Raw genomic sequence first — 57,671 nt, forward strand, 5'->3', positions numbered from 1 at the left:
ATTTCTGATTCTGAGCTGGAAATTATGAAAATAATCTGGAGAGATAAACAGACAACCACAAATAAAATTATAGAAGAGCTTGCAGATGAAGTTGAATGGAAGCCTAATACAGTTAAAACTTTAGTGAATAGGCTTTTAAATAAAAATGCTATTGGTTTTGATAAAGCAGGCAAAGAATATTATTACTATCCATTGGTTATGAAGGAGGAGTATATAGAAAAGGAAAGCGAATCATTTATAAATAAATTTTTTAATGGTTCAATAAACTCAATGCTGCTTAATTTTGTAAAAAACCAAAAGATATCTGCAAGAGATATAGAAGTACTTCAGGATATTTTAAATAACAATAAGGAAATTATATAGATAACAACACTTCTGCGATGCATCTATTGGTTTAACCCCATTATTTTATACGGATTTTATAAAATGAATCAGGACTGTGAGATAGCCTGTGATCAGCATGTTATTTCCTATTTAAAAGACTCTGAAAATTTAAGGTACGGAAATACCATAATAAAGATGCTTAAAATAAGCAATAACATACAGTGGATGCCTGGTACAGCTTCATTGAGTAAAGGCAAATCTGGAATAAAGAGGAGGATTAAAATGATAAGTAAATATAAAAAATTATCTTTAGGTGGGGTTATCTTTGGGGTTACTATTATTACATTTATTGCCTTTATAGGGCTTACTAATTCTAAGATAAAAGCTGACGTTCCAAATGATACCTCAGTTAAAGCTTCTAAAAATATTAATGAAACAGAAAGAAGTTTAATATATATAACACTGTCGGATAATAATGAAGGATTTGATAATACAAAGGTAAGTTCACAGGATTTGTCTCCATATTTAGTTAACTATGAAGATATTAAAAGTATAGTTAACCAGTTGAAAAAATTCAGCGCAGTGAAAATAACTGTAAATGGGGAGCAAATATCAGAAAAAAGCGAGATAAATCCAGATGCTCAGTTTATTAGGATTAACGGAAATAAGTGCAAATCATCATTTATTATAAAAGGTGAATGGAATAAACAAATTCCAGCAGATAGTTTATTGAAAGATAATAGTGCTATAAATGAATTAAAATCCCGTGGAATAGGGGTAAAAGTAGAAACTAAAAATAATATTTCCAATCTTGATTATAAGCCAAGTATTAAAGTTGAGGATACAAAAGATCTAAATATTATATCAAATAAGTTATTTACTGAGTATTTGAATTATTATACAAAAGTTGCTGCTAATAATGATTTTAAGCTTAGAAGTTATAAGATTAATCAAATTACAGTAAAAAATAATAATAATGATTCATTTGAATTTATGGTGGATTTCTCAGTACAGCCTGTTAATATTGAGGCCTGGCTCACTCCAAATGGAATTAAGTCTGATGATTGGGTAAACAATAAAACTTTTTTTGTTAAAGTAAGCATAAGTGGAAATGTTTATTCAATTAAAGAAAAATCAACATCGCCATAATAAATTTAAATTAAAAACTTGGTTAATATATCAAAATTATGATATAATATTGATATATTAATATGGAGGTGTAGTTTATGCCAGCAATAAGACCAAGTTCAGATTTAAGAAATAAATATACTGAGATATCAAATTTCTGCCACAAATATAAGGAGCCTATTTTTATAACAAAAAATGGCCAGGGGGATTTAGCTGTTATGAGCATTGAAACTTATGAAAAGCTTATAGGTAAATTTGAATTGTATAAATTGCTTGATGAAGGTATTGATGCTACGGAAAAGAAAAAGGTTAGACCTTTTAAAGAGGCATTGGCTGATATAGAGAAGGATTTGTAAAATGAACAGATACAATATTCAAATTACTGAACCGGCTGAAAAAGATTTGAAAGAAATCGCTGAATATATATCTAAGGAGCTTTTAGAAAGGGAAACTGCAAAGAAAGTAGTTTCACAAATAGCAAAAGGAATTAATTCTTTAGAAGATATGCCATTAAGAAATGCATTAGTAGCTGATGGCAGACTGGCTAATAAAGGCATACGAAAAATCATAGTTGGTAATTATGTTATATTTTACAGTGCTGCTGAGGAGGATAAAACAGTCACAATTATTAGAATACTATATGGAAGACGTGATTGGATAAATTTATTATAAGGTATAACATTAACAGGGAATTTTAACCCTGTTTTTTTGCTTAAAAATTTTGTAAGATACCTGACCCCTTAGAGTTTGTATAAAAAAGGTATGCTGAAATTATTAAATAGCATACCTTTTTACATTAATTATTTATAACCTTTCAATGGTCTTTGCTCAGCAAAGTATGGTGATATATTTCCACCTATTTTAGTTAATTCCTTGCCATCTGTTTAAAGATTGATAATATCAAAATTTTGATTTTTTATTTTTATTTATTGCACTGGGTTATCTTTATAAACAGATACGACTTTTCCGCTATCTATATTATCTTTATTATACAATTTAACATGGAACCAGTATGTTTCTCCGACTTTTAACTTAGAAAAATCATCCTTGCTAAAATCAAGTCTATATTCAACAAAAGTATCTTTGCCTGAATTATAACTAAATACTCTTAAATATTGATTGTTTTCTTCCTGAATTTTAACAGCAAATTTGGATTGTTCATCTTTTAGTTGTTTTTTGCCTCCAGCTCATTTGTATCTATAATGTAAATTCCAGATGTAGTCATATCAGTTGATTTTTGTTTTGCAATACCTAAATAAAAAACTCTAAATAATAATGCAAGAACAACTATTAGTACTGTTAGCAAAATAATTTTGTACTTTAAGGATGATTTCATAAAATACCCCCCAATAATAAAATTTATTTTATTATATTATACACCATATATTGTAATATTGGTATAATATTACTTATAATATCAGCTTTCTAGCTATTACCTAAGGTATATAAGCTATAAAAATATCCTTTATTCTTAATAAGTTCATTGAATGTACCCATTTCTTCTATTAAGCCATTTTTAACAGCTACTATACAATCATATTTTTCCAGAATGCTTGGGATAAATTTGTGAGTTACTATTATACAAGTTATATTTTCTAAATTAAGTATTGATTTTTCTATGTTATAAGAATTTTCATTATCTAATGAAGATGTTGCCTCATCTAATATTAATATAGGTGTTTTTTTGATTATTGCTCTTGCAATAGCTATTCTTTGCTTTTCTCCACCTGAAAGGTTACATCCATTTTCACCAACTAAGCTATTAATTTTATTAGGCAGGCTATTTATTAAGGATTCAAGACCGGATAGCTTTACGGCTTGTTCTATTTCTTCATCAGAATAATTTTCAAATAATGTTATATTTGATTTGATGGTATCATCAAACATAAAAACATTTTGCTGTATTACAGATATTAGGCTATAAAGGTCAGTTGATTTAATCTGCCTGTTATCTATTCCATCAATGGTAATGCTGCCCTTAAAGTCCTCATAATAGTTTAAAATTAAATTTAAAATTGTAGATTTACCGCTTCCGCTATTACCAACTAAAACGTATTTTTTGCCTTTAATAAAGTTAAAAGAAATACCATTTAGGATTTGCTTGTCATTATTATATTTAAATTCTACATTTTTTAATATTATATTTTTATCAAATGTTTTTTTACTAATAGATCCTTTCTCTTCGTTATTTTCATTTATAATAGTATTAATTTTTTTACTTATAAGTTTAACTGATTTAAGTCTGGTTACTGATGATGAAATATCTACAATAGGATTTACAACATTGTTTAATAATTGGGCTAATGTCAATAAATATGCAATTGTCAGACTCCCTTTTAATACGAAGTAAGTTCCCAGGATAAGTGTAAAGAACTGCAGTCCCCAAGCTGATGCATAAGAAAGCATATTTACACCCCAATTTAAAATAGAAAACTTACATTTGGAATTTTCTGTGTTATAATTTACTTTCTTATAATCTGTATTTATTCTATCTTCCAATCTAAAACTTTTGATTACCTGAAAACCTGAAAAAATATCCTTAATTTTTATAGTAAACTTCCCCAAGTTATCTGAATAGTTCTTCTTCAAATAACTGATCTTTTTAGAAAATATCATTGGTATCAGCATAGGTAGAAATCCAAAGGCAAAAATTCCAAAAGTTATATATAAATTTATTCTTGCCGTAGCAATTGTAGCCAAAATGCAGCATACAATATTTGTTAAAATGTCTAATAAATTTTCAAAATAATCTTGCTCAATAATGTTTATGTCATTTGTTAAGGTAGATATATAAGCAGCTGAATTATTTTTATTAAAGTTTCTTATATTCCTATTTAGTAATGAATTGAATATATCATTTTTCAGGGCATAGATTATATTTTTAATATACTTTGCTCTAAGGAACCTTTTAATATAACCAATAGCAAAGAATGTTATTAAATAAGTAACTGTAAATATAATTAAATTTTTCAAATCTTTTAATTTTCCTGTTGTGGCAACATCAATTATGTGGCCCACCACGAAAGCCATGATAACTGCCAAAACAGAGTGTATTATAGTAAAAAAGATAGTTAATATAGATAGTAGCTTGAATTTAAACAAATAATGCCTCATTTTTAATGTGCCCCCTTTTCCAGCATTTAACTGTATGTTATCATTATATCATATAATTTTTAGGATGCAACTGTTTTTGAAAGCAGATGTTGCACATATTTTACGTATACTATTTTAACAGTAAAAGCTGTTCCAGTCCCCGGAAAGTACCTGACCCCTTGTTGACAAAAGCGGGATTTGACCTTTTTTCCTAGTGTTAGGAAAACTATTTAAAATAAGAATTGGAATATTTAAAATATAATTAACTTAAAAGATTGATTTAGAAAGAAGGTGATTTATTGTTAAATAAAAGACAAGAAAAAATTATCATGTTTATGCACAATAGCAAAGACTGGATTATTGGCAAGGAATTAGCCAAGGTATTAGGGGTATCAGATCGTACTATTCGCAGTGATATATCCCATATTAATGGGTTTTATGAATATGGGTTAATTGAATCAAGCATAAGGCTTGGTTATAGAATAAACGAGGATAAATTTCAGAGCTTGGATATAGAAGAACAAGATGCAATTCCTCAAACCTCCAAGGAGCGATGTATTTATGTCATTAAGGAATTATTGCTTGAAAAAAATGATATTAATTTAACTCTTTTGCAGGACAAAGTATATGTGTCTGGTTATTCAATTGATAATGATATTAAAAAAATTAAAAAAATGCTTGAGCCTTACGAAGGTCTGCACCTTATAAGAAGCAAAAATTATATTCGTTTAAGCGGCAAGGAACAAAAGAAACGTAAATTATATAAGGATTTATTGGAAGATGAAATAAAGGGAAACTTTTTAAATTTAGACAAAATTGCTTCTTTTTATAAGGATTTTAATTTAATTGAAGTAAAAGATATGCTTGAAGCTACACTTAAGGAATACCATTATCATATCCGTCAGCTGACTTTAACCATGATTATTATGCACATAGGAATTGCAATAGAGCGTATTATACATCATAATTTCATTAAAACGGATAGAAATACGGAAGAATTAAGAAACAGCCTAGAATATAAAATTGCACAAGATTTTTATCATAAGGTGGCAAAAAAAATAAGGATAGAAATAGTTGATGATGAAGTTGCCTTAGTAGCGTCATTATTACTAGGTAAAAAAAGTACTGTTTACACCAATAATGATTCAAAATGTAAAGCTGATTATTCCATTTATGATATACTTCAGGATATCTTCCTCGACATTAAAAAAACTTTTGGTGTTGACTTCAGCTCTGATAATGAGCTGTTAAATGGGCTTGAAATGCACATTACCTCACTTATAGAACGATACAATAAGAATATTGAGATTGATAATGTATATTTGCAGGAAATCAAGCGTGACTATCCATTGGTTTTTGAGATGGGAGTAAGAGCTTGTGAGCTCCTAGAGGAAAAGCTCAATATAAAAATAAGTGAAAATGAAATTGCCTTTATTGCCTTGCATCTTGGCGTTGCATATGTTAGGGCAAATATATCCTATAAGTATAGAGTAGTTATGATTCATCCTCAAGATAAGGTTTTATCTAATTTATGTATGGAAAAAGTTCTTAATCGTTTTGGAGATCGCATGGAAATTATTGAAAGCATGAATTTCTTTGAGGAGTCGGCAATTACTGCTTTAAAGCCAGATTTGATTTTAACAACACTTCCATTAAAACATAAATTATCTATTTCGACAATACAGATTTCACTGTTTGTAAATTATGAAGATGAAAATAAAATTTATAAAGCCTTGAATAATTTAGAAAAAATAAGATGCAAGGATAATTTTAAACTTCTAGTTTTAAAGCTTATAAAAAAGGAATTTTTCTATTCTCATGTTAATGTAAATAGCCGCAATGAGTTAATTACAAAGATGTGCAATAACTTATATAAAAAGGGTTTTGTAGATAAAGCATATGAAAGCAGTGTGCTGCAGAGAGAAAAGATATCTGCAACCTCTTTTGACTATGGTTTTGCAACCCCTCATGGTCTTAATGAAACGTTTATTAATCAGTCAGCCTTAAGCATAGCAATTTTAGATAAACCAATTTCATGGGGAGAATATGAGGTGAGACTTGTAATCTTGTTTACCATTAATAAAGAAGATTATAAAATCCTAAGGATATTTTTTGACTGGCTAAGCAATATAATTTCTAATTCAGAGCAGTTTAGAAAATTATTAGAAGTAAATAATTACAGTGAATTTATAGATCAAGTCTTAAAATAAATAATAACTAGAGGGTGAAAGTGTGAAAAAAGGAAGAAAATCAGTTATTGAGAGCAAAACGGTAATTTCTAATGATGTACCAATTTGGAAACGTTTTATTGCTTACATGGTGGACTGGTATTTAGGAAGTATATTTACGTCCTTACCAATGGTAATGATATATATGAAAGTAACAAATACACAAAACTTAAATACGAATCTATTTCAATATCCAAAACAATATGTTCTTTTAGCTGGAGGTATGGGATTATTGTTTGGACTGTTTTATTACCTCATCGTGCCATTAAATATTTGGAAGGGGCAAACTTTAGGCAAACGATGGTGCCATTTTAAAATAGTTAAAATGGAAGGGAATAATGTGATGTTTAAAGAGCTATTTTTAAGACAAGTTATTGGCATTTTTTTAATAGAAGGGTCTTTGATTTTCCCAAGTAATTTATTTCATCAAATCTTATCTTTCTTAATTAATGTAAATTTAATTACCCCACTTAATTATTTAGGTATAGCAATAAGCATTATATCAGCATTGTTTGTTTTATTTAGAAAGGATCATAAAGCAATTCATGATTTGATCGCTAATACCAGGGTAATCAGTGTAGATATTGCTTCCTAGAAGCAGGAAATAGGATTAAAGCTTATAACAAATATAAAAGTGTATACTTAAGATAACAGAAAGGAGGGACAGCCTTGAAGGGATTAGAGCTAGCATGTTTTCAAATTATTTCCTCAGCAGGTATGGCAAAAAGCAGCTTTATTGAAGCAATTAAAGCAGCCAAGAATAGTGACTTTATAAAAGCAAAGTCTTGTATTGATAAAGGTGATGAATATTTTGCAGAAGGACATAATATTCATACTCAATTAATTCAGCATGAATCAGGAGATAAACAAGTTAGTCCAAACTTATTATTAGTACATGCCGAAGATCAGTTAATGTCTGTTGAAACCTGTAAGATATTAGCAAACGAATTAATTGAATCTTATGGACGCATTTCTGCTTTAGAAAATAAATAATAATTATTTGATTAAAATATAAAAATAAATAAGTTTATGGTTGTCAGCTAACTGACTATAAACTTATTATACGAGGTGGGAAATGAAATGAAAAAAATCTATTTGTTTTGTAGTGCCGGAATGTCTACAAGCATGCTAGCAAGCAGTATGCAGGCTGCAGCAGATGAAAAATCATTGCCAATTGAAGTAAAAGCTTATCCTCATAATGAGTTAGATGAAATTATTAAAAAACATCATCCAGATTGCATTTTATTAGGACCACAAGTTAAATATTTATATGAAAAGACTGTAAACGATTTTGGATCAACTGGTATTCCAATTGCTGTTATCGATCCTACTGATTATGGTATGATGAAGGCTAAAAAGGTTTTAAAAAGTGCACTTAAACTAATTAAAGAAGCAAATGCAAGTAAATAGTTTTACATTGGGGTAATAAGTGATTATTTTACTGCATTGGTATTATGATTGCTTAATTATAGAAAAATGAAATGGGGGAATATAAACATGATTAAATGGTTAGAGAAAGTTTTAATGCCAATGGCTGAAGCAATTGGTAAAAACAAATATTTAATTGCCGTACGTGATGGTTTCTTAATATCAACGCCATTATTAATTGTGGGATCATTATTTCTATTAATAGCGAACTTCCCAATTCCAGCATGGACTAATTGGTTAGAGTCCGTACAAGTAAACGGATCTACCTTAGCTGCTTATCTTGGAAAGCCTGCTGATGCAACATTTTCAATTATGGCAATTTTTGCTGTACTAGGTATAGGATATTCCTTTGCTAAGCAAATGAAAACAAATCCTATATTTGGAGCTGCAGTATCAATTATGGGCTGGTTCTTAATTATGCCTTATGGTGTAACTGGGAAAGCTCATGTTGCTGGCATAAAAGATCCAGTTCAGGTTTTCTTAGGTGGAGGACTTCCGCTTGGCTGGGTTGGTGCAAAAGGTATATTTATCGGTATAATTAGTGCTTTCTTAGCTGTACACATTTATGCTTATGCTGAACGTAAAGGATGGGTAATCAAAATGCCTGCTGGTGTGCCTCCAACAGTTGTTCAATCCTTTGCAGCTTTAATTCCTGCTGGACTTGTTATATCTGTATTCTTTTTGATAAATTTATTTTTCGGTTTCTTTAATACTGATGTTTTCACAATCGTATTTAAGTTTCTGCAGTTACCTCTTATGAACCTAGGTGACACCTTAGGTGCTATGGTTATTGCTTACATTTTCTTACATCTATTTTGGTTCTTTGGAGTAAACGGTGGTTCTGTAGTAGGTGCTGTATTTAATCCTATTCTTCAAACTTTAACTGCTGAAAACTTGGAGTTCTTTAAAACTGGAGTTGGACAGGGACATATTATATGTCAACAATTTCAAGATTTATTTGCAACCTTTGGAGGATGTGGATCTACATTATCATTATTAATAGCAATGCTGTTATTTTGTAAATCAAAACGTATTAAACAGCTTGGAAAATTAGCTTTAGTGCCAGGTATTTTTGGCATTAATGAGCCAATAGTATTTGGACTTCCAATAGTATTAAATCCAACTATGCTAATTCCATTTATGTTAGTTCCTACACTTAACATTGTTATTTCATATTTTGCGATGGCCTTAAAATTAGTTCCAATTTGTAATGGTGTTAATATTCCATGGACTACTCCAATTATTATTTCTGGATTTTTAGCTACAAATTGGGCAGGTTCTGTGCTTCAAGCTCTATTATTAATTTTAGGTGTAATTATTTATATGCCATTTATAAGGATTATGGACAAACAATATATGAAAGAAGAAGCTCAAGCAAATGAAGAGGACGATGATTCTCTTGAGGATTTATCCTTTGATGACCTATAGGAGATGATTAAATGTTAATTAAAATCATGATGATTTATGATCAAATTCAAGCTGGTGCAGGTACTAAGGATGATAAAATGGTGCCATTAGGCGCTAAAAGAGAACCTATCGGACCAGCAATCATGATGGAACCATTTTTAAAAGAGATTGGCGGCAAGGTAATTGCTTGTCTTTATTGTGGCAATGGCACTTACTTAGCTGATCCTGAGGAGGTTTCCAGAAAGCTTTGTGCTATGGTAAATAAGGTTAACCCAGATGTAGTGATGTGTGGACCTGCCTTGAATTATAAAGATTATGCCAGTATGGCAGCAAAAGTTGCTTATGATATTAATAAGTCAACTAATGTTCCAGCTTTTGCAGCTATGTCTGTTGAAAATGAGGAGATAATTGCAAGTTACAAAGATAAAGTAAATATTGTAGTTACTCCTAAAAAAGGTGGTATAGGACTTAATGATTCCTTGAGAAATATGTGCAAGCTTGCAAAGGCTTTAGTTAACAAGGAAGACGTTACAGCTTTAACTCACAGTATTTGCTTTTAAATTTAAAAACCACTAATAAGTTTAGTGGTTTTTCGTTATAGTGATTGTTTCAATATTATTTCAAGAAGAAAGGAGTAAGTTAATATGTATGGAATGATTGCAACTTGGCGTATGGCTGCTGAAGGTATTACTAAAGGAAGAGAAATCTTAAAAAGTAGAGGGTGTGCAGGAGATGCAATTGAAGTTGCCATTAAAGATGTTGAAGACTTTGAATACTATAAGTCTGTAGGTTACGGCGGTCTGCCTAATGAGGAAATGGAAGTAGAATTCGATGCAGCATATATGGATGGAACTACTCTTGATATTGGAGCAATTGCTGCAATTAAGGATTTTGCTAATCCAATCAGCATAGCAAGACGTTTAAGTATGGAAAAAGTAAATAATTTTTTAGTGGCAGAAGGAGCAGAGAAATTTGCTGGTAAAGAAGGTTTTGAACGTAAAAACATGTTAACAGAACGTGCTAAGATTTTTTATTATAATCGTGTTAAAGAAATAAATAAGCAGGAAATTAAGCCTTACAGTGGACATGACACCGTAGGTATGGTATGCCTTGATGAACATGGCAATATGGCTGTAGGTACCTCAACAAGTGGTTTATTTATGAAAAAGAAGGGAAGAGTTGGTGATTCTCCTATTTGCGGTTCTGGATTTTATGTAGATTCTAAGGTTGGGGGAGCTAGTGCTACAGGCCTTGGAGAAGATCTAATGAAAGGCTGTATTTCTTATGAAATTGTCCGCTTGATGAAAGAAGGCCATAATCCCCAAGAGGCTTGCGAAATTGCTGTATTAAGGCTTGATTCAGAACTTAAAGAAAGAAGAGGAAAGGCTGGGGACATATCTTTAATTGCTATGAATAATAAAGGAGAATGGGGAGCTGCTACAAATATTGAAGGCTTTTCTTTTGCAGTAACTACTGAAAATGAAGCACCAATTGTGTATTTAACCAAAAATGTAGATGGGAAATGCGCTTATGAGGTAGCAAGTAAGGAGTGGCTGGACAACTATATGAACACAAGAATAGCGCCCATTGCTAGAAGGTGATAATAATGAAGGATAAAATATTAGGGAAAATAGATGAGCTAAAAAATCAAATGATCTCTGATATTCTTAAGATAGTTAGAATTAACAGTGTAGAAAGCAAGCCTGAAATAGGAATGCCTTTTGGCAGAGGTGTCAATGATTGTCTGCTTAAGGCACTTGAAATAGCCATGAACCTTGGCTTTGACACAAAGAATATAGATGGATATGCAGGCTATGCACAGTTTGGAGAAGGCAGTGATTACATTGGTGTAATAGGACATTTAGATGTAGTACCTCCAGGCGAAGGGTGGCTCGAGCCTCCTTTTAGCGGCTATAGTAAAGCTGAGAGAATTTATTCTAGAGGCATTTTGGATAATAAAGGGCCAATTATGTCATGCCTATATGCACTATATGCCTGCAAATTAAGCGGGGTTAAATTTAATAAACCTATTCGTATTATATTTGGAACTAATGAAGAAACAGGAATGAAGGATATTGAGTATTATTTAAGCAAGGAAAGGCCACCTGTTATGGGGTGGACTCCAGACTGCAAATATCCTGTAGTTTATGGTGAAAGAGGGAGAGCAAAATTTAAGGTATGTGCTAACGAAAAGAATCTAAAGGACTTATTTAGCTTTGTTACCAAGTATTTTTTACAAAGTAAGGATACCGGAGATAGGTTAGGCATTGATTTTTCAGATAAAGAATTTGGAAAAATGCAGATGAGAGGCTATGGTTTAAGGTTGGAAGAAAGTAAAAATATATTTGACTTTACATTAAGCTACCCAGCAGGGGTGACTCTTTTAGAAATAATTTCTCAAATAAAATCTAAAATGCTAGATACCCTATCCTTGGAAGTTGTTAGCAATTATGATCCAGTAAAGTTTGAAAAAGATTGCTTTTTAGTAAGAAAGCTTAAAGAAGCCTATGAAGAAGTTACTGGATTTGATGGTACACCAGTAACTACAACTGGAGGTACTTATGCAAAATTAATACCTAATATAGTCCCATTTGGGCCAAGCTTTCCTGGGCAAAAGGGAATTGGGCATAACCCAAATGAATGGATGGATATTGAAGATATCGTGATGAATGCTAAAATATATGCAATAAGCTTTTTAAAATTAGGTGGTGAGAGTGGCTATGAATAAAACAGCAGAAGTATGCTGTGGAAGCTACTATGATTGTCTGCAGGCCTTTAAAGGGAAAGCAGAGCGAGTGGAATTAAATAGTGCCCTATATTTGGGAGGTTTAACTCCAAGTATTGCAGAACTAATTTTAACTAAAAAAAATACTAATTTAAAGGTAATTTGCATGGCAAGACCAAGAGCTGCAGGGTTTTGTTATGAAAAGGAAGACTATGAAACATTATTATTAGATGTAAAGCTCTTAATGGATAATGGCGCAGATGGTATAGCCTTTGGCTGTTTAGATGATAAAGGTAATATTAATGCTCTGCAAACAGAAAAAGTAGTTGAATTAATTAAATCCTATGGAGAAGAAAAGGAAGCAGTATTTCATAGGGCCTTTGATTGCGTCAGTGATGCCTTTGAAGCTGCAAAAGTCTTAATTAAGCTAGGTGTAGATCGCATTTTAACAAGCGGCTTAGAAGCAAGGGCTGTAGATGGAAAGGAAGTATTGAAAGCGCTGCAAAAAAGCTATGGACATGAAATCCAAATTCTAGCCGGCAGCGGAGTTAATGCTGGAAATGCAAAAGAGCTTATGGAGTATACTGGTATTACACAAATTCATAGTTCCTGTAAGACCTGGCTTGAGGATAAAACAACAACTAAAAATCATGTTACCTATGCCTATGGAAAGGATGAGTTTTCCTATGATGTAGTTGACTCTGAGCAAGTTGAGCAACTTGTAAAGGTTGTTAATAAAGAACTATAATATTAGATATAGTTAAAAAAGCAAATATAATAGCAATAAATAAACAATATGTAAACTTTACTTATACAGCGCCAAAATAGCAGTTATAATGCTTTTTTACGCTGTATAATGTTTATAATAATATTAAAAACTGAAAGGCAGGTAATTTATTATGCGTAGAATGGGTATTTCAGTTTATCCTGAACATTCAACTGAAGAAAAAGATTATGATTACATGAAGATGGCTGCAAAATATGGATTTACCAGAATATTTACATGCTTACTATCGGTAAATGAACCAAGAGAAACTATTTTAAAAAAATTTACTAAATTTATGCAGAAGGCACATGAACTTGGTTTTATTGTTGGTGTGGATACAAATCCTGATGTGTTTTTACATTTAGGTGCTACCCCATATGATTTAAAACCATTTAATGATATGAAAGTAGATATTGTGCGACTTGATGGACACTTTAGTGACAGGGAAGATATAGCAATCACCCATAATTCATATGGTATTCCAATTGAGTTTAATGGAAGCTCAAACACAGCACTTGATTTAATGATTGAAAGAGGCGCAGACAAAAATAATATGGTAGTATGCCATAACTTTTATCCTCAAAAATACACTGGACTTGGCTTTGATAAATTTATGGAATTCACTAATAAGTATAAAGCTCTGGGCCTGCCTGTTGCTGCATTTGTTTCTTCCAATAATAAAAATACATTTGGCCCATGGCCTGTTTATGAAGGACTTCCTACTTGTGAAATGCACAGAGGTCTGCCTATAGACTTGCAGGTTAGACATCTAATTGCAGCTAATAAAATTGATGATATTTTAATTGGCAATGCTTTTGCTGCAGAAGAAGAATTAAAATCAATATCTGAAATAGATACAACCAAAACCACATTAAAAATTGTACTATCAGAAGATGTTACGGATGACGAGAAAAACATAATATATAATTATCCTCATTTTGGACGAGGAGATGCTTCTGATTATATAGTAAGAAGCAGTTTACCGAGAGAAGATTATAAAAATAAATCAATTCCATATCGTAAATATCACAAAGAATTTTTCCGAAAAGGCGATGTTATAATAGTTAATGATAATTTAGCCCATTACAGAGGCGAACTGGAGATTGTTTTAAAGGACATGGCTAATGATGGAGAAAGAAATCTTGTAGGCAGAATACCAAAGGAAGAATTAATAATATTAGATCTATTAAAACCCGAATATCTTTTTGGTTTTATTAAATTAGATAATTAAACAGTGAAAGCAGCCTGGAAATAACATTCCAGGCTGTTTCTATGTGTTAAATTTAAGAGTATAATATTTATATAAAATTTATAAATGGAGGTAACAAAATGAAATTAGGTATTGCAGGATCAGGTAAGATTGTTCAGGAATTTCTTCCTATTACACCAAAGTTAAAAGGATTAGAGCTGGAAGCTATTTTAGGAACAAAAAGAAGTGAAGAAAAGCTTAATAATCTTAAAAATAAATACGGGATTAAAAGCATTATATATGATTATGATGAATTTTTAAAATATGATTTAGATGCAGTGTATATTGCACTGCCAAACAATCTGCATTATGAATATGCAAAGAAAGCACTGGAGGCAGGCAAAAATGTTATAGTTGAAAAACCATTTACATCAAACTATAAGGAAGCACTGATTTTAAGTGATTTAGCCAGAGAGAAGCAGCTATGTATATTTGAAGCAATAACCAATCAATATCTGCCAAACTATAGAAAAATAAAGGAACTTCTGCCTGCACTTGGTGATATTAAAATAGTTCAATGTAATTATTCTCAGTACTCCAGCAGGTATGATAAGTTTAAGGAAGGCAATGTACTGCCTGCATTTGACCCTGAATTTTCAGGGGGAGCATTAATGGATTTAAACATATATAATATACATTATGTTGTAGGCATTTTTGGAAAACCAGATAATGTTGAATATTATCCAAATATAGAGAGAGGAATAGATACTTCAGGAGTATTAATACTTGATTATGGTAAATTTAAATGTGTATGTATTGGGGCAAAGGACTGCAAAGCACCAATAGCAAATAATATTCAGGGAGATAAGGGTTGTATATATATGGATACCCCTGCAGGTGTATGCGAGAGATTTCAGCTGCTTATGAATGATGGAACAAGTACCACAATAAATGAAAATAATTATGAACACCGGATGGTTAATGAATTCCTGGAGTTTATGGATATGATTAAAAATAAAGATCTTAAAAAATGCTACAAAATGCTGGATCACAGCTTAACTGTAAGCGAAGTTGTGACAAAGGCTAGAAAAAAGGGTGGAATAATATTTCCTGCAGATAAGAAGAATTTATAGTATTATCATCTAGTGTTTCTAATAATGGGGGAATTTTAATGTATGCTTCATTTATAATAATATCCTTTCTTCTGCTGATTCCCATAGGAGTTTACTTATATTTTTATTTACTTAGAATGGCAGATTTTTGGAAACTAAAATTTAAAGCTAAAAAAATTAAAATGTCAGCAGCACTTATTGCAATACTTGCAGTTATGTGTTCTGTGAATCTTTTTGGATTTGGGGCATTAGTTGTACTTCATATGATTGCAGCAGCTTTATGTATGGAGATACTTAACATTATATTTACTGCTTTGCATAAACACAAAATCATTAAAATTGATCTGTGGAATAAGATTTTCTACTGTGGCGCAATGCCCATTATTATTACAGCATTGATTCTGGGGTATGGTTATTTCAATATGGGAAATGTTATTGAAACTGATTATACCATACACACAGAAAAGCCAGTATCAGAGCATGGATATAAAATCGCATTGGTTGCAGATCTTCATTTTGGTACAACCATGAATGAGGTGAAATTAAAAAAATACTGTAATGAAATTGAAAGCAAAAAGCCTGATTTGGTAGTTCTCTGCGGAGACATAGTGGATGAAAGAACCACCAGGGTGCAAATGGAGAATGCTGCAAAAATACTAGGCAGCATAAAAAGTACATATGGAACTTTTTATGTCTATGGGAACCACGATAAAAGCACATATACCTCTAAACCTAATTTTAATGAAAAACAGTTAAAAAACCAATTGGTAAGCAATGGAATTCATGTATTTGAAGATGAAGTTTATAATGTAAACCATAATTTAACCATAATAGGCAGAAAGGATAAAGGCTTTTCTCCGGGAATAAAAAGAAAAACAAGTGAAGAGCTGTTAAAAAATGCAGATACTCATAACTTTCTTTTACTGCTGGATCATCAGCCAAGTGATCTTCAGCAAAACAGTGCAGCTGGTATTGATTTGCAATTATCAGGCCATACCCATGGGGGTCAGATTTGGCCTATGGGATTAATCAGCCATAGATTGGGATTTAACCAGATAAGTTATGGTTACAAGAACATTGGGAAATATCAGATTATAGTTACATCTGGCATGGGAGGCTGGGGGTATCCTATTAGAACAGGTCATCATTCTGAATATGTTATTGTGAATGTAAAAAAATAGGAAGGCTGTAAACTTGTAATTGCTGCTATTTCATAGAAATATAAGCAATAATTTACTTAATTTTGAAGGATATTGGGTATAAATGTAGAATAATGGTATTATAGTAATCTTATTTAACATAATTATATCTAAAATACGGGGGAGATAAAATGTTTAATTCACTGAGGAAAAAGATACTGGCAACCATTATAATACTTACACTTTTCTGCACTATTGTATTTATGGGAATTTCCTATTATGAAGTAAAGAGGGTAGCTACAGAACAAATGAAGAATGATGGTTCAACTCTTATAGCTGCAGTAAGCAGAGAAATAAAGGATTATAGTCTAAGTGATAGTTTCAAGATAAGAGATATATTTGAAAAGGTTGCCTCTGAAAGTAAAGGAAATATAACTTACATTTCTATAGCAGATACAAAAATGAATGTTATTATAAGTAGCAATAGATCCACAGAAACCAAGAGCAGTGTCAATACTGGAAAGGGCGGAACTGATGCAGCAGCTTCTGCAACAAAACAAAATGATATTTCAAATGTAATAAAAGATGAAAAAACCAATGGATTTATTTTTCAGACAGCAGGTAAAAAGGTATACAATGTGGCTACACCTTATTACGAAGGCTCAAAGCTTATTGGAACAATAAATATAGGGCTTTCTCTAGACAGCATGGATAATCTTATAACAAAGGGTCTAATGGAAACCTTTGCTGTATCATTATTATTGCAGATAATTGCCATTATACTTGGTATGATTATCTCTAGTAATCTGACAAAGCCTATTAATAATATAGTGGGCAAGCTTAATGATTTTTCACAGGGAGACTTTACTGTTGAATTTGACAGTAAGGGCAATGACGAAATAGGCAGGCTTACTAAGGGCCTGAATAATTCACTATATGTACTTAGAAATGCAATAAGCGGTGTAAAGGACTCAGTAGAAGAGCTTAATGGCATATCTAAAAAATTAAAGACATCAGGTGAAATTGCAGCTGATTCAACAAGGGAAAGTTCAAAAGCAGTTAATGATGTATTTGAAGGTGTTAATAGTCAGGCTTTAAATACTTCCGAGATAGCAAAGATTCTTGAAACATTTGGTGAGGATCTTGACAGTATACAAAAAAGATCAGAAGGTGATGTAGTAAGCAACAGTAATATTAAGGAAAATGCTGATAAAGGAGCTGTGAATCTTAATGAACTTGTAAGCTCTCTTGAAGACATAAATAATTCCTTTAAGGTTACCTCAGATAAAATGCAGACTCTTCATGAAAATGTTGATAAGATAAATCAGGTAACGGATGTAATAAATTCTGTTGCAGAGCAGACAAATCTTCTTGCTTTAAACGCAGCAATTGAAGCAGCAAGAGCAGGGGAATACGGAAAAGGTTTTGCAGTTGTTGCAGATGAAGTTAGAAAGCTTGCTGAACAGGTTCTGGTATCTTCAAAGAGCATAAATGAGTTCATGGGAGCTGTAAATAACAGTACAAATGATGTAAGCATTACTGCTGAAGCCATTGGGCAGAAGATGGACAGCCAGGTTAGTTTAATTGAAAAAACTGTATCCTCCTTTAAAACAATACAAAGTGAAGCTGACAATACAAGAGTTCATTCACAGGAGGTTTATGAAGCTGTAAAAAATGCTGTAAAGGAAAAAGAAGATATTTTAAATAAAGTAGAATCTGTATCAGGTTATTCAGAAGAGGTAGCAGCTTCAGCAAAGGAAATTGCAGCCTCAGCAGAGACTCAGCTGTCAACTGTAGACCAGGTTTCAAAGCTTGTTCATGATTTGAATGATATGTCGGATAGATTAACTGGTAAGATTGAAAAATTCACAGTGTAAAAAATCTATTAAATTTAAGGAGGAATTTTATGAAGAAATTATTATTTACCGGGGGAAAAGGATTTATCTGCTCAAGACTTGCAGAATACTACAGTGATAAATATGAAATTATATCAACAGGCAGGGATGATTTGGATATTACAGATAATGATAAGGTTTTAACTGCTTTTCAGAAATATAAGCCTGATTATGTTCTTCATGCAGCAGCAATAGCAGTTACAGACTTCTGCAATGAGCATCCTGAAATGGCACACAAAATCAATGTTGAAGGCGCTGTAAATGTGGCTAAGGCATGTAAAAGTGTGGGAGCAAAAATGATTTTTATAAGCTCTGAGCAGATTTTCAATGGTAATGTTGAAAAAGGACCATATGATGAAGAGCATAAGGCAGTACCAGATACCGTTTATGGACAAAATAAATTAGAGGCAGAAGGGCTTTTAAAGAAAATTATACCTGAGCTTTGGATAATTAGATTTACATGGATGTTTGGACTTCCCAAGGAAGGATGCAAAATGTCCTCCAATATAATGTGGAATACAGTATCCTCTATTCTTAAAAATGAAAAGATAAAGGCCCCTGTTAATGAATACAGAGGCATGACCTATATAACCGAAATGGCAGAGAATTTCTACAAAATATTTGATCTTCCTTATGGAACATATAACTTTGGAAGCATGAATGACCTTTCCAGATATGATGTGGTAAAGCTGATAATTGAAGAGTTAGGTTATGGAGACAAATTACAGTATTTATTAGAAGCAGATACTGAAAAATATAAAGAAAATCCAAGGGATATAAGATTAGATACACACAAAATATCAAAGAACGGCATAGTATTTTCCACAACTGAAGAAGCAATTAAAAGATGCATAAGGGAGGAAATAAGAAGTAAGAAGTAAGAGCTTTTTTCAGGTAAGGGGTAAGAATAATGTAAGCAGCCCGGCTTTAAGATTAAAGTATTTACTTACCATGTTTTTGTTATAATTTTAACGTAGCGTTATTTAAATAACAATGAAGGAATGCGGGGGGAACTGTAGAAATAATAAATGGATTGAATTTATAAGATGGTAAATTTAGTCATAAACTATGGTAATGTATTGTTAATTTATGCGGGGGTGTTTTGATGAAAAAATACGGTGTATTTGAAAAGGAATACAAAGAAAAATTGGTTACTGCTGATGAAGCTGTAAAAGTAATTAAATCAGGAGGCTGGGTGGATTATGGATGGACAACCGGAATACCAGTTTCTTTGGATAAGGCTTTGGCAGCTCGTGCTGATGAATTGACGAATGTAAACGTTAGAGGCGGAGTTTTATTATGGGTACCTGAGATATTTAAAGTTAAAGATGCAGGAAAACATTTTACATGGAATTCATGGCATATGAGCGGGATCGAAAGAAAAGCCATTAATCAGGGGTTTGTATACTATGCGCCCATAAGATATTCTGAAGTGCCAAGATATTATAGGGATTCTACCTGTCCTCCTGATGCAGCAATGTTTCAGGTAACTCCTATGGACAAAAATGGGTACTTTAATTTTGGCCCTAATGCATCACATTTAGCTGCAGTATGCGAAACATCAAAAAAGGTAATAGTTGAAGTAAATGAAAATATGCCTCGATGTCTTGGAGGCTTTGAGAATGACGTTCACATTTCAAATGTGGATATGATAGTGGAAGGAGAAAATCCTCCAATTGGAGAAATGGGAGGCAATGCAGTTCCTACTGATGTGGACAAGATAGTAGCAAATCTGATTGTAGGAGAAATTCAAAATGGTGCATGCCTGCAGCTTGGCATAGGCGGTATGCCAAATGAAGTAGGTTCACTGATAGCAAAATCGGATTTAAAAGATCTAGGTGTCCATTCAGAAATGTATGTAGATGCATATGTTGATATGGCAAAGGCAGGAAAAATCAATGGCTCTAAAAAAAATATTGACAGATTTCGCCAGACATATACCTTTGCAGCAGGTACAAAGAAGCTATATGATTATATTGATGACAACCCTGAGCTTATGAGTGCCCCTGTGGACTATGTTAATGACATAAGAGTAATTTCTTCCATAGATAATCTTGTATCTATAAATAATTGTGTAGAGGTGGACTTGTTTGGTCAGATAAATTCTGAAACCGCAGGACTGAAACACATAAGCGGCTCTGGCGGACAACAGGATTTTGTATTAGGTGCCTATCTTTCTAAAGGCGGCAAGAGCTTTATATGCTGTTCATCAACATACAAAACAAGAGACGGCCATGTAAAGTCACGTATTTTACCCACATTAGAAACAGGCTCAGTAGTAACGGCTACAAGGACAAACCTTCATTATCTTGTTACCGAATACGGAATGGTAAATTTAAAAGGTTTATCTGCATGGCAAAGGGCTGAAGCAATAATATCTGTTGCTCATCCTGACTTTAGAGAACAATTAATTAAAGAAGCTGAAAAGATGAAAATATGGAGACGAAGCAATAAGTTATAACTAAGAAGTAAGAGGTAAGAACTTTTTTAGGTAAAAAGTAAGAGGTAAGAGGTAAGAGTTAGAAGTTAAGAGCTATGTGGTAATAACTTAGAACTTCTAACTTTTAACTTTCAACTTTTATCTTTCAACTGAAAGAAGCGCCCCCTTAAATGGGAAATTAATTACGTACTTTTCTTTGGAAAGAATTTAAAGTAAAATAAAAGAGGGTTATGAAATGTACAAAAGAAAGAAAATTTACGTTAAGCTATACGGAAAATATATTAATGCTAGTTCAAAGGCTCAGCAGGACATGTTTGATTATTATAAAAAAATGTATGAAGAAAAGCTGCTGGATCCTGAATTTAATGTATATGTTGAAAAGAGCAGGCTGACACAAAGCATCAACAGTTGTGATGTGCACGGCTCTTTAGGCATTTATGTTTCAGGATATGCATCCCTGGGTACTTTCATATTAGGAATTTTAATATCAAAATATTCATTATTAAGCTTAAGCCTGGGGATATTCATACTATTAGCTGGTATTATTTCAGCATCAATTATGAAAAAAGCATCATTAAAGACAGATATATGGAACACAGCATTAATAGCATTGGATGCAGCATACAGTGAATATCCAGCAAGACAAAATTAAAAGGAGTAAATATTTATATGATTATTGAAAATAAATTAACTAAAAGAAAATACAGAAACCTTGTGTTAAGTGAACTTTTATTTGGAAGTTTCAGGGCAATAATCATATTGGTTATGTACTGCCTGGGGTGGAGAATTTTATATTCTGTTGCTAAGGCAGGACAGCTTAAAAAAAATATACCGTTGTTTTTAGGAGTATGCTTTATACTTCTTATAATCCTTATAAATGTTATTATTACTTGTCATGCACATATGAAAAACAGTTTCTTTTATAATTCATCCAGCATTATGGCTGATAATAATCAATTAGTCATAGATGCAGATGAAAATAATAAAATTACATATCAGTGGGACAGCTTAACAAAGGTAAAGGAAAATAGAAAGTGGTATTTCATGTTTTTTAATGACAAAAGCTTTTTCCCTATTTCAAAAGATAATTCAGGTGAATTGAAGGATTATCTGGAAGCATTTAAGCCTGTAAAAAGGACATATAAGAAAATAAGTATTTTGGCTCTTGTGCTGGCTACAGCATGTGGGATTTATTTCGTTGGTACCTGTGCAGTTAATTTTAATGGGCATTTGGCTTGGAAAATCAATGAACTGAAAACTGACAAAAAGGCAGAGATTAAGGATATGAACATGTATACATTGAAGTTTCAGGGGATAATTAATATATTAAAGGATAAGGAAAAAACTGAACCTAATCTGATGACAAATAGTGTGGATATTAAGTTTGAAAAGGATGGAACTATAAAAAGCTTTGAAACATATATATATGGATTTGATAATGATTATAATTTAAAATCAGGATATTTGTTATATTATGACAGATCAAAGTCAAGTAAGGTAACAATTCATAAACAGGACTGGGGTTCAAAAGGAACCATAAAATACAATTCTCAAAATGACTTGTCCATTATAATCAATATGCTGAATAAAATTAATGTTAAAGATGATGTTAAAGTGTGGAATGAACCAACTTATGCCATTATGTACAAGGGAATAAGAGACTTCGGATATAATCTGGATGGAATTAGATTAATAGACAAAGACGGTAATATAACAATTCCTAAAACAGCTGAAGATGACATTAAAGGGCCAGCTATTTCCATTTATTGTCCCGGCAGAGAGCAGGCAATTATCCCCCATCGTTTTGTATATATGCCTGGATCACAAGCCAACTAATAACAATGAACTGCAATATAAATACTTATATAAACTTAACCTTTTCATGAATGATTTACCTGTATTCTGACTTCCGTTTTCATGATATTATTTATTATATAAGGGAATAAATTTATCATAAAAAAGGGGGATTTATGTGAAAAAAAAGCTGAGTTTTATATTATTAGTATTGTTTATTGCAACTTTGTTATCACCACTTCGGGTTAATGCTTCAACTGTTTCAAATGAATTGAAGACAAGTTCTGAAATAACTCAATGGGTGCTGGATGAGCCTACCAATACATTATATGCCATTTCCAGCACATCAAAAAATTTAATATTCATAAATTCTGTTACTATGAAAATTGATGAAGATTTAGCTCTCAATGGTACTCCAACTGACATTATAAAGGACAATGGAAAACTATATATAGCTCTTGATGATACACATCAGATAGCAATTGTAGACATGGCAAGTAAAAAAATTACGGAAACATTAAATACATCATCAGATCCCTATATCATTGTGAAGGATGGAGATAAAATTTATTACACACAATGCAAACAATGGTGGGATATACATCAATACAATCTAACATCAAACACGGATCAGGCAATATCAATTGGTTCTGTGGATCAGCCTGATTTGGCAATAAATACAAAAGATCATATATTATATATTGGAGAATCAGGTTCAAGCGGTTCTAATATGATTTATTATAGTACCATTAATAATAATATTATTGGTAAAACAAATTATGATAATGGATCTGGATTCACATATCCAGGCAGGTATACATTATTTGATGGAACAAATGTATATTATGCAGGAAGAGATTTCAATCCAAATGATCCAACTAGATTTAACGGGGATTTTGGTGCTTCTGAAAACGTAATATATGTTAATAATGGATTGGTTTATACAAACAAAAGTATATATAGTAAAGACAGCCATGTAAAATTAGGCGACTATGGATTAAATGCGGATCTTGTACAAGCCTCAGATAATACTTTATATATTTATAGTAAGAATAACGGTGTTATTAAAAGGTTTAATGATACTTCCAGCTATGAAAGGTAAAAAAATTCGCACAAATTAATCTGATTTCATGCCAATCTGCAATAAGTGTAGTAAAATAATATAAAAACTTATTCGCAGTGAGGTAAAAATGGGAAGAGAACAGGATCGTATAAATCGGAGAATAGAAAAAAATCCAGCGGCAGAATGTAATAAAATCCAAAAGAAGTATTTTCCTGAGTTGTTTCAGAAGTTTGCAGGGACGCTGGATCCTAGGCATCAAAGCTATATTGATTATTCCAATAAAGTAATGCTTGGAACTGTGTATTACAAAGGAATAGCTGGGCTTGTAAGCATGCAATCTATGACATATGAGTTTAATGATGACAAGGTGGTAAAAAACATTATGAACTTTCTTGGAGAAAGTGATAGGTCATATCTCCCACACGGAGTAACCGTAAATGAATATCTGGAGAAGTTGGCTACGTCTCAATTGCAGGAAATCCAGCAGTCCATGGTGTATAGTCTGATACGAAGAAAGACATTTGATGATGCCAGGTATCAGAAGAAATGGCTTTTGATTGTTGATGGGTCACAGTTATATTCCGGAAGTCGCCAGATCAATGAGCAATGCCTTGAAAGACATCACAATAAAGGAACAGTGGATGAAAAAGTCAGTTATCACAGCGATGTTCTAGAAGCAAAAATCGTTTTGGGAGAAAAACTGATTGTAAGTATAGCAAGTGAGTTTGTGGAGAATAATGGAGAAGACGCTCTGCGTCAAAAAAGTATGAGTGAGGAAGAGCGTAAACAGGACTGTGAAACTAAGGCGTTTCAAAGACTTGCAGCTAAGCTGAAAAAAAGATTTCCGCGCCTTCCAATAATATTGTTGGCGGATAGCCTGTATGCATCAGAAAAAGTTATGGAGATATGCAGAAAAAATCACTGGGATTTTATTATCAGGTATAAAACCGGGAGTATCCCAAGTATTGCCGCAGAATATGAAGCAATACCAGAGAAGGGAACATCAGGTCATGCGGAATATGTGAATGAAATAGATTACAAAGAAAAACCCGTAAATATGCTTAGATACTGGGAGGAAAAAGTAATAAAAGGGAAAAATGTATGGACAGAATTCCAGTGGCTGACCAGTCTTAGGATTACAGACAAAAATGCGGAAAATTTAGCGGCTGCGGGAAGAAAACGCTGGAAAATAGAAAATGAAGGCTTCAATCGTCAGAAAAACTGGCAGGGAAATATCACACATGTATGCAGCTGGAATGTCCAAGCGATGAAGAATCATTACCTGATGCTGCAGATATCTGATACAATCAAGCAACTGTATGAATGGTATTATTTGAAAGCCAATGATATAAAAAAGAAACAAAAAAATATATCCTCTGACCTGCTAGCAAGCTTTGGACAGCAACTAACAAGGGAAGATATATTTCAAGTTGATATGCATAGCATATCAACCGCCTAAAATGATTATATCAAAGGAAGTGATGTCTGCCAAGAGTAAATTTAACTTGAACAAAAAATTTATCCACAAGAAAAACAAATTGGTGTAGTGCCGGATATTTTTGTGGATAAGTATAAATCCAGAAAAAAGAATTGTGGATAACATGGCGTTTAAAGAAAATAAGTTGAATTTAGCAGACAGAAACAATTTCACCTTTCAAGGCTGTGATACTTCTAATGTAATTGACAAAAATAACGTAATATCACTTATTTCGGGAAATGCTGTAAATCCAATTCAGAATACTGAGCAAAGTACACAAACCACTCCAAGTATGAGTAAATTAGAAATGAAATCAAAGCTTATAAAGTGGGTGCTTAATGAACCAACAAATACACTATGTGGGATTTCAAAAGATGATAAAGCTTTATTTTTTATAAATGCTGAAACATTAAACTTAGAAAAATCAATTACATTTCCAAGCAGCCCAACAGACATTATTCAGGATGGAGGGAATTTATACATTGCTCTTGATGATATAAATGAAATAGTTATTGTTGATTTAAACAAAAGAACAATAACAGGAATAGTATATACATCATCAGCAGATCCATACAGAATTGAAAAGGATGGAGACAGAATTTATTACATACAACGCAGGGAGCAGAGTAATATATATCAATATGATTTAACAACAAAAACAGATGAAAAAATACCAGTGGACTTAGTGTTTATGCCGGATATAGCAATAAATACAGAGGATCATATATTATACATTGGTGAATCTGAATTAAGTGATTCTAATATGATTTATTACAGTACTACTGAAAATAAGGTTACTGGTAAAACAAATTATAATAATGGGAGGGGATTCCCATATCTGGGCAGGTATACTTTATTTGATGGGGAAAAGGTTTACTACGCCGGCTTTGCTTTTGACAAGCACATCCCTACCCGTATTTTAGGTAGTTTTGATAATGAGGAGGTTATATTCGCAAAATATGGCAGTGCCTTTACAAAAACAGGCCTTTATGACAGCGAAACTTACTCATTACTTGGGGATATTAGCAGTGATTTAACTGAGATTTCCAATAACTTTGTATCATTTTATTATAAGAAGGATTATAATTCCATTTATAGAGTAGATCCAACCAAAATGTCACAAGTGCTGTTTGACAGCCAGGGTGGAAGCGATGTGGATTATATAATAGCTGATAAAGATACATTAATACAAGCCCCAGATTCACCAACAAGACCAGGCTATACATTTGAGGGCTGGTATAAGGAAGCAGAATGTATAAATAAGTGGGACTTTGCAGCAGAAAAAGTTACCTCTAATAACATAACCCTTTATGCAAAGTGGAGTGCTGCAGCTAATGGCTGGTGTTATTCCCAGGGAAAATGGTATTTCTTCAAAAATAGCTCTATGGTAACAAATGGCTGGACACAGGACTCAGCAAAACATTGGTACTATATGGGCGCAGATGGGGCTATGGTAACAAATACCTGGGTACAGGATTCATTAAAACGCTGGTACTACATGGGTGTGGATGGAGCCATGGTTACAAATACATGGAAGCAGGATGCATCAAAATCCTGGTACTATCTAGGCTCTGACGGCTCAATGGCAGCAAACAAATGGATATTAGATAATGGAAAATGGTATTACTTAAAGACCAATGGTGCAATGGCCACAGGTTGGATATCCTATGGCGGGGGCTGGTATTATTTATATTCCAGCGGGGAAATGGCAAAAAGTACAACCATTGACGGATATAAACTTAATGCAAGCGGAATGTGGATAAGATAGATTTTAAAGATTAAAGATTAAAGATTAAAGAACAAATAATGTAGATTTTCTGCATTGGCAGAAAATCCTAAGTTTAAGTTTTGCCTAGAGGCAAAACAACAATATTTATTCTATGTTCTTTAATCTTTGTTATTTTCATAAGGTTTGTCCTATTTACATCAACATTATTATTTAAAAGAGCCACAGGTGTTTGGCTATGTAAAATTACAATAATTGAGTTTTCAAATTATTCTGAAGATGATATAATGAAAGAAAAGATACTTAAGGGGGTAGTAATTTTATGGAAAGATATAAAGACTATGAAATAACTGTCATCAATAATGATGAAAGGGATTACCCGTTTAAAGCAATTTCTAAAAAAGGAGACAAAGAAATTAAACATAAGGGACAGACTGAATCTCAGGCTATTGACTTTGTTAAGCAGACAATAAATAAATTGGAATCAAAGAACCTGCTATAAACATGGGGCCAGACCCTTGTTAGAAAATGTAAGCAAAAAGTAATGGGAATTAAGAAAGAATCGTCAGAAATGGCGGTTCTTTTTTGCAGGGGTCAGGTCCCTGGGAGGAAATGGAGTAAAAAAGCGATAGTGACGCCTTGAAGATATATTTGCCTTATGCAGCCTAAAACAATTATAATATATTTATATAATCTATTAATCTTACGAATGTCTTAAGGATTAAATACACAAAGGGATGGTTAAATTTGAATAATAATAAATTTAGTAATGCGGTTAATCATTTTAAAACTATAACCGGCCATAAAATGCTGGTAATGAAATATTGTTTCAAAGTTGGGCTTTATAAGCAGGGGCTTCTACATGATTTATCAAAATATTCATGGGTAGAGTTTTCAGCAGGGGTAAAATATTTCAGAGGAAATGTGAGTCCAAATGCAGTGCAAAAGCTGGAAGAAGGAGTTTCAGAAGCATGGCTTCATCATAAGGGCAGAAACAAGCATCACTTTGAGTACTGGATAGACCATGGTATAAAACGTGAAGATGGATATGTAGGCATGAAAATGCCTGTTAAATATGTGGTGGAAATGTTTATAGACAGGGTGTGTGCTTCAAAGATTTATAATAAGGAAAAATATACGGACAAGGATGCATTGAATTATTATAACAAAGGGAAGGATTACTGCATATTCCATAAGGATACCCAGAAACTGCTGGAACTGCTGCTGAATAAGCTGGCTGATGAAGGAGAAGGGACAACCTTGAAATTTATTAAAGAAGTTATTTTAAAGAAATATAATTACTAATGAATGCTGCCCCTATTGAGGGAGAAGGTTGTAACCAACCTTCACCATTGTCTTCCAGGATCATCAGCCATAGAATTAACGGTTCCGCTTGGATAAAGAACATTATTCCGAACTAACAGTAATAATAAATGCTTTAAGAGGATGGTTCTTGAGTATATCCTCTACTTCTTTATATCCCGTGAGAAATGCGAAATTGTAACGTGCAGGGAGTGCGAAAACGTAAGCATTGTTTCTCCCAAGTTCACTTGGACCAATTGGAGCAGCACCTACACTGATTTTTTCATGCTGTATTAAATCCCATTGAGGAAGAGTAAAAACCATAATGGGTATATCCTGACGTGGATTTTTAGAAGTCCACTGAGGATGCCTTATGGAAATTAAAGGGCCTGTTTCAGTAATCTTACCTAATTTTATATCGTTGCCTTTCCAAACTTGATTTATAATTGAATATCCACTCCAGCTTTCAGGCAATGCAAAGCTAAAACCATATTGATTGTTCTTATAAATAACAGATCCATCATCAGACTTTGCAGGAGATGAAGAATTTCCGGTATTTGTATTGGAATTACTAGTATTGGTATTATTGCTTATGGTGGAGCCAGACTGATTTTTACTGCTGTTTTGTGAATTAGACTTATTGCTATTGGCAGAACATGCTGCAAGTAGTGTTAATAATAAAACTGCCACAGCTAATTTTAAGACTGCTTTTTTAAATACCATAAATAATTACCTCCTCACAATAATTATTGCCAATAACCATTCTTATTATCATTATATGTCTGTACCTTTTTTCAGGTATGACTATTTAATTACACAATCATGGAGAAATGTTTACTCTTTCACCTAAAAAAATAAATCCCGGGATGTATTAATTACATTCCGGGGTTTGCTGTTAAACATTTTCTGTAAATAACATTATTTTCTCATTCCAGTCCTATTGAATGTCATTTTTAAATGTATTTCAGTATAAGCAATGCGTCCTATGGCAATGATGAACACACCAAATTTTGCTGCGGAACTTATGTTTATGGAGTCCCAGCTGATGGCAGATGGCTTGTATCATTTAAGGTAACAAGGCAGGCATTTAAATCATCATCAAAGCTGAGTTTTGAAACAGAGGTGTTTCCTAGAGCAAATTTATGATACATGGTCAATTTCCATTGAAAAATACCAAGCAAACCCGCTTTAATTATGCCGCCGTGTGCTACAATAATAATTTTTTTGCCTTTGTTTTCTTTAACAATTCTTAAAATCTCATTTGTGGATCTTATGCTGGCATTTTTTAAGCTAACATCGCCACCCACGAGATCAGCACTTGTTTCATCTGTTTTCCAATTATTAAACTCCTTTGGATATTTATTTTTTATCTCACTTACGGTTAATCCTTCCCATTCACCAAAGTTAATTTCCCTTAATTCCTTTGATATAATTGGTGTTGTTCCCGTATTTTCAGAAATTATCCTGGCAGTTTCCATAGCTCTTTTTAAGGGGCTTGTATAAATGCAGTTGAAGCTTTTATCAAATCTTTTCTTTAAATATTCTGCCTGAATTATACCTTCCTTTGATAAAGCTATATCTGTGCAGCCTTGATATTTACCTGAAGCATTCCATTCAGTTTCTCCATGTCTTACTAAATATACCTGTGTATCCATTAAAATCTCCTTTGCATATATATAAAAATTATCTTATGTTATATTATACATCATATATGTGCATTATTTTTTTTATGCATAAAATTCATGCCTATTATTCCAGCAATAATCATTACTGCTCCAATTATATGATAATAGCTTAAACTTTCATTTAGGAATATAACTCCTGCAATCATGGTAATCAATGTGGATAAATTCCCAAATACACTCATGTTGGATGCTTGAATTTTAGACAAAGCATAATTTGATAACAATGACGTTATAAGTGAAGATAATACACCTAAATAAAGTATGGAAATTACAAATAAGGGACTGGCAAATGGTTTGAAGTAAACATTAATAGTACCCTTAATAATATGATCAGCTATAGATATTATATTAAAACTTAAAAAACCTATAAATGACATCATATAAGTTAAATCCAGTACCTTATATTTTTTTGTAAATTTTCTTGCCAGCACATTATAACCTGCCGATGAAAGTGCTGATAAAAGAATTAATATGGTACCTGAAAAGCTGGCGGATTTAAAATTTATACCCTTCATCACAAAGATGTAAATAACTCCTGATACAGATAAAAGAAGTGAAGCCTTTTGCTGCAGGCTGGAATATTCCTTTAAAAAAAGTGATGCCAGAATCATTGTAAAAATTGGGATTACAGCAGTAATAATTCCTGCTTCTGAGGATGAAATATATTGCAGACCAAATGTCTGAAAGGTAAAAAACATAACAGGATAAAACAGTGAAAGCGGCAGTATAGGAAGTATATCTTTAAATGTTATATGAAGCCTTGTCCATCCAAATATAACAGGAATGGAAGCAGCAACAAAGGCTACTGTAAATCTATGAGCAAGTATATTAAGCGGGTCAGTAACAGTTAGGGCAAGTTTCACAAAAAGGAATGAGAATCCTATAATAAGTGCATTTATAAAGGCAGCCAAATAGGCATCTTTTTTCATATAATTTCCCTCCAGAGTAATTATTTTATAATTATATGTTAGTAGATAAATCACTATGTTACAATGGAAATAAATAAAATATTAAAACTTATGGGGGTAAAATAATGAAAGCAGTAGTAATTTATAAATCAAAAACCGGCTTTGCAAAAAAATATGCACAGTGGATTGCTGAGGACTTATCAGCGGATATTTTTGATGCATCAAAGGTAAACATCAATATGCTAACTGCATATGACACTGTAATTTATGGGGGAAGCCTGTACGCAGGGGGTATTAATGGAATAAAATTAATCAAACAAAACATTGCTAAACTTAAGGATAAAAAGATAGTGGTTTTTGCAACTGGTGCATCCCCCTCAAGAGAAGATGTAATAAACAAAGTCTTTAACAGAAACTTTACAGTGGAACAGCAGAAATATATCAAGTTCTTTTATTTAAGAGGAGGCTTTAATTTCAATAAGCTGAGCCCTTTTGATAAATTTATTATGACCATATTAAAATGGCAGATGAAAAGGAAAAAGAAAGAGGAGTTAACACCTGATGAAGCAGATATGCTTGCTGCATATGATAAACCAGTTGATTACACTACGAGAGATAATATAACTAAAATTATTGATTACATAAAATTTGTTATACTAATAATCGCAACAGCTCAATATAGTAACATAAAACATTTACATTATAATTTATTCATATTCATATTTATATGGGCTTATTATTAATTTATATAAATGAAATTATTCTAAAATATGCAGTAAAAAATCAATTCAAGTTAGAAATGTAACAAAGTATATAATAATTTATGGAGGCTAGATATATGTTTAAGAAAAGATTTACATCAATTTTATTAAGTTCACTTATTATAATTGGTAGTACAAGCTATATTAATAATGCAGTAAAAGCTGCTGGTATCAATGGCTGGGTGAAAGCCGACACAACATGGGAGTATTTTATCAATGGTTCTTTAAAAACTGGCTGGCTGCAGATTGGAGCAAAGTGGTATTATTTAAATCCTGATGGTTCCACGGCCACAGGCTGGGACTTTATCAATGGCTACTGGTATTATTTAAATGTGGATGGTGATATGGCTACAGGCTGGAAGTTTGTCAATGGTAACTGGTATTATTTAAATGCTAGTGGATCTATGGCTACAGGGTGGAAATTATTAAATGGCAGCTGGTACTTTTTAAATCCTAACGGCGATATAGCAGCCAATATATGGATAGGAAACTACTACATGGGTTCTGAAGGAGCAATGCTTGTGAACACATATACTCCTGATGGTTATTATGTTGGTGCCAATGGATTATGGGATGGAAAGCCAAGAAGAGCCAAGACTGTTTATAATATGGGCGAAACTGCTGTAATACATGACAGCTTTTATGGAACCTATGAGCTAACTGTAAACAGTGCAGAGCTTTCAACTGAAAGAAATGAATACTGGGATACAAATCCCGCACAAGTATATAAAATAACTTATACTTACAAGCTATTATCCAAAGGGTCTGAAGCGGACATGGGATTATGGATAGATGGTTTTGATGCTGTGACAGATGGCACTGGAGAAGCTGGGGACTCTTATCTTATCACTCCAGCAAGAGAGCCAAAGGATTTATATAATGTTGGTGATTTTTGCACTGCGGAAACTTTTGTAGGAGTAAATAATCCAACAACCAGATTAGTGCTGACAAAAAGTTATTATGACTATAACTTAGAAAGCCTTGTGGGCCATATAACATTTAATATTCCAACAAAATAGTATACAATGCAGTCGATAAATATAAGAGCTTAGACAATAAAAAGTCCAGGCTCTTTATATTTGTCTTTAAAATAAATATTTTTTGAAGACTTAGAGGAAAGTAAAAAATTAAACAGAATATGATATAATACTTAGAAGAAAATGTAAGTAAGTATTTAGTCAAAATGGGAAACATGTTATAATTATGTATACACATTATTATAAATTTGCAGAGAAGTAAAAGCTAAGAGCTAAGAAGTAAGAACTAAAAGGTAATAGGTGTGGTGAAAATTCAGCCTTGCTGAATTTTTTCATAAACTCTTACTTTTTACCTATTAGTTATTATCTATTAGTTCTTACCTAATTTAAATTTATATTAGATTTATAATCAGCATACAAAATTAATCGACTTGCATAATTTAAAGTAAGTCGATTTTATATACATTTATAAAGTTTTCAGGAAGGAATTTAAATTGAAAAAAACAGTAAGTATTATGATTGTTATTGTGCTATTGATACTTACAGGCTGTTCTAGATCTGGAAAGCAGGCAGCTGATTCAAAAAAGCAGTCATTACAGCCAAGGCAGGTTATTGAAAATTATTTTAAATATTATAATGAGAAAAATAGAGAAGGAATACTTTCAACGCAAACAGAAGTAAATAATACTCCTAATATAGAATTTGGATTTGAAAATTTAAAATACATTAGGCTTATCAGCATGTCAGAGGACACAAATCCGAGGCAGAAAGAAGCATACATGAAATATGGACGGGGGAGCATCAATGGTGTAAAAGAAGAAAATGTACTAATTTATAAGGTTAAATATGATGTTAAATATAAAAAGAACGAAGTTGGTCCTCAGGACAGCGGAATGTATACTAAGTGGGTTACTATTATAAGAAAAGACAAAAATTCGCCATGGTTAATTGATGAAATTGGTGAAGGATAACTTTGTACTTGCAGAAAGGATGAATTTATATGAAATTAAAATATACAAATTTTCAAAAGGTGTTAGAATTTATTTCAGTTATTGTACTTTTAGCAATGTGGGTATATTTAATTCAGTCATGGGGAAACTTGCCAGACAAAATTCCAGCACATTATGATGGAGCAGGAGTTGTTGACAGATGGGGAAACAAAAGTGAGGTTTTGGTAATGCCTATTATGAGTTCGGTACTATATATATTGATAACAATTTTGTCTTTTTTTCCTTCAATTTGGAATGTTCCTGTAACAATTACTCCAGAGAATAGAGAGGGTGTGTATATAAATTTAAAAAATATGGTAATATTACTTAAAATGGAGATTATTATTGCTTTTGCATATATAACATATTCTGAAATTAAAGCAGTGCCTTTAGGAACCTTGTTTTCACCTATATTTCTAATCATCATTACCATAACTTTGGTATATTATATAATGAAAGTGCGTAAGGCTTAAAAGTTTACAGAGCATTATTATGGGGGATCAATATGAATAACCATAAAGTCAGCAAAAAAGGCGGCCTAATTGTAATTGCAGGGATTATCATTGCACAAGTGATTGTAAAAGTCATAGGTGCTGAAAATATACCTTTAAAGTTAGTTTTAGCTTTAGTTGCTGCTGCATGTACAGCAGTTATTATTGGAGTAATTAAAAACGGTAAAAAAGGGTATGGAATTAAATATAATATAACTTTTACAATACTAGTTTTAGTTTTTTTAATAAGTTTTAGCGCTACTATGATATTATTCAAAGGTGATTCTGAACTATTTAAGTATGGTTTGTATATGCTTGAATTATCAATGGTAAGCATTGTGCTGCTGGCAATATTTGTAGTAGTGTATGATGTAACACATAGAATGAAAGATAGATAATTATATAATGGGGTATGAAAGTGAAAATTATTAAGGTTATAGTCATATTTGTTTGCATACTAGTGATGACATCTTGTGTGAACCATAATAAGCATGAATCTAAAACCACTTTACAGGGAAAGATGATTAATGAGAATACTGAAGAATATAAAATCAAAGAAAATATAATTTTTTATGTTTTACAGGATGAGTATCTTGAGAATAATGATGTAAAAAATCCCAATGTAAGCGAATTAATTAGGGTGTTTATTTGTTATGACGGGGTAAAAAACCAGATATACCCTAATTCAATAGTAGTGTTTTTTGAAAAAACAAATACTATACAGGAATTTAGAGACAGCTTAGTAAAAAAAAATACCGGAGGCCTGAAGTTACCTCTAAATACCATTGTTAGTAGTCAGGTATTAGACAAATGGAAAGAACAGGGTTATAACGGTTTAAGCAGTTATACAGATGAATCGCCAATGGGATTGGATTATTCTCAATTAAAGTAAAGATAAACTTTTGGAGGGAGATAAAGTTGATTGATGAAAAGAATATATCTGAAAAAGGTTCTGCTTTTTTGAAGTTAAGCTTGTATGCTCTTTTAGGAGTCCTTTTAGAGTTATTGATTCTATTGATTGAAATTCTTGTATATGGTAAAAGTATTAATCACCTCTCTTTCACCGGAGCAGAAAAAATATTACACTGGATACTGACTTGTATTACATGGACTGCTGTTTCTTATCAGCTAATCAAAACCTCAAGGGAAAAGTATAAATTCGATATATTTAAATACAGAAATTCTTTAGATTTAAAGAACTGGTTATTATGCCTTATACTTCTTACCGTTTCTATATCCAACAGTTTAATAGACTGGAATGGGTTTAAAGTTCTGAAGGAATTTTTATATTATGGCTGGCTGCAATTTATATTTCAATACATTTATTATTTGTTTGAAACAATTCTTGTTGTTTTGATAATAATTTTTGCTCAAAAGGCAGGAGAGATATGGTTCAGAAAAGATAAAATTCCATGGGGAGGCATATTTGTTGGTTCAACGTGGGGATTATTACACATTGTAACAAAGTTTCAGTTATACGCAGGTTTATCAGCCTTTATTGAAGGTTTATTATTTGGGGTTGCATATCTTGCTTCCAGAAAGGACTTACGCATAGCATATCCTTTAATCTTTTTAATGTTTGTACTGTAGATTATTTTCGTTTCTATAATAATTAATACGCATTTTTCTCATAATCTCTTAGTTCTTACCTTAAAAAAGCTCTTACTTCTTAGTTATTACTTAAAAAAAGTTCTTACTTAATATGAAATATACAAAGGAGGTGCGATATTATGACAAAAGCTGAGAAACACAAGGAAATATGCGAAAGACTTTATAAAATATATGTAGCAAAAAATAAGGATTATGGAGACAGTTTTGGTGAAGGATTCAAAGAATACGGTCTTATAATGCCTGCAATAAGAATGGATGATAAACTAAGCAGGTATAAACAATTAATTAAGCATGAAGCTGAAGTAAAGGATGAGACAATTACTGATACATTGCTGGATTTAGCCAATTACTGCATCATGACTATCATTGAAATAGAAAATAAAGACTAAATCAGGTTCATTAAGTGTAAAAACATATTGAAACAATTCATATTAAGTGATAATATTTACATGTCATAATTTACATTGGTTTACCAATTAACCTCAGGAGGTAACTATAAGGTGAAAATTTTAATTGTTGATGATTCTACTTTTTCTCGAAAAATATTAGGTAACTTAGTGGCAAAATATCTAGGTGATGTAGAAATTTATTTTGCAAAGGATGGACAGGAAGGACTGGAGAAATATAAAAGTATTAAACCAGATTATGCCTTTGTGGATCTTTTGATGCCTAAAATAAGCGGGGAAGAATTAATAAAGCTGATAAATGAATATGATTCAAATGCAAAAATAATTGTAGTTTCTGCAGATGTTCAAAAAAGTATAAAGGAAGAAATAGATTCATATGGCGTAATGGCATTTATAAATAAGCCATTTACAGAAGAGAAGGCAAAATCTATATGTGAAATAATAAGGAATGATCAAGATGAAAAGTAATGTGGAAAGAGAAGATATATTAAAAGAGCTGTTTAATATAAGCGTTGGCAAGTCTGCCAGTGTATTGTCAGAAATAATTAATAAAAAAATATTATTAAATGTTCCTAATTTAAAAATTGTGGACTTAAATGAAAAGACCATAGCAATTGATGATTATCTTCCAAAGGTAATGAAGGGAGCTATTATGGTATCTTCCATTGCCTTTAAGGATGAATTAAGGGGAAAGGCAAGTTTAATATTTCCCGCAGATAAAATGAGAACATTTATAAATCTATGTTCAAATGAAAGTGATGATACTCCCTTTGATGATATGAATTTTACAGACATAGATTTTGATATTTTAAAAGAAGTAGGAAATATAATATTAAATTCTGTTATTGGAGAAATAGGGAATTATTTAAAAATAAAATTAAGCTATACCTTACCAGAAGTGAAGGTATTTAATAAGGCAGATTTTGAAAATACTATAAACAGTAAAGAGTATACCCATATCCTAATGTTATATATAACCTTTAAACTAGACGATTCAGAAGTATCAGGTGCTATAATTATTAACCTCACTTTAAGTTCATTAAGTGAATTACTTAAAAAAGTTGAAATGCTGGAAGATGGTTTCAATGAATAATATTTTATATGATATATTAGATAACGTAAATGAAGGGATAATAATATTAAATTCTGATTTTGAAATTTTATTTTGGAATAACAATATGACTGTTATAACGCAGATTAATTATGAAAAGGCAATAAATAAGTATATATATGATGTTATTCCAAGTCTGAATAAAGGTTATTTTAATGATACAATGAAATATGTGCTAAATAGCGGAGTTAAGATGTTTTTTTCATCAGCTATGCATAAGGATTTACTTAATTATAATAAAAATATTAATTTAAAGATAAGCAGAATACAAAAGGACAGTTTAAACTATATACTTGTTGAATTTATCGATGTTACCAGTGAATTTTTGCGAATTCATCAGTTAAAAGAATATGTTAATGAATTGTATTCTTTAAATAAAGAATTAAAGGAAAAAGAAAAAACCATTAATAAACTGGCTTATTATGACGAATTAACAGGCTTGGCAAATAGAACTCTGTTTTTTAAAGTTGCAAATAAATTCTGCGTAAATGCCAAAAGAAGCAAAGGACTTTTGGGGTTGATGTTTATTGATGTTGACAAATTCAAAGACATAAATGATACATATGGACACAAAAAAGGTGATGAGATTATTGCCTTTGCAGGTGAAATGTTAAAAAAATGTACCAGAGAAGGTGATGTTGTTGCCAGATTTGGTGGAGATGAATTTTTAATATTACTGCCATTTATAAAAAGCTATCATGATTGTAAAGTTGTTGCTTCAAGAATTACAAACAGGAATAAGACTTTATCCTGGGACAGTGATGAAATAAGTATATCTCTAAGTATAGGGGTGAGTATGCTGCCAAATGACGGCAATTGTATAGACGAGCTTATGATGCAGGCAGATAAGGCAATGTATAAAGCAAAAAACCAGGGAGGAAACGGATATTATCTTTCCTCACACTAGTCTACAGTTAAAAGTTAAGAGCTTCTACAGTTAAGAGTTGTAGGTTAAAAGTTGTAAGTTGTGGATGATTTTTCTCCGTTACACTGCGAAAAATCTTTAATTTATATAAGTCAGGCAAGTTTTGCTAAAAGCAAAACTCACCTTAACTTAAAACTCAAAACTCGTAACTTATAACTGCCTTAATTGTGGCTGCTTTTAAGCAATTTAATCTGATATTTAATCCAGTTTATTATTTCCATTTTATCCTTATTTACAGGAGGGATATGTGACCAGATGTCTTTAAAATGTTCAGACAATGCTTTCACAAGCATAGGTTCTTCTATGGATAATCGCACTTCCGGGGTGAATTTTGAAGTTCCATATGATTCAATTAAGGCAGCTTGTCTTTCTTTAATTATGCAGCAAAAATCAAAATATATAAGATCCTTATCAGAATTCTCAGTTAAAAATCCAACATTATAATTTTTATACATTTCGAGAAGTTTAATTAGATTTTGCAGATATTCAATAATGTCTTCTGGTTCCAAATGCACAATCTCCATGCCGCTGTAAGAATAAAAACATAATTCTCCATGGTCAATTAAATTTTCAATTGAATCCATCTGATAGATGTCCCAATATTCATATTTGTCTATATTTGACACAAATGAATACAATTTTTTTTTATAGCAATTCAATTCTTTTGTAAGCCTGCTGCTGGTCAGCTTCTTTCTATTTAGCAGTTTTTTAAATAAATTCTCAGGTATTGTAATAATATTAAAACCATACCTGCATAAAAATCTATTACCCATTCTGCTTTTCATTCGGGATAAAAATTCTGAGTATTCCAGGTTGTTATCTGTGGAGTAATATTTTATTGCTGGTTTAGCATAACTTTTAAGAAGTGTTCTAAAATATTTCTGGCAGGTGTCAATAGCTTCAATACTTTTAAAGAAAAAAGCTCTTTCATTTTCCAAATGATTGGTTGTTGATATGGTGAATATTGCTCCTATTTCTGGAATTGCAATAATATCTTTGCCAGTATTTAAAGCGTCATAATTAGAAAGATAATATAAATTTAATTTTCCGGTTTTTACAAGCAGCTTTGAAAAATTAATAAATTCCATAGTCCTTTTGCAATTATTATCTAATCTTAATAGGAATAGTATATTCCATCCATTACTTATAGCTCTCAATAAAATTTTTCTGCAGTAAATTAAATTATTGCTGTCACGTTTCATAAAACATATATCATTTATAAATGATATAAAGATTGTATTATTGTTTTTACATTTTGTATTTGCAGCTGCTTCAAGTAAGGATAGGGACTTGGATATAACATTTTTGCTTCCTATAATTAATTGATCCTGTTTTGATAAACTAATAAACTGCTTACTATTTGAAGATTGTTCTTTATCAGCTGACTTTGGTTTACTTTTCGTAAGCTCCATCTTTCTAAGTTCAATGGAATATCCCTGAGATTCTGCCAGTATTTTCTTAATTCTTTCTTCCATATCATCTTCAATTATGTTATCATTAAATATTCTATAGTAAAAATCATTTATATATTTTTTTTGAAAGGAATTTTGAACATTCCCCGAAAGATAGTCCGAAATATTATTAATATAATTGGTTTTATATGAAGGCACTCTTTTGCCATTAACCCAGCGATTAACAAGTGAACTATCTACATTTATTGCTTTTGCTAATCTGCTGATACTGATATCAAGTGTTGAAAGTAAAAAACTGAGACTTTCACTGAATTTAATGTTTTCTTTCATTTTGCTTTCTCCTTTTAACTTTAGTTTAATAAGTATACTTAAAATCTGTCATATGAATATACGTTTATATAGTAACTATTGCACCTCTGAAGATGATTATATAGAATATTGTAATAATTTGTATGTATAGTCATAATATTGTCACAATTACAACAGTGACAATGTAAAAAACATAGTATAAAAAGTACATAATTATTATATAATAGCAATTATACAATATTTATGTAATGATAAATAAAGGATGAAAAGCATGAAATTATATGATAGTTTAAAAAAGGCCATTGAACAAAATGAACTTACAGTGTATTATCAGCCTCAGATAAGTCTTAATAATGGGGATATAATAGGTGTTGAAGCCTTAGTACGATGGATACATCCTATTGAAGGCATAATAATGCCCCAGTATTTTATTCCATTGGCAGAGGAAAGCGGGTTAATTTCAGGTATTAGTGAGTATGTGCTGCGTACTGCCTGTATGCAGAATAAGTACTGGCAGGAAAAAGGATACAATGCCTTTAATGTATCTGTAAATTTTAATGCCATGCAGTTTGAGCAGCCGGATTTTGCAGATATGATTGCTAAAATCCTGGATGACACGGGCATGAGTGGAACATGGCTTAATTTAGAGCTTACTGAAAGTATCCCAGTTGACAATATGGATATTATAATTGACACAATGGACAAAATTAAAAACATGGGAGTTACTGTATCACTGGATGATTTCGGGGCAGGCTATTCTTCTTTAAATTATTTAAAGTATCTGCCTATTGATGAAATTAAATTGGATAAAACATTTATGCATGACATATCTAATAAACCACATCAAAAAGAAATAATAAATTCAGTAATATGTCTTGCTCATAGATTAGGGATAACAGTTACTGCTGAAGGGGTTGAGACAATGGAACAGCTTAATTTTTTGAAAGATCATAATTGTGATAATGTACAAGGATTCCTTATAAGCAAGCCTATTTCTGATGAAAGTATTGAAGACTTTTTCATGAATAATATTTAAAATAAATTTTGAAATGGAGAATGTATTATGATTTCTATAAATGGAGTAGAGTATATAAAAGAAGTATGCGAATCCCAGGCTAATATGATACCTGGAGGCGTTATATATTTAATAAGTGATGGAGTTACTTATAATTGGAAAAAGGCATCAGATGAATTCGACCTTGATATATTCCAAGCAGGTAAAAGTGTAGACTCTAACAGCCTCAATGTCAGGGCTGTAAAAGAAAATAAAATTCTCATTGAAAATGTGCCAAGTTCTTTATATGGTGTAAGATTAAAGATTATTGCAGAACCAATAGTAAATGATGATGGACAAGCTGTTGGGGCATTTTCAACAATATATCCAGTGGTAAACCCCCTGGTGAAAAGCTTTAATGATTTTGCACCAATCTTATGTGAAATGTTTAGTGATGGTGCAGTAATGTTTATAACAGATTTAAGCAAATTTGTGTACATACAAAATTCAAAAGAATTTCAATTGACACAACTGGAGGTTGGCGAAGACATTAAGGAAAATTCAGCGCCTGCAGTGGTATTAGGTACAAAAAGGCCATTTTCTAAAGAATATGATTCTTCAGTATTTGGTGTTCCTGCTTTTGCATCCTGCTATCCTCTATTAAATGAGGATGGTAGTGAAATTGTGGCAACATTCGGCCTTATTATTCCAAAAGTTGAAGCTGTAAAGTTGAAAGAAATGTCTCAAAGCCTTGAACAAGGATTAAGTGAAATTGCTTCCACCATAGAAGAATTAGCAGCATCAGCTTCAAATATCCATACTAATGAGCAGGATCTTCATAATAGTATTAGCGAAATAACTGAACTATCAAAGGAGATAAAGGATATAACATCATTTATAAAACAAATAGCTGACGAAACCAAGATGCTTGGCTTAAATGCTGCCATAGAAGCAGCCAGAGCAGGGGATGTAGGAAGAGGTTTTGGCGTTGTGGCTGGTGAAATAAGAAAGTTGTCTGAGCAGTCAAAAAGTACAGTACCTAAAATTCAAAAATTAACTGATGAAATTATAGTTAAAGTAAATGAATCCAGCGAAAAAAGCCAGAGTTCCTTATCTTCAAGCCAGGAACAGGCAGCTGCCACTGAACAGGTAACTGCAAGTGTGGAGGAAATTACAACTATGGCAGAGGAGTTAAGCAAAATAGCACATAAACTATAAATAAGTAAGAACTAAGAGGTATTTCTATCTTGCTAAAAATTTTGTAAAATAACGCAAAAATTTGTATGAATTTTATTGTATTCCATTTAGTATTAAATGATTATAATATAGATGTATAAAAATTTATTAAAAGGTGTAAAATATTGCTAAATGGTGGGGTTTATTTTGAAGTACACGTTGAAGAAAATATTTGAGAATCCATTTATACACATTAAAAATAACATAATTATTTATTTAAATAATAGTTTTTTAAAGCTTAGCGGCTATTCCAGAGATGAATTAATTGGGAAATCCATTTCAGATTTAAGCAGTATGCTTAGACTTGATTCTCAAATTAATATGGAACACATAGAAAAGGAACAAAGCTGTTATCTGTTTACAAAGGAATTGGAGCCAAGGGAAGTTACAATATCTTTAAGCAGACATTCCACTGGAAATGAAAAAAAATATATTATAAAAGAGATTTCAAACTCAAGGATAGAAAGCAGATTGCCATTTGCGGCAAATTTATTAAAAGATAATGAAATTGGAATGGCATTTTATAGTATTACAAATAAAATTTTAATTAAAGTAAATAATAATTTTTTAGATTTTTTAGGTATGCCAGATAAGAGCAATAAAGACTGCATTGGCAGGAACCCTGAAAAAATATTCAAAGGACTTAATGAAGGTGATCTTCAGTGGATCTTTAATAATTCTGCTGGGCATAACCAGCACTATTTTTCAATGATGAATAAACATCAATACATAAAAAGAGCAGGCAGGGAATGGGCCGTATCTCTTGTGCCGGTAAATTTATCAGAAAAAGAAAGGTATATAGTTTATACAGTTTATGACTTAACAGATATGTGTAAAAATCATAAATGTAACGAAGTATCTGTGCACAGTGAAAAATCAATGAGGGATGAACATTTATTAATAAGATTTCAATTTGATTTTATAAAGAAAATGATTGATAACCTGGAGGTTGGCTTTGTTCGATATTCATATCCTGAGCTTAAAATTATGGATATTAATAATAGAGCCTTGAAGGGTATAAGATCTATTAATCCAGCTCTTTGTTCTACATCATCTGTTATTGGAAAAAGATTACTGGGCCTTCTTGATTTTGACAGCAATGAACAGGCCGAATTCATGATGAATCTTAAAAATATCAAAGATAAAAAGGTTAATTGCAGCTTTGATTATAAGAAAATTGTTTCAGAAGGAGAGGAAAGGATAATCAAATTAGTACATCAGCCTTTGCTTGGACTTAATAATGAGATCACGGAAATAGCAGATGTTGCAATTGATGTTACTGAAGAATTTAAAACCAAAAAACAAATGGAAAAAACTATAAAAATTCAAGAGGAATTATTTGCAAATATATCACATGAATTTAAAACTCCTTTAAATGTTATATACAGTACAGATCAGTTATTGGAGCTATATTTAAAAAATGATTCCCTTGAAGCAAATAGAGATAAAATCAGCGCAAGTGTTAAAATAATAAAACAGAACTGTTTTAGGTTTGCAAAGCTCATTAATAATATAATGGATCTTCATACAATAGAATCGGGATTTTACAAATTAAATTTCACAAATGAAAATATAGTTCAGGTAATTGAGAATGTTGTTCAGTCTTCTTCAAAATATATTAAGGAAAAAGGGCTTAATATTATTTTCGATACAAATACAGAGGAAAAGGTTATTGCATGTGATGCTGGAAACATTGAAAGGATTATTCTTAATCTTATATCCAATGCAATTAAGTTTTCCAAACCAAGGGGAAACATATTTGTTAGTGTATTTGATAAATTGGACACAGTTGAAATAACTGTAGAGGACAATGGTATAGGCATTGAAAAGAAGCACTTAGATAAAATATTTGGCACATTTGCTCAGGTTGATAAATCCTTATCCCGTAACGCAGAAGGAAGCGGCATTGGACTATCACTGGTAAAATCAATTGTTGAAATGCATAACGGTAAAGTCAGCGTTAACAGCGAAATTGGGACAGGCAGTAAATTTACAATTGAACTGCCTGCACGGATTGTGGAAAACCCAAGTATTATAGAGAAAACTATTCCGGCAAGCACTAAAATGCATAGGGTAATGGTTGAATTTTCTGATATATATTGATAACAGGCATTTCAAAATGTATTTAATAATACACAAAGCCCCTGCAGTTAAGTTTTGCAGAGGCTTCTAATTTATTTAAACTTAATAATCTGCAGGTTTCAGCTCCATGTAATTAAATCTTGGAGCAGCATAATTAAACATAAGCTCCTGTGATACCTGATTTACATATGCTGTTGTACCCTGCACAAGAAAGTTTTTGAATTTATCTATGTTGCTGCAGGGCACTGTTTTATAAATTGTTTTTCCATTGCTTTGGTATCTTAGTCTGTAAACTGGAATAGTTTCTGCAGATTTTAATCTGGTGGATCCATTTCTTTTTTCAATTACCATTCTTTCCATTGAACCAATGTCAGTATATTTATCATTTTGGTTTGAGATAAAGTTCCCCATGGAATAGTTAACTAAGACATTTTTGCCCTTAGCATAGAGCATTTCGGTCTTTTTTGCCACATGAGGATGACTGCAGAGAATTGCATCTGCACCCATTTCCGCAACGTCTTTAACAAGTTTTGACTGAAAGTCTTCAACATTTCTAACATACTCAGTACCAAGATGAAGATATACTATGAGAAAATCGCATTTAGGTTTTATATCATTAATTTCCTTTTTTATCTTGCCTTCATCAATATAATTTATCATATCAGGATACTGCATGCCATAATTGGTGCTATAGGTATAGGACAGCATTCCTATTTTAATATTATTTTTTTCTGCAATTACACTTTTGTCTTGTCCTGGTTCACCAGATCCAAGTACTTTAAAACCATATTGTTTTATTAGATTATTTGTACTTCTTAATCCCTGAAGGCCTGTATCCAGTGAATGATTATGGTCATTTAACAGAACCTGAAAACCAGTAGCCTTTAAAGCATCAAGAGCTTGTACAGGAGTGTTAAAAGCAGGATATCCTGATAAGTTCCTGTCAGGGTTAATGGTCGTCTCAAAATTTGCTGCTGAAATATCCGCAGAGGAGATTATGTCCTTTACCTCTGAAAACATTGGATTGAAATTATAAGTTTTGTTTTCGGAAGCTGCTGCCACTTCAGGCATATGGAACAATATATCTCCTGCAGAAATAAAGGTAACAGTGGAAGTATTATTATTTATATCTGAGAGGTACTTTTCATATGCTGCCTCAGCTGAGGCATTGCTTTGAAAGGCATTTGTGCTGTTATTATAATAATGGTAAAAATAAATTATGCCACATAATATTGTAATTAACATTATGATAAATATGGATTTTTTCTTCATGTAAACACCCCTTTTGTTTATTGATATAAAAATATATGATGTATTTCCAAATGTTATGATAAACATCATGATGTTTACAATTATATCCAATTACAATAGATGTATACATTTTTTTATTGTAAACCTATACTTAGAAAATTATTTACAATAACGCATAATAATTACTAATATAGTGGTATACTAGTAGTATAAGTACAAAGGAGGGTCTTTTTAATGACTAAGTCTAAGAACACTAAGATATTAACTGAGGAGGAAGGCGAGGAAAAGATATTGGAAATTATATCTGACTCACAGTATAAAAAAGGTAAACAAAAACAAGAGAAGTAAAAGAAATAACCCCGCAGTATACTGTAGGGTAATATCCTTTTACATGAAAACCAATCTATTCATTATGACTTGTCTGTTATAGTATATATCTATTCTAACAAATATTTTTTTAATCCATCAGCAATCATTTTATATGATTCTTTGCTTTCAGGCAGTTCAGGCTTGTGGATTGTAAAGCCATGCTGTGCTCCATAAAAGCGTTTAGCTGTTGTTTCCACTCCGCATTTAATCAGCTTTTCAGCATATTTTTCTCCTTCTTCTCTAAGAGAATCCATTTCACAGGTTGTAATAACTGTAGGCGGTAAATTTTTAAGCTGCTCAAAAGATGCATATATAGGTGAACAATATGGATTTTTTGCATCACTTTCATCTATATAGCACTTTTTAAACAAATCTGTAATTTCAACTGGAATTGCACCTTCTATATGGAATTTTTCACCTGGATGAATTGCTAAATCTACTGAAGGATAGTCAAGAATCTGACATTTAAGACCAAATTCCCCCTTTTCCTTTGCTATCATACTTACAACTGCTGCAATATTTGCACCAGCACTATGGCCTCCAATTGCCATGCTGCATGGATCAATTCCAAATTCATCATTATGGGAGTTTACATAGCTTACTGCATCATAAATATCCTGTATACCTGAAGGCCATCTATATTCCGGGGCAAGTCTGTAATCAATTGAGATAACAGTTATATTTAAGTCATTCCTTAAATTATCACAGAATTTATCGTCATTTTCAGGCAAGCCCTTTGCAAAACCACCCCCATGAATATCGAAAAAAACAGGGCTAAGCTTATTTTGAATGTCAGATTTATAAATTAAAGCACGTGTCTTACCAGCTCTTGTAGGTATAAATATTACTTTCCCTGAAATGCTTGCAACCTTTAGCTTATTTATATTTTCATTCCTCATGTTATTTATTATTTTTAAAGTTTCTTCATTATTATTCATATGTTTCATTCCTTTCATAATAAATAATTATATCACTAAATTGGGTAACTGTGACTTGGGAAAAATAGTATAATCTTAGGTAAGAGCTTTTTTTAGGTAAGAATTAAGAAGTAAGAACTTTTAACTTTTAACTCTTAACTTTCAACTGTAAAATTGGGGTGATATATTTTGAATCTTAAGGAAAGAGCTAAACAATTAAAAATCGATATTCCTGCTATTTTTATAGCATTAAGGAAAAAAGAAACACCTGTAATAGCAAAAATTCTTGCTGGAATAACAATTGCATACGCGCTATCTCCAATTGATCTTATTCCGGATTTTATACCAGTATTAGGGTATTTAGATGACATCATTATACTGCCATGTCTTATTGCTCTGACAGTGAGATTGATTCCACCTGACATGTTTAGAGAATGTCGTATTCAAGCTAGAGGATTATGGGCGGATGGAAAACCTAAGAAATGGTATTTCGCTTTGCCAATTGTGATAATATGGCTGATTATAATCTATCTTATTATAAGAGCAATTTATCCCAGGTAAAGTAAGAACTAAGAACTAAGAAGTAAGAGGTAAGAGCTTTTTTAGGTAAGAACCTTTTTAACTAAGAAGTAAGAGTGAATAATGAACTTTTAACTTTTAACCCTTAACTCTTAACTGTATTAGTCCTGCATCGCTTTATACAACACTGAAAAAACTTTTAGCAGCAGGTTTAGTGGAGTTAAGTTGTGACACAGATGAAAATAAGAAAGTATATAAGATAACCAATAAAGGACGAGATATGCTTATAAAGGAGATTGAGCGTAAAAAACAGATGATTAAATTCGCTGAAAATTTTTTGAATGAGGGGGATATTCATGAAAAATAAATATGTAATAATTAGTGGTCTTGCTTTTAGCGAAGAAAGTGATATGGAAAAACTAAAAAATTATGCAAGTCAAGGCTGGATACTAGAGGACATAGTAGGAGGGCTTTTTTATGAATTAAGAAAAGATAAGCCTCAAAACATAGTATATAGCTTGGATTATCAATTTAAGGCTGATGATGAGTATTTTACTATATTCAAAGAAGCAGGGTGGAAACATGTTCTTTCCATCAAGAACCAAATGCATATTTTTTTAGCGCAGGCTGGGACTAAGCCTATTTATAGTGATAGTAAATCGGAAATAGATAAATATACATGTATAAGAAATCAAACAAGGAGGGGAACAATCTTTTCTCTAATAATAGCTATAGTATTAATAGGCCTATTAGCTGTTTCCGCAATTGCTATAAGACCAATATTTCTAATTGTCTTAGCGTTATTAATAATTGATATTTTTATATTTGTCTTTAATTTTATGCCGTACTTAGCATATAACTCCAGAATTAAGCAAATAAAAAAAGATGGTAAGTGTAATAGTAAAGCAATAGATAATAAAAGTTCATGGAGATTATATGCAATTGCAGGCGTTCTATGGTTAGCTATAGGAATATGGCATTTAACTGGGAAACTATATTTTTCTGCAGCATTTTTTATAATTTTTGGTACTTTTTTTATTTTTTCAAGTTCAACTTACTATAAGAAATATAAAAAGTCTTTATAAATTTTATTTTAATAAATACCTATCATAAGCAATGATATATTATAATTAACAAGGTAGGAAGTTTTTAGTGGCAGGGGAAATAGGGAATTTGTAGAGAAATTAATATTATAGGAGATACGATGTATCAAAAGTATTCGCAGAAATTACATAGCGTATTATAAGAAATAAAGTAAAAAGGAGAAACTTTCAATGGAAAATATTAAAAGCGAAAACAAAAACGGGACTTCCTTAGTAAATATCATAAGTTCCGCAATCCAAATCCCAGGTATAAAGGTAAATAGAGATTTCTTTTTGCGTGAACAATTTAATGATGTATCGCCTGAACTTTTGCAATTAATTATCGAAAAGGGACCCGTTGAAGCAAAATGCTCCAGAATCGAATTGCGAAAAATGGCCCGTAAACTTGTACATAAAAAAACTTTATTTTCCACCGGCGCATCTTTTGCTGCCGGACTTCCCGGTGGTTTTGCGATGGCTGCTACAATACCTGCAGATATGATACAGTTTTATGGAGTTGCATTGGGATTGGCACAAGAAATCTCCTACTTATATGGTGAAGGAGATTTATGGTCTGGTGACATTCCGAATACCGAGGAGGTTACAAACCAGCTGATATTATATTGTGGTGTTATGCTGGGAGCATCGGGTGCTGCTCAAACTGTAAGGGTGCTTTCATCCTCTTTGGCTAAGCAGGCGCTTAAGAAACTTCCCCAGAAAGCGTTGACAAAGACATTTTACTATCCCATTGTTAAATCTATCGCCAAGGCATTTGGTGCAAAAATGACGAAAGAAGCCTTTGCTAAAGGTATTTCAAAAGCCGTTCCTCTTATTGGAGGCGTGGTTTCGGGTGGAATCACATTTGCTACGCTTCCTCCCATGGGAATGCGCCTTGTAGATGCTTTAGATGAAGCCAATTTCGTATACTCTCATGATGATTTTGAAGCGGATTGGAGTGATATTGCAGAAGTATATGAAAATGAGGAAGAATACGCTTCTCAACCTCTTGATTCAGAAATTGTTACAGAGGTAAGCAAAACTGCATCCAGTTCTGTATTGGAGAAAATTCAGGAAGCAAAGAAAATGCTTGACGCAGGAATTATCAGCGATGTGGAGTTTTCCGAAATCAAAGCTAAGTTGATTGCACAGATGTAAGACCATGGCTGTATTTTCACACTACACCAATAGAGTTCCAATTTGTACATAACTATGAAAAAAGTCCTTTTTATACTATGTTTATGTATTATAATTATTATAAAAGCGCCATACATAACATATGCACATGAAATCACAGATAATATTAAACTTATGCAAGATACTAATTTTACAGCACCAACAAATTCTAAAGAAGAATTGTACCAAGATGTTTTCTTTTCAATGCTTACTCCATATATTGAAGAAGCTGTAAACAGTTACTATGGTAGAAATTTGTCAGTATATACACCTGAAGAAGTCTTCAACGTTGAGAGGCCAAACGGTGGCCGAACATTTTATTTTGTGATAAAGGTTCGAGTAATGCCATTTGAGGGCCCTCATAATTTTGTAGGTGTTGATGATATCACATTAAGCGTCTCCGGTAAAGACATTAAAGTTGAGAAATATGAGCATATACGTTCAAATTAAAAAATACCTTACCCCTGAGGGAAAACTTCAAAAAAACAATTTGTGGAAGGTGAAATATTATGTTATTTAATAGAAAAAAATCTTATGAGGATGTAGTACCTGCATTAGATCCTAAAAAATTAATAATGCTGGCAAAAAAATTATTACCTGATGTTGTATTTAATATGGCAAGTCTTGAAGGAAACCCATTTACTTATCCTGAAGTACAGACCTTGCTTGATGGAATTACTATAGGCGGGCATAAAGTAAGTGATGAGCAGCAGATATTTAATATCCGTAATAGTTGGAATTACTTGTTTGATGTAATAGTTAAGAATGAGACATCTATTGATATTAGCAAGTTTAATAAATTCAATGACATAATTGCTAAAGATGAAGCTTTGATTAGTGGTACATTTAGAAATGGTCAGGTTAGAATAGCAGGTACTGAATTTCTTCCACCAAGGGCAGAAGAATTAGAATGTATTTTTAAAAAAGAATTGCCAGAAATAATAAAAAGATGTAAAAGTAAATCCGATTTAGCTTTTGAAATATTTCTGTGGGGAGCTTTGAATCAATTTTATTATGATGGAAATAAAAGAACTTTCAGATTAGTATCTAATATGATTTTAATTTCAAATGGACAAGGAATATTTAACATAAAAGCAAAAGATAAATTGCAGTTTAATACCCTAATGGTTGAGTTTTACAATACAAGGGAAGCTGATAATATATTTGAGTTTTTATATAATAGCTGTTTGGAAAGATATTAAGATGAACATTTTACCCCCGGGGGTAAGATTTATATAAATTAACAAATAAAAAACGCAGCATTTTTAAAAAAAATATGTTGCGTTTTTTAAGTTAGTGGTATATCATGTTATTATTGGTAAAATTGGGGTGAATTAAATGAAAAAATATATTTTTAAGTATAAATCATTATTTATCACAAATATAATAATTATAATTTTTTCTTCTGCTTCTGAAGTATATATATCAGTACTTTTAAAAGACATTATTGATACAACGAGCAGTGGTGATTTTTCGAAACTCTATAGTAAAATAGTACAAAGTTTATTATTTATTATAGCAGTTTTCATTATAGGTTATACTAGAAGATTAATTCAATCCATATATACAAAAAAGACATTACTATATTTAAAAGATGATATTTTTAAATATATAATGAACAAAAGTATTAAATCTTTTAATGAAGTTAATAGCTCCCAATATATATCAACATTAACTAATGATATAAATATGATTAAAGAAGAACATATAGAAAACATTTTTAATATTATTTTTGATCTAGTTGGCTTTATAGTAGCTATTATAATAATTGTACAAATTAATGTTTATATAGCTTTAATTATTCTAGCTGTAAGTTTCTTACCTTTATTAATTCCCGTTATTTTCGGTAAAAAAATGAGTAATTTGAAAAAATCATATTCTGATGAACTTGGGTTTTTTACTACAAAAATTAAAGATATTTTCTCAGGCTTTGAAGTAATAAAAAGTTTTAATATTTCAAATGTCATAAAACAAGAGTATGAACACTCTAATACTGCATTAGAAAAGTCTAGATATAAATCCGATGTTACTAATAGCTTAATTAGTGAGATATCTCAAAATTGTGGCTTCCTAGTTTATTTTGTAATATTAGGAGTAGGATCATACTTTATCATAAAAAAGATGTTAACATTTGGCTCACTATATGCCATAATTGATTTGATGGGTAGTATAGTAAACCCTGCAATAAATATTTCATCTAGAATTAGTAAAATTAAATCAGTGGCACTTATAGAAGATAAAATAATGAAGCTGATAAATGAGAAAAGTACTAATGACGCTGGTTTAGTAAAGAGTGATTTTACTGATAGTATTTCATTTGAAAATGTAAGTTTTTCCTATGATTCAACTAAGAAAGTATTGAATGGTATAAATTTAAATATTAAAAAAGGTTGTAAATATGCTTTAGTTGGTAGTAGCGGGTGTGGAAAATCAACATTGCTAAAACTATTATTAAGATATTATGATAATTATGAAGGAACTATAAAAATAGATGGAGTAGATAATAAGCTAATTAAATTAGATAGTATACACAACTTGATATCAATCATACACCAAAATGTATTTATGTTTGAAGGAAGTATTAAACAAAATATAACCGGATTGGCCCCTTTATTTTGGACAAAATCTTACCAAAGCTACGAATATCTTAATATTTTAAAATTATTTATCAAAACTTCCATCCGACTATAAATGAATTGCCATACTTTCAATTTCTTTCCCCATATTCTGTATATAAAACTCATTTGGAGTTTTGTATTTAAGGCTTGAGTGAAGCCTCCTAGTGTTGTATCTTTTCATAAACCTTGCTACTTCTGCATATGCATCCTTGTAACTATCAAATTCATATATACCTATGCATTCATCTTCAAAGATCCTGTGGAAAGACTCAATATGAGCATTTTTATTGGGAGTTCTGCTCGGAATCCTTTCATGATAAATGTTTATATCTTTACAGCTTTCTTCAAATATATTACTGATAAACTGTGGGCCATTATCAGTCCTAATGACTGGCTTGCCTTCACTGTCAAGCAGATCTCTCCTAATCAGGCAGCGTCTTATTAAGCTTGCTGCATCTGAGCCTGTACATCTATAGCCCATGTAATAATCGATTATGGATCTATCAAAAACATCTATTACTGACAATACAAAGAAAAACTTATCTTCACCAATAATATAACCATATTTGATGTCTGCCTCCCAGAGTTCGTTTGACTTTTTAACTATCCTATTGACTGATATTGAGCTTTTAACATGAGGCTTGATAACTCTTTGTTTCTTGAGTATATTGAGTTCTTTACACAGCCTGTACACCTTCTTGTGATTAATAATCAGGTTGTATTCTTTCATCAAATCGTGGGTAATTTTATGATAGCCATAGAAGAAAGCATCACCTTGGATTAGCTCCATAATGTTGTCTTTAATCTCTTCATCACATATCTTTTTACCACTTGTTGTAATAGAATATCCTACAATAGGTCTTCCAACATTCTCTGGCTTCACCTTAACTTTATTTTCACTTGAGACATGATAGTAATATGTAGATCGGCTTAAACCAGCGTATTTCAGCACTAACGTTATTTTATAACCTTGCCTTATATAATGCCTGGCTACCTGAAATCTATCATCTATAGAAAGCTCTTTTTTTTTAATAAGTCCTTTAAAATTGCTATTTCAAGGTCTTTTTCACCAAGCGTTTTTTTCAATAAATCATTTTCTTTTTCCATTTCTTTATTAGAATTAATTGAATTAAAGTTACTTGATTTTGGGCCCCTGGCAAAGCCAGCTTTAGCAGCATCCTTTTTCTTTTTTACCCATGTATTAATGGTTGTAGATGGTATATTATGATTTCTTGCAACCAACGTCATGTTACCCGTTTCGCCTACTTCTTTTAACACCTGCTCCTTAATCTCTTTTGAATAACAGCTACCTTTCATTAATTCTTCCTCCTTAAGCTTCTAATATTATTTTAGCTAAAGGTTCGTAGATTGTCCAAATCAATTAAGGGGCTTAAGAGAATATTTTTCAAACCATTCAAATCAAAATCACTTAAGCAGCGCCTAACGGCATCAATGTGAATCATTTTAGCGTTTTTAGGTAATACTTTTTTAAATTTACCTTTTTTAAGCCAATGCTCTAACCTGTTGAAACTTCTTATTTGAAGCATAAATCCAAACAAAACTACAAAGGTGATTGTTGAAATTTTTGCTGGAGATTTTATCTTTTTATCCTCTAAGGTATTGATTTTTTCACCTATATCGTATACTTTATTAATATAGGTGAGAATTTGTTTTAAATAACTTTTATTCATCTTAAGGCATCCTTTCTATTGTGTTGTGCAAAACTATTATAAAAAGGATGCTTTTATTATGCAAATTTTTTTTATAATTTCCAGTAGAAATCGGATTTTACAATGTTTTTATTAAATACTAGCAAATCAATATAAATCAGCGGGCTGCGCCCTAAAACTTTTTTAGGTGCTAAACTTCTGTTTATTGATAGTCACAGTAAAAATTTATATGGCGCAGCCATTGGTTATTTAGTAATATTATACCTTTCTTGTTTTGGGTAAACTTGCCCGTTACTTTTTGGATTCATTTTCCACAATTACATAACTACAGTATTTCGGCAAAAAAATCAAAGGTCGATAGACCATTTAATATATAACTTGTTCTAGTCTTTTTCCCCTGTCCATATATTATACTGCTTTGCATACTTTCATTATACTTTCTAGCTTTTTTCTGTTCTTTTAGAAGAGCTTTAACCTCATTATTTATAGTTATTTTTGACTCGTTTAACTGCTCTTTGATAACTTTATTTATATTTATGAAGTCTACGACTTTGCCATTTCTCAATATATCTTTAAGTTTTGCTCTTAAATCGCCAGAATGCTTTAGACAAAGTATCTTACTCATATTATTAGCTCCTTGTATAGACCATGCTGTTCCATTATCTTTCATCCTTGAAGCTATAACATTTCTTATGCTGCTTTCCATGGTACCTAATCCTTTATATTCGACTCCGTCAGGGGGCGATGGCAAAACAATTTCTTTTCTATCCTCATATCTTGTGAGTGCATCAAAATTATTATTGTAGTAACTATATACTTCTTCTAATTCTTTTTTCCTTTTTTCATCCTCTTCTGAAGCTATAAATTCTTTAAGTTTTTCTAAAACTTTATCACATCTTTTTTTCCTTAGAAGCTTTTTTATTATTTTTCTAGATTCATCACTTTTTATCTTGCGACTTGCCTTCTGAAATATATGAAATAAATCTAGCTGATATATCTTTTGTATATTATTTTCCGTTTCTGCACTAATCCAAGAGGCTCCGTCACCGTTAAGAATAGTGTATTGAATTTTATCTTCGTTATAGATTTCAGCGATACCGCTATTAACTATGTTATCGAAGATCTCTCCTTCTTCATATCCTGAAAAGTATATAGTTCCTGTTGTTCGATAGCTACCGCTATCTTTAACCCAACCTTCATAAACCTTAGCTACTTTAATCTCCTGTTTGTGCTTCTTTCCCTGTATTCTCAAGTAGGCCCCGTCTTTTTCTTCAAAGAGTATATCTACTTCTTTTTTACCTTTAAGTTTTCCTTTTATATACTTTGCAACTCTTTCATTCTCAATCTTACGTATTAAATCACCTAAATAATCTACTTTATTCTTAATAGTTTGATGGCTTATTTTACTTAAAGTTGATTCCTCAATCTTAGCTGCACTTTTTCTATAAGAACTATCAACTGCACTATCAATCATTCTTTCAATAAGATTTTCACTAGTCCTTCCTACTAAATTTAAATCTAAGACTTTGTCCAAAAGAAAAACTCCCTTTTGAGCATACCTATCAATATAATATCTTCTACTAAAAGTTAAATCTCCCATTGTTGTTTGAATTGTTTTTTCTGTTTTAAATTTATACCTATATTTTTTCTTATCTCTACTTTCAGATAACACTTCGTCTAATTTTTCCAACATACTTTTAATAGCTGCTAAACCTGCTTCGCAGACTATCCCAAAAATTTCTTTCTCTATATCATTGAAATTCAACTTCAATTCGTCTAAAATTATATCATTCATATTAAAACTCCCTTCTATATTTGTTGTGGTAAATAAATTATATAAGGTCTTTAATATGAATAAAAGGCCTACCGGCATGGTATTTGCTGGTGGCCTTTCCTTATTTTTTGCCCAAAAATATTTTACTTACTCTTATTGATACATAGTATCTTTAATGATACTGTAAAATGAAAGTAATGGTAAATACAATAGAAAGTCTTATAATTAAGCAACCAATTTATATACAATTTTCATAATTGTAAAAATAGATTGCTAAGTTTTGACTTTTTGAAAGGAGATTTCTACAATTAATAGAATTATATATTGTGGTAATTTTGTACTTATTTAAATTTGAGGGGGATTAAAAGTGAAAAAATTTAAAGTGATAGTTGTATTTCTATTAATTTCTACATTTACAATAGGAATATATGGATGTGGGATAAAATCACCTACTAATACAGTTAAAGACTATCTAGAAGAAATAAAAGAAGGAGAAAATGGAGATTTCTCAAACTTAGTGAATAAAACATTAAGTAGTAACAAAGAAAACACAGTAAAAGAAACGACTAAAGATGAAACAAATAAAAAATTGATAGATTCAATGAAAAAAATGACATATACTATAAATTCAGAGAAGACAAATGGAAATAATGCTACAGTTAATGTGAAGATCAATGGACCAGACGTTGAAAGTGTGATTGTAGATTTTATGCAAAAGGCTATAACTATGTCGCTTACTCAAGGTTTATCTGAAAATAAACCTAATAATGAAGAAACAGATAAATTATATGAAAACTTATTTGCAAATTGCATGAATAATGTTAAATACACAGATAGAACAGGAGATATTTCTCTTACTAAAACAGATGGCAAGTGGAAAATAAATAGTACTGATTCATTGGCTAAACTGCTTATGAATATAGATAGTGCACTGCTTAATTCAAAAACCGATGCAAGCAAAACCAATAGTAATCAAATAAAGGAAATGACTTTGAATACTCCATTTAATGTTGATACTGAGATTGGAAGATATAACCTCACAATTGAAGGGGCAACATTGACAGATAAGAGAAATGAATTTACTGATAAAAAAGTTAATAAAGTTGTAATTTTAAATTACTCTTATACAAACGAAAGTTTTGGAAAGAACGATGGAACAGATTTGTATATTGATGAAAATGCATTTCAGGTTTTAGATGATGAAGGAAATGTATTAGATACGTATCCAGTGTATGATGACAATAGAAAAGCACAAAATACACCTGTTGGTGGTAAAAGCAAAGGGAGCATCGCATATGGACTAACAACAGACAGTAAAAATTTAAATGTTACCTTTATTAGGGGAAACAATAAGGTTTCAAAAATTACAATACCAATTAAATAATTAAATAATAAGATTAAGACTAATGCTTAAACAAGTTTTAGCCTTAATCCCTTTGATATTCAATCTAAAACCACCTGCGTGCTGATAAATGGAGAAGTTGTGTTTAAAAGGCAGTCCTAAATTTATTTTCATCATTGACATATATCTAACACTATATAATAATATAACGTATAATATAAATGAGGTGTTAATATGGAAGAAGGCAAAACACTAGAACTTTTGAGTAAAATATATGGCGAAATGCAAAATGGTTTTAATTCTTTAAATAATAAAATAGATAAAAACACTTTATTGTTAGAGAATTTAACAACAAAGGTTGAAACTATTGCCGAAGTACAAAAATCTCACATGGAGCAGAATATCAATTAAATAAGGAAGGCAGTTGTATACTTTGTAACTGCCTCCATATAGTGACGAAACATAAAAAGCATTGATATAAACAGCATCAATGCTTTTTTTATTAGCAACAAAGCTTATTTCAATCTTCGTAAGGCACCTGACCCCTGTAGCCATTTTTAAACCTTCACCATATCATATTATGAATCTTTAAATTAAAAGGAGTCCTAATGTACAATTACGGTTTTAGAAATAATATGATGAATTTAGGTATTGTTTCCTTTGTAAAGGGAGATGTAAATGGTGATGGTATACCGGATAATGTTTATTTAACTGGAACAAGGACAGCAAACAGCCCTTTTACTGAAAATATAACTCTTATAATACAAGATGGAAGAACGGGCAGGTTCTTTGTGGTGCCTCTTAGGGAAAATTCAGGTTATG

Annotated in this window: 60 protein-coding genes and 2 pseudogenes (2 of these 62 only partly in view); 50 read left to right on the forward strand and 12 right to left on the reverse strand. The window is 31.6% G+C overall.

What is annotated here, in order from left to right; all coding sequences use genetic code 11:
* The 4 genes from EQM05_RS05755 to EQM05_RS05770 form a co-directional block, all read left to right on the forward strand.
* A protein-coding gene (locus tag EQM05_RS05755; RefSeq protein WP_243108130.1) for a BlaI/MecI/CopY family transcriptional regulator crosses the window boundary here: on the forward strand, positions 1-363 show its 3' portion. It extends 204 nt beyond the left edge of the window; the window shows 363 of its 567 coding nt (coding positions 205-567); its start codon lies beyond the left edge, outside the window; it ends in the stop codon at positions 361-363.
* Between the two features lie 12 nt (positions 364-375).
* On the forward strand, positions 376-1,473 hold the full coding sequence (locus EQM05_RS05760; protein ID WP_279222130.1) for a M56 family metallopeptidase: 1,098 nt from the start codon (positions 376-378) through the stop codon (positions 1,471-1,473).
* Positions 1,474-1,550: 77 nt separating this feature from the next.
* The gene (locus EQM05_RS05765) at positions 1,551-1,808 is read left to right on the forward strand and encodes a type II toxin-antitoxin system prevent-host-death family antitoxin (RefSeq protein ID WP_128749153.1); all 258 of its coding nucleotides are present in this window, start codon (positions 1,551-1,553) and stop codon (positions 1,806-1,808) included.
* A gap of 1 nt (position 1,809) precedes the next feature.
* Positions 1,810-2,124 (forward strand): type II toxin-antitoxin system RelE/ParE family toxin, encoded by a 315-nt coding sequence (locus EQM05_RS05770; RefSeq protein ID WP_128749154.1) that lies wholly within the window; start codon positions 1,810-1,812, stop codon positions 2,122-2,124.
* A 493-nt stretch (positions 2,125-2,617) separates the two neighbouring features.
* On the opposite strand, the gene EQM05_RS15710 is transcribed toward EQM05_RS05770, so the two are convergent.
* Together EQM05_RS15710 and EQM05_RS05775 are read right to left on the reverse strand one after the other, a co-directional pair.
* Positions 2,618-2,788, reverse strand: a complete 171-nt coding sequence (locus EQM05_RS15710; RefSeq protein ID WP_164917212.1) for a hypothetical protein — start codon at positions 2,786-2,788, stop codon at positions 2,618-2,620.
* A gap of 89 nt (positions 2,789-2,877) precedes the next feature.
* Positions 2,878-4,566, reverse strand: coding sequence for an ABC transporter ATP-binding protein (locus tag EQM05_RS05775; protein WP_128749155.1), 1,689 nt, complete (start codon positions 4,564-4,566; stop codon positions 2,878-2,880).
* Between the two features lie 278 nt (positions 4,567-4,844).
* Between EQM05_RS05775 and EQM05_RS05780 the strand changes: the two genes are divergently transcribed.
* From EQM05_RS05780 to EQM05_RS05885, 22 genes are all read left to right on the forward strand, one after another.
* Positions 4,845-6,755, forward strand: coding sequence for a PRD domain-containing protein (locus EQM05_RS05780; RefSeq protein ID WP_164917213.1), 1,911 nt, complete (start codon positions 4,845-4,847; stop codon positions 6,753-6,755).
* A gap of 22 nt (positions 6,756-6,777) precedes the next feature.
* Positions 6,778-7,368, forward strand: a complete 591-nt coding sequence (locus tag EQM05_RS05785) for an RDD family protein (RefSeq protein WP_128749156.1) — start codon at positions 6,778-6,780, stop codon at positions 7,366-7,368.
* Between the two features lie 74 nt (positions 7,369-7,442).
* Positions 7,443-7,766, forward strand: a complete 324-nt coding sequence (locus tag EQM05_RS05790; protein WP_128749157.1) for a PTS lactose/cellobiose transporter subunit IIA — start codon at positions 7,443-7,445, stop codon at positions 7,764-7,766.
* 87 nt (positions 7,767-7,853) lie between these two features.
* Positions 7,854-8,183 (forward strand): PTS sugar transporter subunit IIB, encoded by a 330-nt coding sequence (locus EQM05_RS05795; RefSeq protein WP_128749158.1) that lies wholly within the window; start codon positions 7,854-7,856, stop codon positions 8,181-8,183.
* A gap of 87 nt (positions 8,184-8,270) precedes the next feature.
* Positions 8,271-9,629 carry a PTS sugar transporter subunit IIC gene (locus EQM05_RS05800; protein WP_128749159.1) on the forward strand — a complete coding sequence of 453 codons (1,359 nt, stop codon included), beginning with the start codon at positions 8,271-8,273 and terminating at the stop codon, positions 9,627-9,629.
* 11 nt (positions 9,630-9,640) lie between these two features.
* Positions 9,641-10,168 carry a GrdB-related putative oxidoreductase gene (locus EQM05_RS05805; RefSeq protein WP_347560231.1) on the forward strand — a complete coding sequence of 176 codons (528 nt, stop codon included), beginning with the start codon at positions 9,641-9,643 and terminating at the stop codon, positions 10,166-10,168.
* Between the two features lie 84 nt (positions 10,169-10,252).
* Positions 10,253-11,209: a N(4)-(beta-N-acetylglucosaminyl)-L-asparaginase gene (locus EQM05_RS05810; RefSeq protein ID WP_128749160.1), complete on the forward strand. Its 957-nt coding sequence runs from the start codon at positions 10,253-10,255 to the stop codon at positions 11,207-11,209.
* A gap of 5 nt (positions 11,210-11,214) precedes the next feature.
* Positions 11,215-12,336, forward strand: a complete 1,122-nt coding sequence (locus EQM05_RS05815; protein ID WP_128749161.1) for a Sapep family Mn(2+)-dependent dipeptidase — start codon at positions 11,215-11,217, stop codon at positions 12,334-12,336.
* A complete protein-coding gene (locus tag EQM05_RS05820) occupies positions 12,329-13,081 on the forward strand; it encodes a copper homeostasis protein CutC (protein WP_128749162.1) in 753 nt (250 codons plus the stop codon). Before EQM05_RS05815 ends, EQM05_RS05820 begins: the two co-directional genes overlap by 8 nt.
* 160 nt (positions 13,082-13,241) lie before the next feature.
* Complete coding sequence (locus EQM05_RS05825; protein ID WP_243108131.1) at positions 13,242-14,330, forward strand: MupG family TIM beta-alpha barrel fold protein; 1,089 nt, start codon at positions 13,242-13,244, stop codon at positions 14,328-14,330.
* A gap of 98 nt (positions 14,331-14,428) precedes the next feature.
* Positions 14,429-15,421 (forward strand): Gfo/Idh/MocA family oxidoreductase, encoded by a 993-nt coding sequence (locus EQM05_RS05830; protein WP_128749164.1) that lies wholly within the window; start codon positions 14,429-14,431, stop codon positions 15,419-15,421.
* A 38-nt stretch (positions 15,422-15,459) separates the two neighbouring features.
* A complete protein-coding gene (locus EQM05_RS05835) occupies positions 15,460-16,581 on the forward strand; it encodes a metallophosphoesterase (RefSeq protein WP_128749165.1) in 1,122 nt (373 codons plus the stop codon).
* A gap of 149 nt (positions 16,582-16,730) precedes the next feature.
* On the forward strand, positions 16,731-18,416 hold the full coding sequence (locus EQM05_RS05840) for a methyl-accepting chemotaxis protein (protein ID WP_128749166.1): 1,686 nt from the start codon (positions 16,731-16,733) through the stop codon (positions 18,414-18,416).
* A 29-nt stretch (positions 18,417-18,445) separates the two neighbouring features.
* Positions 18,446-19,315: a sugar nucleotide-binding protein gene (locus EQM05_RS05845; protein WP_128749167.1), complete on the forward strand. Its 870-nt coding sequence runs from the start codon at positions 18,446-18,448 to the stop codon at positions 19,313-19,315.
* A 224-nt stretch (positions 19,316-19,539) separates the two neighbouring features.
* A complete protein-coding gene (locus tag EQM05_RS05850) occupies positions 19,540-20,895 on the forward strand; it encodes a butyryl-CoA:acetate CoA-transferase (RefSeq protein ID WP_128749168.1) in 1,356 nt (451 codons plus the stop codon).
* Between the two features lie 214 nt (positions 20,896-21,109).
* Positions 21,110-21,526, forward strand: coding sequence for a hypothetical protein (locus tag EQM05_RS05855; RefSeq protein ID WP_128749169.1), 417 nt, complete (start codon positions 21,110-21,112; stop codon positions 21,524-21,526).
* Between the two features lie 17 nt (positions 21,527-21,543).
* The gene (locus EQM05_RS05860; RefSeq protein ID WP_128749170.1) at positions 21,544-22,710 is read left to right on the forward strand and encodes a YcxB family protein; all 1,167 of its coding nucleotides are present in this window, start codon (positions 21,544-21,546) and stop codon (positions 22,708-22,710) included.
* A 136-nt stretch (positions 22,711-22,846) separates the two neighbouring features.
* A complete protein-coding gene (locus EQM05_RS05865) occupies positions 22,847-23,770 on the forward strand; it encodes a hypothetical protein (RefSeq protein WP_128749171.1) in 924 nt (307 codons plus the stop codon).
* A gap of 88 nt (positions 23,771-23,858) precedes the next feature.
* Positions 23,859-25,190, forward strand: a complete 1,332-nt coding sequence (locus tag EQM05_RS05870; RefSeq protein WP_128747874.1) for a transposase — start codon at positions 23,859-23,861, stop codon at positions 25,188-25,190.
* A 100-nt stretch (positions 25,191-25,290) separates the two neighbouring features.
* Positions 25,291-26,976 (forward strand): InlB B-repeat-containing protein, encoded by a 1,686-nt coding sequence (locus EQM05_RS05875; RefSeq protein ID WP_205694173.1) that lies wholly within the window; start codon positions 25,291-25,293, stop codon positions 26,974-26,976.
* Positions 26,977-27,256: 280 nt separating this feature from the next.
* Positions 27,257-27,436 (forward strand): hypothetical protein, encoded by a 180-nt coding sequence (locus EQM05_RS05880; RefSeq protein WP_128749173.1) that lies wholly within the window; start codon positions 27,257-27,259, stop codon positions 27,434-27,436.
* A gap of 245 nt (positions 27,437-27,681) precedes the next feature.
* Entirely contained in the window at positions 27,682-28,239 is a 558-nt protein-coding gene (locus EQM05_RS05885) for a DUF5662 family protein (RefSeq protein ID WP_279222126.1), read from the forward strand.
* A gap of 102 nt (positions 28,240-28,341) precedes the next feature.
* Here EQM05_RS05885 and EQM05_RS05890 read toward each other — a convergent pair whose 3' ends face one another.
* The 3 genes from EQM05_RS05890 to EQM05_RS05900 form a co-directional block, all read right to left on the reverse strand.
* Positions 28,342-28,959, reverse strand: a complete 618-nt coding sequence (locus tag EQM05_RS05890; protein ID WP_128749174.1) for a hypothetical protein — start codon at positions 28,957-28,959, stop codon at positions 28,342-28,344.
* A gap of 305 nt (positions 28,960-29,264) precedes the next feature.
* Positions 29,265-29,891 carry a histidine phosphatase family protein gene (locus EQM05_RS05895; RefSeq protein ID WP_128749175.1) on the reverse strand — a complete coding sequence of 209 codons (627 nt, stop codon included), beginning with the start codon at positions 29,889-29,891 and terminating at the stop codon, positions 29,265-29,267.
* Between the two features lie 50 nt (positions 29,892-29,941).
* Positions 29,942-30,865, reverse strand: a complete 924-nt coding sequence (locus EQM05_RS05900) for a DMT family transporter (protein ID WP_205694200.1) — start codon at positions 30,863-30,865, stop codon at positions 29,942-29,944.
* An 89-nt stretch (positions 30,866-30,954) separates the two neighbouring features.
* Here EQM05_RS05900 and EQM05_RS05905 point away from each other — a divergent pair.
* The 11 genes and pseudogenes from EQM05_RS05905 to EQM05_RS05955 all read left to right on the forward strand — a co-directional run.
* A pseudogene (locus EQM05_RS05905) lies at positions 30,955-31,473 on the forward strand (flavodoxin domain-containing protein); the annotation flags it as partial.
* A 194-nt stretch (positions 31,474-31,667) separates the two neighbouring features.
* Positions 31,668-32,609, forward strand: a complete 942-nt coding sequence (locus EQM05_RS05910; protein ID WP_243108132.1) for a hypothetical protein — start codon at positions 31,668-31,670, stop codon at positions 32,607-32,609.
* A gap of 452 nt (positions 32,610-33,061) precedes the next feature.
* Entirely contained in the window at positions 33,062-33,538 is a 477-nt protein-coding gene (locus tag EQM05_RS05915) for a DUF4829 domain-containing protein (protein WP_164917214.1), read from the forward strand.
* A gap of 29 nt (positions 33,539-33,567) precedes the next feature.
* Positions 33,568-34,029: a DUF1648 domain-containing protein gene (locus EQM05_RS05920; RefSeq protein ID WP_128749179.1), complete on the forward strand. Its 462-nt coding sequence runs from the start codon at positions 33,568-33,570 to the stop codon at positions 34,027-34,029.
* A gap of 32 nt (positions 34,030-34,061) precedes the next feature.
* Positions 34,062-34,445 (forward strand): hypothetical protein, encoded by a 384-nt coding sequence (locus EQM05_RS05925; RefSeq protein ID WP_128749180.1) that lies wholly within the window; start codon positions 34,062-34,064, stop codon positions 34,443-34,445.
* A gap of 14 nt (positions 34,446-34,459) precedes the next feature.
* A complete protein-coding gene (locus EQM05_RS05930; RefSeq protein WP_164917215.1) occupies positions 34,460-34,939 on the forward strand; it encodes a hypothetical protein in 480 nt (159 codons plus the stop codon).
* Between the two features lie 26 nt (positions 34,940-34,965).
* Positions 34,966-35,637, forward strand: coding sequence for a hypothetical protein (locus EQM05_RS05935; protein ID WP_128749182.1), 672 nt, complete (start codon positions 34,966-34,968; stop codon positions 35,635-35,637).
* A 140-nt stretch (positions 35,638-35,777) separates the two neighbouring features.
* On the forward strand, positions 35,778-36,047 hold the full coding sequence (locus EQM05_RS05940; RefSeq protein ID WP_128749183.1) for a nucleotide modification associated domain-containing protein: 270 nt from the start codon (positions 35,778-35,780) through the stop codon (positions 36,045-36,047).
* Positions 36,048-36,158: 111 nt separating this feature from the next.
* Positions 36,159-36,533, forward strand: coding sequence for a response regulator (locus tag EQM05_RS05945; protein WP_128749184.1), 375 nt, complete (start codon positions 36,159-36,161; stop codon positions 36,531-36,533).
* Positions 36,514-37,158 carry a chemotaxis protein CheC gene (locus EQM05_RS05950; protein WP_243108133.1) on the forward strand — a complete coding sequence of 215 codons (645 nt, stop codon included), beginning with the start codon at positions 36,514-36,516 and terminating at the stop codon, positions 37,156-37,158. Before EQM05_RS05945 ends, EQM05_RS05950 begins: the two co-directional genes overlap by 20 nt.
* Positions 37,151-38,083, forward strand: a complete 933-nt coding sequence (locus EQM05_RS05955; protein WP_128749185.1) for a diguanylate cyclase — start codon at positions 37,151-37,153, stop codon at positions 38,081-38,083. The genes EQM05_RS05950 and EQM05_RS05955 overlap by 8 nt, the downstream gene beginning before the upstream one ends.
* 179 nt (positions 38,084-38,262) lie before the next feature.
* On the opposite strand, the gene EQM05_RS05960 is transcribed toward EQM05_RS05955, so the two are convergent.
* Complete coding sequence (locus EQM05_RS05960) at positions 38,263-39,843, reverse strand: helix-turn-helix transcriptional regulator (protein ID WP_128749186.1); 1,581 nt, start codon at positions 39,841-39,843, stop codon at positions 38,263-38,265.
* Positions 39,844-40,093: 250 nt separating this feature from the next.
* Between EQM05_RS05960 and EQM05_RS05965 the strand changes: the two genes are divergently transcribed.
* The 3 genes from EQM05_RS05965 (at position 40,094) to EQM05_RS05975 (ending at position 44,155) form a co-directional block, all read left to right on the forward strand.
* Positions 40,094-40,858 (forward strand): EAL domain-containing protein, encoded by a 765-nt coding sequence (locus EQM05_RS05965; RefSeq protein WP_164917216.1) that lies wholly within the window; start codon positions 40,094-40,096, stop codon positions 40,856-40,858.
* A 27-nt stretch (positions 40,859-40,885) separates the two neighbouring features.
* Positions 40,886-42,034, forward strand: coding sequence for a methyl-accepting chemotaxis protein (locus tag EQM05_RS05970; RefSeq protein WP_128749188.1), 1,149 nt, complete (start codon positions 40,886-40,888; stop codon positions 42,032-42,034).
* Positions 42,035-42,211: 177 nt separating this feature from the next.
* A complete protein-coding gene (locus EQM05_RS05975; protein WP_243108134.1) occupies positions 42,212-44,155 on the forward strand; it encodes a PAS domain-containing sensor histidine kinase in 1,944 nt (647 codons plus the stop codon).
* A gap of 81 nt (positions 44,156-44,236) precedes the next feature.
* On the opposite strand, the gene EQM05_RS05980 is transcribed toward EQM05_RS05975, so the two are convergent.
* The gene (locus EQM05_RS05980; protein ID WP_164917217.1) at positions 44,237-45,406 is read right to left on the reverse strand and encodes a CapA family protein; all 1,170 of its coding nucleotides are present in this window, start codon (positions 45,404-45,406) and stop codon (positions 44,237-44,239) included.
* Between the two features lie 416 nt (positions 45,407-45,822).
* The gene (locus tag EQM05_RS05985; protein ID WP_128749191.1) at positions 45,823-46,692 is read right to left on the reverse strand and encodes an alpha/beta hydrolase; all 870 of its coding nucleotides are present in this window, start codon (positions 46,690-46,692) and stop codon (positions 45,823-45,825) included.
* 168 nt (positions 46,693-46,860) lie between these two features.
* Between EQM05_RS05985 and EQM05_RS05990 the strand changes: the two genes are divergently transcribed.
* From EQM05_RS05990 to EQM05_RS06020, 7 genes and pseudogenes are all read left to right on the forward strand, one after another.
* Complete coding sequence (locus EQM05_RS05990; RefSeq protein ID WP_205694174.1) at positions 46,861-47,232, forward strand: DUF1232 domain-containing protein; 372 nt, start codon at positions 46,861-46,863, stop codon at positions 47,230-47,232.
* A gap of 124 nt (positions 47,233-47,356) precedes the next feature.
* Positions 47,357-47,557: pseudogene (locus tag EQM05_RS05995) on the forward strand (helix-turn-helix transcriptional regulator); the annotation flags it as partial.
* Positions 47,547-48,275 carry a DUF2812 domain-containing protein gene (locus tag EQM05_RS06000; protein WP_128749194.1) on the forward strand — a complete coding sequence of 243 codons (729 nt, stop codon included), beginning with the start codon at positions 47,547-47,549 and terminating at the stop codon, positions 48,273-48,275. The pseudogene EQM05_RS05995 and the gene EQM05_RS06000, both read left to right, overlap by 11 nt.
* A gap of 189 nt (positions 48,276-48,464) precedes the next feature.
* Positions 48,465-49,427 (forward strand): bacteriochlorophyll 4-vinyl reductase, encoded by a 963-nt coding sequence (locus EQM05_RS06005; protein WP_128749195.1) that lies wholly within the window; start codon positions 48,465-48,467, stop codon positions 49,425-49,427.
* 153 nt (positions 49,428-49,580) lie between these two features.
* Complete coding sequence (locus tag EQM05_RS06010; protein ID WP_164917218.1) at positions 49,581-49,895, forward strand: DUF3888 domain-containing protein; 315 nt, start codon at positions 49,581-49,583, stop codon at positions 49,893-49,895.
* Positions 49,896-49,954: 59 nt separating this feature from the next.
* A complete protein-coding gene (locus EQM05_RS06015; RefSeq protein ID WP_128749197.1) occupies positions 49,955-50,647 on the forward strand; it encodes a filamentation induced by cAMP protein fic in 693 nt (230 codons plus the stop codon).
* Positions 50,648-50,783: 136 nt separating this feature from the next.
* Positions 50,784-52,136, forward strand: a complete 1,353-nt coding sequence (locus EQM05_RS06020) for an ABC transporter ATP-binding protein (protein ID WP_128749198.1) — start codon at positions 50,784-50,786, stop codon at positions 52,134-52,136.
* Here the strand turns inward: EQM05_RS06020 and EQM05_RS06025 are convergent.
* The 4 genes from EQM05_RS06025 to EQM05_RS06040 form a co-directional block, all read right to left on the reverse strand.
* Entirely contained in the window at positions 52,131-53,096 is a 966-nt protein-coding gene (locus EQM05_RS06025; RefSeq protein ID WP_128749199.1) for an IS3 family transposase, read from the reverse strand. The genes EQM05_RS06020 and EQM05_RS06025 overlap by 6 nt on opposite strands.
* The gene (locus EQM05_RS06030; protein WP_128749200.1) at positions 53,072-53,380 is read right to left on the reverse strand and encodes a transposase; all 309 of its coding nucleotides are present in this window, start codon (positions 53,378-53,380) and stop codon (positions 53,072-53,074) included. Before EQM05_RS06030 ends, EQM05_RS06025 begins: the two co-directional genes overlap by 25 nt.
* 32 nt (positions 53,381-53,412) lie before the next feature.
* Entirely contained in the window at positions 53,413-53,754 is a 342-nt protein-coding gene (locus EQM05_RS06035; RefSeq protein ID WP_243108135.1) for a hypothetical protein, read from the reverse strand.
* 304 nt (positions 53,755-54,058) lie between these two features.
* Positions 54,059-55,528 (reverse strand): ISLre2 family transposase, encoded by a 1,470-nt coding sequence (locus tag EQM05_RS06040; RefSeq protein ID WP_164917219.1) that lies wholly within the window; start codon positions 55,526-55,528, stop codon positions 54,059-54,061.
* A gap of 346 nt (positions 55,529-55,874) precedes the next feature.
* Here EQM05_RS06040 and EQM05_RS06045 point away from each other — a divergent pair, with 346 nt between their 5' ends.
* The 3 genes from EQM05_RS06045 to EQM05_RS06050 form a co-directional block, all read left to right on the forward strand.
* On the forward strand, positions 55,875-56,891 hold the full coding sequence (locus EQM05_RS06045; RefSeq protein ID WP_128749202.1) for a DUF4878 domain-containing protein: 1,017 nt from the start codon (positions 55,875-55,877) through the stop codon (positions 56,889-56,891).
* A gap of 192 nt (positions 56,892-57,083) precedes the next feature.
* Positions 57,084-57,260 carry a hypothetical protein gene (locus EQM05_RS15715; RefSeq protein ID WP_164917220.1) on the forward strand — a complete coding sequence of 59 codons (177 nt, stop codon included), beginning with the start codon at positions 57,084-57,086 and terminating at the stop codon, positions 57,258-57,260.
* A 197-nt stretch (positions 57,261-57,457) separates the two neighbouring features.
* Positions 57,458-57,671 carry the 5' end (the start) of a VCBS repeat-containing protein gene (locus tag EQM05_RS06050; protein WP_128749203.1) on the forward strand. The gene runs 539 nt beyond the window's last position, so only the first 214 of its 753 coding nucleotides appear in the window; the start codon lies at positions 57,458-57,460; the stop codon falls past the right edge of the window.

Origin of the sequence: Clostridium sp. JN-9 (genome assembly GCF_004103695.1) — a bacterium.
Lineage (GTDB): Bacteria > Bacillota > Clostridia > Clostridiales > Clostridiaceae > JN-9.

Excerpts from the sequence above, each read along its gene's own strand:
- EQM05_RS05855 (WP_128749169.1), top strand. The coding sequence starts at position 21,110 with ATGTACAAAAGAAAGAAAATTTACGTTAAGCTATACGGAAAATATATT.
- EQM05_RS05960 (WP_128749186.1), bottom strand. The coding sequence starts at position 39,843 with ATGAAAGAAAACATTAAATTCAGTGAAAGTCTCAGTTTTTTACTTTCA.
- EQM05_RS05870 (WP_128747874.1), top strand. The coding sequence starts at position 23,859 with ATGGGAAGAGAACAGGATCGTATAAATCGGAGAATAGAAAAAAATCCA.
- EQM05_RS05820 (WP_128749162.1), top strand. The coding sequence starts at position 12,329 with ATGAATAAAACAGCAGAAGTATGCTGTGGAAGCTACTATGATTGTCTG.
- EQM05_RS05825 (WP_243108131.1), top strand. The coding sequence starts at position 13,242 with ATGGGTATTTCAGTTTATCCTGAACATTCAACTGAAGAAAAAGATTAT.
- EQM05_RS06020 (WP_128749198.1), top strand. The coding sequence starts at position 50,784 with ATGAAAAAATATATTTTTAAGTATAAATCATTATTTATCACAAATATA.
- EQM05_RS05765 (WP_128749153.1), top strand. The coding sequence starts at position 1,551 with ATGCCAGCAATAAGACCAAGTTCAGATTTAAGAAATAAATATACTGAG.
- EQM05_RS06000 (WP_128749194.1), top strand. The coding sequence starts at position 47,547 with ATGAAAAATAAATATGTAATAATTAGTGGTCTTGCTTTTAGCGAAGAA.
- EQM05_RS06005 (WP_128749195.1), top strand. The coding sequence starts at position 48,465 with ATGGAAAATATTAAAAGCGAAAACAAAAACGGGACTTCCTTAGTAAAT.
- EQM05_RS05860 (WP_128749170.1), top strand. The coding sequence starts at position 21,544 with ATGATTATTGAAAATAAATTAACTAAAAGAAAATACAGAAACCTTGTG.
- EQM05_RS05850 (WP_128749168.1), top strand. The coding sequence starts at position 19,540 with ATGAAAAAATACGGTGTATTTGAAAAGGAATACAAAGAAAAATTGGTT.
- EQM05_RS05830 (WP_128749164.1), top strand. The coding sequence starts at position 14,429 with ATGAAATTAGGTATTGCAGGATCAGGTAAGATTGTTCAGGAATTTCTT.
- EQM05_RS05930 (WP_164917215.1), top strand. The coding sequence starts at position 34,460 with ATGAAAGTGAAAATTATTAAGGTTATAGTCATATTTGTTTGCATACTA.
- EQM05_RS15715 (WP_164917220.1), top strand. The coding sequence starts at position 57,084 with ATGGAAGAAGGCAAAACACTAGAACTTTTGAGTAAAATATATGGCGAA.
- EQM05_RS05920 (WP_128749179.1), top strand. The coding sequence starts at position 33,568 with ATGAAATTAAAATATACAAATTTTCAAAAGGTGTTAGAATTTATTTCA.
- EQM05_RS05965 (WP_164917216.1), top strand. The coding sequence starts at position 40,094 with ATGAAATTATATGATAGTTTAAAAAAGGCCATTGAACAAAATGAACTT.
- EQM05_RS05880 (WP_128749173.1), top strand. The coding sequence starts at position 27,257 with ATGGAAAGATATAAAGACTATGAAATAACTGTCATCAATAATGATGAA.
- EQM05_RS05815 (WP_128749161.1), top strand. The coding sequence starts at position 11,215 with ATGAAGGATAAAATATTAGGGAAAATAGATGAGCTAAAAAATCAAATG.
- EQM05_RS05895 (WP_128749175.1), bottom strand. The coding sequence starts at position 29,891 with ATGGATACACAGGTATATTTAGTAAGACATGGAGAAACTGAATGGAAT.
- EQM05_RS05925 (WP_128749180.1), top strand. The coding sequence starts at position 34,062 with ATGAATAACCATAAAGTCAGCAAAAAAGGCGGCCTAATTGTAATTGCA.
- EQM05_RS06035 (WP_243108135.1), bottom strand. The coding sequence starts at position 53,754 with ATGAATAAAAGTTATTTAAAACAAATTCTCACCTATATTAATAAAGTA.
- EQM05_RS05770 (WP_128749154.1), top strand. The coding sequence starts at position 1,810 with ATGAACAGATACAATATTCAAATTACTGAACCGGCTGAAAAAGATTTG.
- EQM05_RS06040 (WP_164917219.1), bottom strand. The coding sequence starts at position 55,528 with ATGAATGATATAATTTTAGACGAATTGAAGTTGAATTTCAATGATATA.
- EQM05_RS05810 (WP_128749160.1), top strand. The coding sequence starts at position 10,253 with ATGTATGGAATGATTGCAACTTGGCGTATGGCTGCTGAAGGTATTACT.
- EQM05_RS06015 (WP_128749197.1), top strand. The coding sequence starts at position 49,955 with ATGTTATTTAATAGAAAAAAATCTTATGAGGATGTAGTACCTGCATTA.
- EQM05_RS05910 (WP_243108132.1), top strand. The coding sequence starts at position 31,668 with ATGTTTAAGAAAAGATTTACATCAATTTTATTAAGTTCACTTATTATA.
- EQM05_RS05845 (WP_128749167.1), top strand. The coding sequence starts at position 18,446 with ATGAAGAAATTATTATTTACCGGGGGAAAAGGATTTATCTGCTCAAGA.
- EQM05_RS05840 (WP_128749166.1), top strand. The coding sequence starts at position 16,731 with ATGTTTAATTCACTGAGGAAAAAGATACTGGCAACCATTATAATACTT.
- EQM05_RS06030 (WP_128749200.1), bottom strand. The coding sequence starts at position 53,380 with ATGAAAGGTAGCTGTTATTCAAAAGAGATTAAGGAGCAGGTGTTAAAA.
- EQM05_RS05835 (WP_128749165.1), top strand. The coding sequence starts at position 15,460 with ATGTATGCTTCATTTATAATAATATCCTTTCTTCTGCTGATTCCCATA.
- EQM05_RS05800 (WP_128749159.1), top strand. The coding sequence starts at position 8,271 with ATGATTAAATGGTTAGAGAAAGTTTTAATGCCAATGGCTGAAGCAATT.
- EQM05_RS05775 (WP_128749155.1), bottom strand. The coding sequence starts at position 4,566 with ATGAGGCATTATTTGTTTAAATTCAAGCTACTATCTATATTAACTATC.
- EQM05_RS05985 (WP_128749191.1), bottom strand. The coding sequence starts at position 46,692 with ATGAATAATAATGAAGAAACTTTAAAAATAATAAATAACATGAGGAAT.
- EQM05_RS05795 (WP_128749158.1), top strand. The coding sequence starts at position 7,854 with ATGAAAAAAATCTATTTGTTTTGTAGTGCCGGAATGTCTACAAGCATG.
- EQM05_RS05805 (WP_347560231.1), top strand. The coding sequence starts at position 9,641 with ATGTTAATTAAAATCATGATGATTTATGATCAAATTCAAGCTGGTGCA.
- EQM05_RS06010 (WP_164917218.1), top strand. The coding sequence starts at position 49,581 with ATGCAAGATACTAATTTTACAGCACCAACAAATTCTAAAGAAGAATTG.
- EQM05_RS05950 (WP_243108133.1), top strand. The coding sequence starts at position 36,514 with ATGATCAAGATGAAAAGTAATGTGGAAAGAGAAGATATATTAAAAGAG.
- EQM05_RS05940 (WP_128749183.1), top strand. The coding sequence starts at position 35,778 with ATGACAAAAGCTGAGAAACACAAGGAAATATGCGAAAGACTTTATAAA.
- EQM05_RS05980 (WP_164917217.1), bottom strand. The coding sequence starts at position 45,406 with ATGAAGAAAAAATCCATATTTATCATAATGTTAATTACAATATTATGT.
- EQM05_RS05970 (WP_128749188.1), top strand. The coding sequence starts at position 40,886 with ATGATTTCTATAAATGGAGTAGAGTATATAAAAGAAGTATGCGAATCC.
- EQM05_RS05955 (WP_128749185.1), top strand. The coding sequence starts at position 37,151 with ATGAATAATATTTTATATGATATATTAGATAACGTAAATGAAGGGATA.
- EQM05_RS15710 (WP_164917212.1), bottom strand. The coding sequence starts at position 2,788 with ATGAAATCATCCTTAAAGTACAAAATTATTTTGCTAACAGTACTAATA.
- EQM05_RS05890 (WP_128749174.1), bottom strand. The coding sequence starts at position 28,959 with ATGGTATTTAAAAAAGCAGTCTTAAAATTAGCTGTGGCAGTTTTATTA.